A 57,046-nucleotide genomic window follows, 5' to 3' on the forward strand; every position below is an offset into this window, starting at 1 on the left:
CCAGGGCGTCGAGCTTGTCCCGGTGCTCGCGCAGCAGCCGGCAGGCGCTCTCGTAGCACTCGTCGACGATCCGCCGCATCTCGCTGTCGACCACGTCGAGCGTGGCGGGCGCGGCGGAGAGACCGTACGCCCCCTGGGCGTCGGACGGGATGGCGGTCAGGCGGCCGACCCGCTCGCTCATGCCCCAGCGGCCGACCATTCCGCGGGCGATGTTGGTGACCTGTTCGAGGTCGTTCTCGGCTCCGGTGGTGACGACGCCGTAGACGACGTGCTCGGCCGCCATGCCGCCGAGCGCCCCGATGATCCTGCCGCGCAGGTACTCCTCGGTGTACGCATAACGGTCCGCCTCGGGCGTCGAGAGGGTGACGCCGAGTGCGCGGCCGCGCGGCACGATGGTGATCTTGCGTACGGGATCCGCACCGGGCTGGAGCATGCCCAGCAGCGCGTGCCCGCTCTCGTGGTAGGCCGTGCGGCGGCGCTCCTCGGCGGGCATCACCAGCGGCCGGACGGCGCCGAGCTGCACCTTCTCCAGTGCCTCCGAGAGGTCCGCCTGGGTGACGGCGGGCTGCTTGCGCTTGACGGCCAGCAGAGCGGCCTCGTTGGCGAGGTTGGCCAGTTCCGCACCCGTCATCCCGGGCGTCGTGCGCGCCACCTGGGCGAGGTCGACCCCGGAGTCGAGGGGGATCTCGCGGGTGTGGATCTTCAGGATGGACTCGCGGCCACCGCGGTCGGGCGGGGAGACCATGACCGTGCGGTCGAAGCGGCCCGGTCGGGTGAGGGCGGGGTCGAGCACGTCGGCGCGGTTGGTCGCGGCGATCACGACCACGCCCTCGGAGCCGCTGAACCCGTCCATTTCGGTCAGGATCTGGTTGAGGGTCTGCTCGCGCTCGTCGTGGCCGCCCACGCCCGCGCCGCCGCCGCGGGCCCGGCCGATGGTGTCGATCTCGTCGATGAAGATGATCGCGGGGGCCGCCTTGCGGGCCTCGGTGAAGAGCTCGCGGACCCTCCTGGCGCCGACGCCGACGATCATCTCGATGAACTCGGAGGCGGAGGCGGAGAAGAAGGGCACCCCCGCCTCGCCCGCCACCGCCCGGGCCAGCAGGGTCTTGCCGGTGCCGGGTGCGCCGGCGAGCAGCACGCCGCCGGGCATCCGGGCGCCCATCCGCCGGTAGGCGTCGGGGGTCTTGAGGAAGTCCACGACCTCGCTGAGCTCGCCCTCGACCTCGTCGATGCCGGCCACGTCGTCGAAGGTGGTGCGCTTGCCCTCCTCGACCTCGACCGGCTTGGGCGGCGCCTTCCCGCCGAGACCGCCCAGGCCGCCTCCCATGGCGGCGCCCATCCGGCGGGCGACCAGCACCCACAGGCCGATCAGCAGGAGCATCGGGGCGAGTGAGATGAGCAGGTTGGCGAGGAAGCTGCGGTGCTCGACGACGGGCGAGGCGGTGACGGTGACGCCCTTGGAGGTCAGGGCGGACCAGAGGTTGTCGTCGGCGAAGGCGGGGCGCTGGGTGACGAACTTGGTGTAGTCGCCGTCGCCGCCCGGGATGGGCTGCTTGTTCTTCAGCTGGCCCTCGATGGCGTCGCCCTTGGAGTAGATCTTCGAGACGTTGCCGTCGTTCACCTGCTTGCTGAACTCGGTGTACGAGACGGTCGGCTCGTCACCCCCGTCGAAGAACGACAGGACCAGGTTGGTGAGCAGGTAGACCACCAGGGCGGTGAGGATCAGCCCGCGCCAGCCGCCGGGCATCCGCCGCTTCGGCGGCGGGGTCGGCGGCGCGCCCTCGGAGCGCCAGGGGGTGTCGGCCCGGTCACGCGGCGGCACGGGGGTCGGGCTGGGCAATCGGGCCTCCTCCTGTGGCGTGAAGTCCGACATTACGGGAGGTATCAGGACCCCGCCGGGGGCCATTGGCCCGTACGGGGGTACGGGAAAGGCCCCCGCGCGGGGCGCGGGGGCCTTCTCGTACGGCGGGACGTCAGCCCATGAACTTCTTGAACTCGTCGGGGAGTTCGAAGTCCTGGCCGGGCTGGCCGGCGGGCAGCCCGAAGGCGCCGCCGGGCGCGCCCTGGGCGCCCTGCTCGCGGCGGGCCTGGGCCGCGGCCTCGTCCGCCTTGCGCTTCATCGGGTTGCCGCTCTTGCGCTTGCCCTTGGCCTGCTTGACCTGCTTCTTCTGACGGCCGGGGCCGCCGCCCATGCCCGGGATGCCGGGCATGCCGGGCATCCCGCCGCCCTGGGCCATGCGGGACATCATCTTGCGGGCCTCGAAGAACCGCTCGACGAGGTTCTTGACGGCGCTGACCTCGACGCCGGAGCCCTTGGCGATACGGGCGCGGCGGGAGCCGTTGATGATCGTCGGGTCCTGGCGCTCGGCCGGGGTCATCGACTTGATGATCGCGGCGGTGCGGTCCACGTCGCGCTCGTCGATGTTGTTGATCTGGTCCTTGATCTGCCCCATGCCCGGGAGCATGCCGAGCAGCTTCGAGATGGAGCCCATCTTGCGGACCTGCTCCATCTGGGCCAGGAAGTCGTCGAGCGTGAACTCCTTGGGGCCCTTGGCGAGCTTGGCCGCCATCTTCTCGGCCTCGGCCTGCGAGAAGGTCTGCTCGGCCTTCTCGATGAGGCTGAGCACGTCGCCCATGCCGAGGATGCGGGAGGCCATGCGGTCCGGGTGGAACGCGTCGAAGTCGTCCAGCTTCTCGCCGTTGGAGGCGAACATGATCTGGCGGCCGGTGACGTGCGCGATGGAGAGGGCCGCACCGCCGCGGGCGTCGCCGTCGAGCTTGGAGAGGACCACGCCGTCGAAGCCGACGCCGTCGCGGAAGGCCTCGGCGGTGTTGACCGCGTCCTGACCGATCATGGCGTCGACGACGAAGAGGACCTCGTCGGGGCTGACGGCGTCGCGGATGTCCGCGGCCTGCTGCATCAGCTCCTGGTCGATGCCGAGGCGGCCGGCGGTGTCGACGATGACGATGTCGTACTGCTTGGTGCGGGCGTACTCGATCGAGTCCTTGGCGACCTGGACCGGGTCGCCGACGCCGTTGCCGGGCTGGGGGGCGTACACCGCGACGCCGGCGCGCTCGGCGACGACCGAGAGCTGGTTGACGGCGTTGGGGCGCTGGAGGTCACAGGCGACGAGCAGCGGCGCGTGGCCCTGCCCCTTGAGCCAGAGGCCGAGCTTTCCGGCGAGGGTGGTCTTGCCGGCACCCTGGAGACCGGCCAGCATGATGACGGTCGGAGCGGTCTTGGCGAACCGCAGGCGGCGGGTCTCGCCGCCGAGGATGCCGATGAGCTCCTCGTTGACGATCTTGATGACCTGCTGGCTGGGGTTCAGCGCCTTGGAGACCTCGGCCCCGCGGGCCCGCTCCTTGACGTTCGAGATGAACGCCCGGACGACGGGCAGCGCCACATCGGCCTCGAGGAGGGCGATACGGATTTCCCGGGCCGCGCTGTCGATGTCCTGCTCGGAGAGGCGGCCCTTGCCCCGGAGGGACTTGAAGGTCGCGGAGAGGCGGTCGGAAAGCGTATCGAACACGGTGGTCGCGATTCCTCGGGTCGGCGGATGGGTGGTCGCCCCCCAGGGTATCTGCCGCCGCCGCTTCCCCGAGCCCTGCGGTGCCGGTTCCCCACCCCGCCCTTCCGCCGTTCCCTGGGGCTCCGCCCCAGTCCCCGCGCCTCAAACGCCGGCGAGGCTGGATCTTTCAGCCCGTCCGGCGTTTGAGGACCGGGTCCGGGGCGGAGCCCCGGTGAGCGGGAGTGGGGGTCCCCCGGACGAAGTCTGGGGGAGGGCGGGTAGGGGACTCGCCCCGCAGGGTCAGGACAGGGCGGCCTGCACGCGGGCGGCGAGGGCGGTGGCTTCGGGGGGCGGGAGCGGGAGGCCTTCCGCACCCGTGAGGTACAGGGTGTCCACGGCGTTCGCACCCAGCGTCGACACGTGCGCGCTCCGCACCCGCACCCCGGCGGACTCCAGCGCCCGCCCGATCCGGTGCAGCAGCCCCACCGCGTCCGGGGCCCGCACCTCCAGCACGGTGGCCGCGGCCGAGACGCCCGGCACCGCCACCACCCGGGGCGGCGGCGGGGTCACCCCGCGGCGCCGCGGATAGGCGGCCTCCCGCTCGGCCAGCTTCCCGGGCACGTCCAGCGTCCCGTCGAGCGCCCGCACCAGATCGGCCCTGAGCCGGGCGGCCTGCGGCAGCGAGCCGTACTCCGCGGCCACCCGCCACCGCAGGGCGAGCACCTCCCCGCCCAGCTCTCCCGGCAGTTCCACCGAGCGCAGGTCCGCCGCCCGCACCGTCAGCCGGTGCAGGGCCAGCACCCCCGCGACCGCGGGCAGCACTCCCGGCTGGTCCGGCACGGCGATGAGCAGCTCGACGCCCACCTCGTCCGGTGCCTCGGTGCGCGCCCGCAGGGCGAGCACCGGCTCCCCCGTGCGGACGGCCTCGACCGCCAGCCGCTCCTGCTCGGCGCTCGGCGCCCCGGTGTCCGGCACCGCCACGGGCTCGCCCGAGAGCACCGCGCCGACCCGTTTCACCAGGTCGGCAACGAGGGCTCCGCGCCAGGCGCTCCAGGCGGCCGGGCCGGTGGCGAGCGCGTCGGCCTCGGTGAGGGCGTGCAGCAGCTCCAGGGTGCCGGTGGCGCCCACGGCCTCGGCGACGGTCCGCACGGTGACGGGGTCGTCGAGGTCGCGCCGGGTGGCGGTGTCGATGAGGAGCAGGTGGTGCCGGACGAGGGTGGCCAGGACCTGCGCGTCCTCCTTGTCGAAGCCGATGCGTGCGGCGACGTCGCGGGCGATGGTCTCGCCGGCGACGGAGTGGTCGCCGGGCCAGCCCTTGCCGATGTCGTGCAGCAGCGCGGCGACCAGCAGCAGGTCGGGGCGGCCGACGCGGCGGGTGAGGGCGGCGGCGCGCACGGCGGTCTCGACGAGGTGGCGGTCGACGGTCCAGGTGTGGACGGGGTTGCGCTGCGGGCGGCAGCGGACGCGTTCCCAGTCGGGCAGCAGCCGGGTGATCAGGCCCTCGGCCTCCAGGGCCTCCCAGACGGCCACGGTGGGTTCGCCGGCGCCGAGCAGGGTGACCAGCTGTTCGCGCGCCTCGGCGGGCCAGGGCACGGGGAGCGGCTTGGTCTGGGCGGCGAGGCGGCGTACGGCGTGCGGGGAGACGGGCAGCCCGGCCTGGGCGGCGGCGGCCGCGAACCTCAGGGGGAGTCCGGGGTCGCGTTCGGGGCGGGCGGCCAGGGCCAGCACGACCTCGCCGTCCTGTTCGACGACGCCCTCGGCGAGCGGGGCACGCTCGGCGGCGTTCCCCCGGCCGCCGAGCAGTCCGCGCAGCCGGGGCCGGGCCGAGCGGGCCCGCAGGACGCGGCCGACCTCGCGCCAGGTGACGTCGCCGGCGTACGACACGACGCGGGCGGCCTCGTAGACCTGCCGCAGGAGCGCGTCGGCGTCCAGCAGGCCGAGGGAGGCGGCCACCTGGTCCTGTTCCTGGAGGGCGAGCCGGTCGGTGGCGCGTCCGGTGGCCAGGTGCAGGGCGTCCCGGGCGTCGAGGAGGGCGCGCCGGGCGTCGGCGAGGCCCTCGCGGGGGGCGTCGGCGAGCCAGGAGGCGGCGACGGCCCGCAGGGCGGTGAGGTCGCGGAGGCCGCCGCGGGCCTCCTTGAGGTCGGGTTCCAGCAGGAAGCGGAGCTCTCCGGCGCGTTCGGCGCGCTCGCGGCCCAGCTCGGCGAGTTCGGGGAGCCGCCGGGGGGCCTGGTTGCGCCAGTCGGCGAGGACGGCGGTGCGCAGGCCGGCGACCAGGCCGAGGTCGCCGGCGACGGGCCGGGCGTCGAGGAGGCCGAGGTGGACCTTGAGGTCCTCGGCGGCGGTCTTGCGGGCCTGTGCGGGGGTGCGGACGGAGTGGTCGAGGGCCAGTCCGAGGTCCCAGACGGGGTACCAGACGCGGTCGGCCAGGGCGGCGATGGCGCCCGGGTCGGCCTTGCCGTCGTGGAGGAGCAGCAGGTCGAGGTCGCTGCGGGGGGAGAGTTCGGCGCGGCCGTAGCCGCCGACGGCGACCAGGGCGGCGGACCGTACGCCGGTTTCGCGTGCGGCCGCCGTGAAGAGGGCGGCCAGCCAGTCGTCGGTGAGGGACGCCAGGGCGGAACGGCGCGGCGGCCCGGACCGCGACTCCTCCTGGAGGAGTCGCAGCCGGGCCGCCGCGTAACCGCTGGGTCCCGAGTCGGCCTGTTCGGTTTTCTCTTCGACGCTCGTCACCCAAGGGCTCCGTTTCCTAGAGCGCGTCTGCGCCGCGCTCGCCGGTGCGTACGCGGACGACGGAGTCGACCGGGACGCTCCAGACCTTGCCGTCACCGATCTTGCCGGTCCGGGCGGCCTTGACGACGATCTCCATGACGTCGGCCGCGTCGTCGTCGGAGACGACGACCTCGATGCGGATCTTGGGTACGAGGTCGACGGTGTACTCGGCACCGCGGTAGACCTCGGTGTGGCCGCGCTGGCGGCCGTACCCGCTGGCCTCGGTGACCGTGAGTCCCTGGACCCCGAAGGTCTGGAGGGCCTCCTTGATCTCGTCCAGCTTGTGGGGCTTCACGATCGCGGTGATGAGCTTCATGCGTCCACCTTCTTGGCGTCCTGGGCGGGGGCGGCGACGGCGGTGGCGGTGCGGCCGGCCGCACCCCCGCCGGCTCCGCTGAAGTCGTACGCGGTCTCGGCGTGCTCGACCTGGTCGATGCCGGAGACCTCGTCGTCCTCGGAGACGCGCATCCCGATCGTCTTGTCGAGCAGGAAGGCGAGCAGCGCGGACGCGACCAGAGAGTAGGCGAGGACCGCGAAGACGCCGATGGCCTGCTTGCCGAGCTGCTCGAAGCCGCCGCCGTAGAAGAGGCCCTTGGCCTTGGACTGGACGCCGCCGGTGGCGAAGAGGCCGACGAGGAGGGAGCCGACGACGCCGCCGACGAGGTGGACGCCGATGACGTCGAGGGAGTCGTCGTAGCCGAGCTTGTACTTCAGGCCCACGGCCATGGCGCAGAGGAGGCCGGCGATCGCGCCGATGGCGATGGCGCCGAGCGGGGAGCAGGAGCCGCCGGAGGGGGTGATGGCGACGAGGCCGGCGACGGCGCCGGAGGCGGCGCCGAGGGTGGTGAAGGAGCCGTGGCGCAGCTTCTCGTAGCCGAGCCAGGCGAGCATGGCGGCGGCGGTGGCGACCTGCGTGTTGACGAACATCACGGCGCCGACGCCGTCGTCGTTGCCGAGCCAGGAGCCGGCGTTGAAGCCGAACCAGCCGAACCACAGCAGGCCGGCGCCGAGCATGACCAGCGGGAGGCTGTGGGGGCGCATCGGGTCCTTCTTGAAGCCGACGCGCTTGCCGATGACGAGGATCACGCCGAGCGCCGCGGCGCCGGCGTTGATGTGGACCGCGGTGCCGCCGGCGAAGTCGATGACGCCCATTTCGAAGAGCCAGCCGCCGGTGCCCCAGACCCAGTGGGCGACGGGGAAGTAGACGACGGTGACCCAGAGGGCGGTGAAGAGCACCCAGGCGGAGAACTTGACGCGGTCCGCGAGGGCGCCGCTGATCAGTGCGGGGGTGATGATCGCGAACATCAGCTGGAAGACGGCGAAGACGTAGACGGGGACGGTGTAGCCGTCCCACAGCTCCGTCAGGCCGATGTTGCCGAGGCCGACGTAGTCGGAGTTCCAGCCGATGAGCGAGCCGGAGTCGGTCCCGAAGGCGAGGCTGAAGCCGTAGAGCACCCAGAGGATCGTGACGATCCCGAGGCTGATGAAGCTCATCATCAGCATGTTGAGGCTGCTCTTCACGCGGACCATGCCGCCGTAGAAGAAGGCGAGCCCGGGGGTCATGAGCATGACCAGGGCGGAGCAGATGAGCATGAACCCGGTGTTGGCTGCAGACAGCTCGGGGGCGTCTGCGGCAAGGGTCGTGATGGCTGGGGCCATCGGCGTCTCCTCGTCGTCGGTACGTCGCGTGCGGGCGATCGTGGGAACCTGACGGCGCAAGGGGGCTGGCCGTCCCGGCTGGCTGGCCGGTTATGGCCCAGAGATTCGCGCAGGCCGGTTTCCGGCGTTGCCGCTCGATGTTTCGCGGCGGTGACGAAGGAGTCGGACGTGTTACGCCCCCATGAACGGGCTCGGGCCCGGCGGGGCCGGGTCCGGACACGGGCCGGCCGCGGCAGCACCCGGTGACCTGGCAATGGGGGAGCCGAGTCGGGCTAACGGGGTGACTGCCGCGGCCGGGGCTTTGCGGGCCCGGGGCGGGCCGCTAGACGGCCTCCGCCGTCTCGGGCAGCTGGGCGGCCAGGTGCTCGGTGAGGGAGACGATCTCGGCGACGTCCCCGTATGCGCGGACGGCCGTGTCCACGGTCTTCCGGAGCCGGGTGTTCACCCGCTCGGACCGTATCTTTCTGGCCACCACCAGGCCGCGCTCGGCCATGGCGGCGGCCTGCTCGGGCTGCCGCTGGAGGAGGTGGACGGTGGCCATGCCGATGAGGTTGAGGGCGTACGAGCGCTGGTGCTCGTCGTCCTTCTGGAAGAGCTCGACGGCCCGCTCCATCACCGGCTCGGCCATGGACGCGTACATGGGGCTGCGCCCGGCGACGTAGGCGAGGTCGCGGTAGGAGTGGGAGTTCTCGCCGTTGAGCTCGGCCTCGGAGAAGAAGCGGATCCAGTCCGGCTCGGGCTCGCCGCCCATGCCCACGTCGGCGAAGGTGTCCTCGGCCATCCGGACGGCGCGCTTGCAGCGGCTGGGCTGGCCCATGTTCGCGTACGCGCGGGCCTCCATCGCATACAGCATGGCCTGGGTGCGGGGCGTGGCGCAGTCGCGGCTGCCGTACTGGGCGAGGTGGATGAGCTCCAGGGCGTCCTCGGGGCGGCCGAGGTGGATCATCTGCCGGCTCATGTTGGAGAGGATGTACGAGCCCAGGGGCTTGTCACCGGCCTCCTTGGCGGCGTGCAGGCCCAGCACGAAGTACTTCTGGGCGGTCGGCTGGAGGCCGATGTCGTAGCTCATCCACCCGGCGAGTTCGGCCAGTTCCGCGGCGACCTTGAAGAGCCGCTTCATCGTGGCGGCGGGGTGGGGTTCCTGGAGGAGGTCGGTGACCTCGTGGAGCTGCCCGACCACGGCCTTGCGGCGCAGGCCGCCGCCGCACTGGGCGTCCCACTGGCGGAACATCACGGTGGTGGCTTCGAGGAGGTCCAGCTCGGGCTCGGAGAGGCGGGGCGGGCGACGGCCCGCCGGCCCGCTCTCGCGCGGTCCCGGGTCGGCGGCCGGGACGGGCACGAGCCAGCGCTGCATCGGCTCGATGAGGGCGGGGCCGGCGGAGAGTGCGAGCGAGGTGCCGAGGAAGCCCCGGCGGGCGAGCATGAGGTCGCTGCGCGAGAACTCGCTGAGGAGGGCGACGGTCTGGGGGCCCGCCCAGGGGAGGTCGACCCCGGAGACGGACGGCGACTGGTGGGCGGTGCGCAGGCCGAGGTCCTCGATGGCGACCACGGCGCCGAAGCGCTCGGAGAACAGCTCGGAGAGGATCCGCGGGATGGGCTCGCGGGGCTGCTCACCGTCGAGCCAGCGACGCACGCGGGAGGTGTCCGTGCTGATGTGGTGGGCACCCAACTGGCGTGCCCGGCGGTTGACCTGACGGGCCAGCTCGCCCTTGGACCAGCCACTGCGCACGAACCACGAGCTCAGCTGTTCGTTCGGGCGCTTCTCGGCTTGAGTTCCGCTTGCGCCGTTGCCGCTCACTGGAACGCCCCCATCCGCTCAGCCTCTTCGCATCCACCCCGGCCGCGGCCGGCCGGCGGCCGCCTTGCCTCCGGCATACCCATGGATGTGTGCGCCGTCGGGGTGTGTGCACCGAAAGTAATCCTACGATCACCCCTACGGCGAGGTCGATTCCAGAAACGCCACCATTCGCCACCCCTTCGAATGAACTCGCCACCCACGAAGCGCGATTCACTGGACACGGCACGCGTTAAGTGGCAGCGGCCGGGCGGAGGGATGTGCGGCGGGGCGCGCACTGCGAGGAGTGCGCCGGGCAGCGCCGCGGCGTCCCGTCCGCACGGCCTCGTAACCACCGGCGAGTTGGACCCGTTGGAGGGGGCATGGGCTTCACGATCGGCAGCAGCCGGGGCACCAAGGAGTTCCGGTCCGGGTCCCGGCGCCGGGGCCGGATGTCGGAGTGCACAGCGGTGGCGGAGTACACCGGACTGTGGGGCTGGGACGTGGTCCCCGGGACGCGCGCCTCGGCCGCCGGGGAGTGCTCCTGCGGGGACGCGCAGTGCGCCGCGCCCGGGGCGCATCCGCTGACCTTCGGGGCCGAGGTGCCCGCCGGGGCGACCCTGGACGAGGTGACCGAGGCGTGGGGCGCGTTCCCGGGCGCCGCGGTGCTGCTCCCGGTGGGCCGCTCCTTCGACGTCATCGAGGTCGCCGAGGAGGCCGGGCGGCGGGCGCTGGTCCGGCTGGAGCGGATGGGGCTGCCGCTGGGCCCGGTGGCGGTGACCCCGGCCGGCCGGGCGCAGTTCTTCGTGGCGCCGGGCGCGGCGGCGGAGCTGCCGGGGCTGCTGTACCGGATGGGCTGGGACGACGCGGACCTGGACCTGCGCGCGCTGGGCCCGGGTACGTTCGTCACCGCGCCTCCCTCGGACCGCTCCGGGCTCGGCGCGGTGGGCTGGCTGCGGCCGCCGACCCTGGACACGGCGGGCCGGCCGCCGCAGGCGCGGCTGCTGCTGGGCACCCTGGCGTACATCTGCCACCGCCTGCACCGCTTCTGACCGGCCCCCTCCGCGGACGAGGACGCCCCCCCGCACCGGGCGGTGCGGGGGGGCGTCCTCGCGTACGGGGTCGTGCCGGCCGGCACGGAGCGGCGTGCGGGCGGTCAGTCGCCGATCAGGGCGTCGACGAACGCGCCGGGCTCGAAGGGGGCCAGGTCGTCCGCGCCCTCGCCGAGGCCGACGAGCTTGACGGGGACGCCCAGCTCGCGCTGGACGGCGATGACGATGCCGCCCTTGGCGGTGCCGTCGAGCTTGGTGAGCACGATGCCGGTGATGTCCACGACCTCCGCGAACACGCGGGCCTGGACCAGGCCGTTCTGGCCGGTGGTGGCGTCGAGGACGAGCAGGATCTCGTCCAGCGGGCCGTGCTTCTCGACGACGCGCTTGACCTTGCCGAGCTCGTCCATCAGGCCGGTCTTGGTGTGCAGCCGGCCCGCGGTGTCGATGAGCACCACGTCGGCGCCCTCGGCGATGCCCTCCTTGACCGCGTCGAACGCGATGGAGGCCGGGTCGCCGCCCTCGGGGCCGCGGACGGTACGGGCGCCCACGCGCTCGCCCCAGGTCTGGAGCTGGTCCGCCGCGGCGGCACGGAAGGTGTCGGCCGCGCCCAGCACCACGCTGCGGCCGTCGGCGACGAGGACGCGGGCGAGCTTGCCGGTGGTGGTGGTCTTGCCGGTGCCGTTGACGCCGACGACCATCACGACGCCGGGGGTGTCGAGGCCGCTCTCGGTCTTGACCCGGCGGTCCATGTCGGGGCCGATGATGGCCACGAGCTCCTCGCGCAGCAGCGCGCGCAGGTCCTCGGGGGTGCGGGTGCCGAGCACCTTGACCCGCTCGCGGAGCCGGTCGACCAGCTCCTGGGTGGGGGCGACACCGACGTCCGCGACGAGCAGGGTCTCCTCGATCTCCTCCCAGGTGTCCTCGTCGAGGTGCTCGCGGGAGAGCAGCGTGAGCAGGCCCTTCCCGAGCGAGTTCTGCGAGCGCGAGAGGCGGGCGCGCAGCCGGACCAGGCGGCCGGCGGTGGGCTCGGGCACCTCGATCTCGGGGGCGGCCGGAGCCTCCGGCTCCGCGGCCGGCTCCTCGACGGCGACCGGGTTGCGCGCCTCCGCCTCGGGGAGCACGACCTCCTCGATCGTGCGGCGCGGCTCCTCCGCCGTCTGCGCGGCGTCCTCCCCCACCTGCGGTTCCGCGGGCGGGGCAGTGATGGTCGGCGTGCTCGTCGGCGCCGTGGGCGGCAGCTGCTTCTTCTTGCGGCCGCTGACCACGAGCCCGGTGATCGCGCCGACCGCGACCAGGGCGATGACTACAGCGAGAATCAGGATTTCCATAACCCGACCAGTATCGGCCACGGCCGCCGCGGGGCGGGGACCTCGTCGCCTGGCACAAGGGCTTAAGCCTCTGTTTGGGCTTTTCGGTGTGAATCTACGATGATGGACGACTTCCCCCGTCTGTACGGATTCCCCCGTTTCCCTGCCCCACGGAGCGTCGATGCCTGCCGAGTCCGCCGAGCCCGACGGCGCGATAGAGACCCGCGGCCTGGAGCCGGTCCCGGACCACGAGCGCGGCGGCCGCGTCCGTGAACTGGTGCCGACCTGGGTCGCGGCCAACATCAGCGTGCTGCTGCTGACCATGGGCGCCGGCCTGGTGATCTTCAACGGGCTGAACCTGTGGCAGGTGCTGGTCGTCGCCGTCGTCGCGCCGGTCGTCTCGTACGGGTTGGTCGGCCTGATCTCCATCGCGGGCAAGCGGGGCGGCGCGCCGGGCATGGCACTCTCCCGCGCGGTCTTCGGGCAGCGCGGCAACCTCTTCCCCGGCGCGCTGATCTGGATCGCCCGGTGGGGCTGGGAGACCATCAACGCGGTCAGCGGCGCGTACGCCGTCCTGACCGTGCTGGACCTGCTGTTCGGGGTGCAGAGCAACACCGTCCTGATCGTGGTCACGCTGCTGCTGTTCGTCGGCTGCACCTTCCTGGTCTCGGGTCTGGGCATCAACGCCCTGCGGGTGTGCAGCAAGTGGTCGACGTACCTCTTCGGCGGCTTCAGCGTGGCCGTCCTCGGCTACCTGGTCGCCGACACCGACTGGTCCGCGGTCTTCGCCAAGCCGGCCGGGTCGACGGCCATGATGGTCGCGGGCATCGGCACGATCGCCGCGGGCGGCCTCAGCTGGGTGCCGTCCGGCCCGGACTTCACGCGCTACCTGCCGCGCACCGCGTCCTCCCGCGGCATGGTCGGCGCGACGATCGGCGGCGCCGCGCTCGTCGTGGTCCCGATGGTGCTCATGGGTGCGGTGATGGCGGTGGGCACGCCCGACCTGGCCACCGCGCAGGACCCGGTCTCCTTCATCGGCGAGCTGCTGCCCACCTGGATCGCCGTCCCGTACCTGCTGGTCGCCCTGGTCGGGATGCTGCTGATCAACTCGATGTCCATGTACTCGGCCGGCTTCACCGCGCAGACCCTGGGCATCAGGGTGCCGCGCGCCTGGGCGGTGAGCGTGAACGCCGCGATCAGCCTGCTCTTCGGCTTCCTGCTGATGGTCGTCGCCACGAGCTTCTTCGGCTCCTTCATCTCCTTCCTGACCCTGCTCGCCGTCGCCTTCTCCGCCTGGATCGGCGTGTTCGGCGTGGACCTGTGGCGCGGCCGTACGTACGACGCGCACGCCCTGCTCGACACCGGCCGCTCCAGCGCGTACTGGTACCGGGGCGGCTTCGCCTGGCAGGCGATGACGGCCTGGGGCGCGGCCCTGCTGGTGGGGCTGCTGTTCACGAAGGTCGACTGGTTCGCCGGGCCGCTCGCCGGCACCTGGATCGGCGAGAACGGCCTGGGCTGGGTGGCGGGCATCGTCACCTCCGGCCTGCTGTACGCCGTACTGCCGCGCACCGCCGGGCCGGCCCGCACGGAGCGGCCCGCGGGGGCGCGGCCGGAAGCGGAGCGCGAGCCCGCCGGATCCCTGTCCAACTGACGCGACGTCAGCTAACGTCCCCCTTCGCCCGGCCCCTCCCGGCCGGTCCAGCATCCGGCGAAGGGGGACTCTCCATGCCCATCACCGTGGCCCGGTTCAATCTCGTCGAACCGGAGGGGACCCCGGAGTCCCTCTCGGCCCGCTACAAGGCCGCGCTGGAGATGGCGGCGTACGCGGACGACCGCGGCATCGACACCGTCCAGACCGAGGAGCACCACGGCACGGACAACAACTGGCTGCCCTCCCCCTTCGCCTTCGCCGGGGCCGTGTTCGGCGCCACCCGCCGGATCGCGGTCACCGTCTCGGCGATCATCGGTCCGCTGTACGACCCGCTGCGCGTCGCCGAGGACGTGGCGGTGCTCGACCTGCTGAGCGGGGGACGCCTGGTGACCGTGGCCGGCATCGGGTACCGCCCGGAGGAGTACGAGCAGCACGGGGTGGAGTGGGGCAGGCGCGGCAGGCTCCAGGACGACCTGCTGGAGACCCTGCTGAAGGCGTGGACCGGCGAGCCCTTCGAGTACCGCGGCCGGACGGTGCGGGTCACCCCCGTTCCCTTCACGCAGCCGCACCCGCTGCTGCTGGTCGGCGGCAGCTCCCGCGCGGCGGCCCGGCGGGCGGCGCGGCTCGGGCTGCCGTTCTTCCCGAGCGCGCACCTGCCGGAGCTGGAGGCGTACTACCAGGCCCAGCTGGCGGAGCACGGCACCGAGGGCTTCTGCATGATGCCGGCCGCGGAGACCCCGCTGCTGCACGTGGCGGAGGACCCGGACCGGACGTGGGCCGAGTACGGCCGGCACTTCCTGCACGAGGCCGGCATGTACGCGTCCTGGCAGTCCAAGGACATCCGCTCGGCGGTACGGTCCACCGCCAGGACGGTCGAGGAGCTGCGCGCGGAGGGCGTGTACCGGATCCTCACGCCGGACGAGGCGGTCGCGTACGCCCGCGGCGCGGGCGAGGCGGGGAACCTGGTGCTGCACCCGCTGTGCGGGGGAATGCCGGTGGACGAGGGCTGGCGGAGCCTGCAGCTGCTCTGCGAGCAGGTGCTGCCCCGCCTCAAGGGCTGACCCCCGGGGCCCGGCGGAGCGCCGGCGGACGGACACCGCCCCGCCCCGAGGAGGGGCCGGGGCGGTGCCGCCGTTCGAGGAGCGGGCAGGGCGGGGTTGATCAGCCCATCTCCTCCAGCGCCTTGCCCTTGGTCTCCGGCACGAACTTGATGACGAAGGGGATCGAGAGCACGGCGAAGCAGGTGTAGATCACGTACGCGCCCGACAGGTTCCAGTCGGACAGGGTCGGGAAAGTGACCGTGATGGCCCAGTTGGCGACCCACTGGGCGGCGGCGGCCACGCCCAGCGCGGCGGCCCGGATGCGGTTGGGGAACATCTCGCCGAGCAGGACCCACACCACCACGCCCCAGGAGAGGGCGAAGAAGAGGACGAAGAAGTGCGCGGCGACGAGGGCGACGATGCCCTGGTCGTGCGGCATGGAGATCTCCCCGTTGATCTCCTCCTTGTACGAGAAGGCCCATGCGCACGCCGCGAGGGAGAGGGCCATGCCCACCGAGCCGATCAGGGCCAGCGGCTTGCGGCCGATCCGGTCCACGAAGATCATCGCGATCACGGTGCCGATGATGTTGATGATCGACGTGGTGAAGGAGTAGAGGAACGAGCTGGTCGGGTCGATGCCGACGGACTGCCACAGCGAGGAGCTGTAGTAGAAGATCACGTTGATGCCGACGAGCTGCTGGAAGACGGACAGGCCGATGCCGATCCAGACGATCGGCAGCAGGCCGAAGCGGCCTCCGCGCAGGTCCTTGAAGGTGGACTTGACCTCGGAGCTCATCGCCTGGTGGATCTCCCGGACGCGGGCGTCCAGGTCCACGTGGGAGCCCTCCACCTCGGCGAGCACCTTCTTGGCGGCGTCTTCGCGGCCGACGGAGATCAGGAAGCGCGGGGACTCGGGGATCACGAAGGAGAGCAGGCCGTAGATCACGGCCGGGACGACCATCACGCCCAGCATCCACTGCCAGGCCTCCAGGCCGCCGATCTCGCCGCGCTGGTCGCCGTCGGCGAGGTTGAGGATGCCCCAGTTGACCAGCTGGGAGATGGCGATGCCGGTGACGATGGCGGCCTGCTGGAACGAGGCGAGCCGGCCGCGGTAGGCGGGGGGCGAGACCTCGGCGATGTACGCGGGGCCGATCACCGAGGCCATGCCGATGCCGAAGCCGCCGATGACGCGCCACATCGCCAGGTCCCACAGGGCGAAGGGCAGGGCCGAGCCGATGGCGCTGGCGGTGAAGAGCACGGCGGCGATCTGCATGACCCGGATGCGGCCGATCCGGTCGGCGATCCGGCCGGCGGTGGCGGCACCGAAGGCGCAGCCGATCAGCGCCGCGGCGATGACCTGGGCCAGGGCCTCCGAGCCGATGTCGAAGCGCTCCCGGATGGCCTCGACGGCACCGTTGATCACGGAGCTGTCGTAGCCGAAGAGGAAACCGCCCATCGCCGCGGCCGCGGTGATGAAGATGACGTGGCCGAGGTGATCGGGCTGGGAGGCGTTGCCGCCGCCCGGCGAGGGCGCCTTCGCTGTGCTGGTCAAGGTGTGCTCCGTGGGGTTTCGTCCGTCCTCCTAGTTGCGCACAGGTCAAGATCGCGCGCACCTGAAGACGAGAGGCAGCGCACCAGAGCTTATGTGTTCACTTTTTGAAGTCAATAGCGGGTAAGAGGTTCACTTCAACGGGAGACATCCGTTGATGACTTCAAGATGTGAAGCAAGTCGCCCTATCGGAGGCGCTGGCTGATCACCTTGGACACACCGTCGCCCTGCATCGAGACGCCGTAGAGGGCGTCCGCGACCTCCATCGTGCGCTTCTGGTGCGTGATCACGATCAGCTGGGAGCTCTCCTGGAGCTCCTGCATGATCCGGATCAGCCGCTGGAGGTTGGTGTCGTCCAGGGCGGCCTCGACCTCGTCCATCACGTAGAAGGGACTGGGCCGGGCCTTGAAGATCGACACCAGCATGGCCACGGCCGTCAGCGACCGCTCGCCGCCCGAGAGCAGCGACAGCCGCTTCACCTTCTTGCCCGGCGGACGCGCCTCGACGTCGACACCCGTGGTGAGCATGTTGTCCGGGTCGGTCAGCACGAGCCGCCCCTCGCCGCCCGGGAAGAGCCGGGAGAACACCCCTTCGAACTCGCGGGCGGTGTCCCGGTAGGCCTCGGTGAAGACCTGCTCGACGCGCTCGTCGACCTCCTTCACCACCTGGAGCAGGTCGGCACGGGTCTTCCGCAGGTCGTCCAGCTGCTCGCTCAGGAACTTGTGCCGGTCCTCCAGGGCGGCGAACTCCTCCAGGGCCAGCGGGTTGACCTTGCCCAGCTGCTGGTACGCGCGCTCGGCGGCCTTCAGCCGCTTCTCCTGCTGCGCACGGACGAAGGGGCCCGGCCGGTTGCGCGGGTGGTCGGGGTCCTCGGGCAGCTCCTCGCCCTCGGCGGGCAGCGAGGGCGGCACGGGCTGGTCGGGCCCGTACTCGGCGACCAGGCCGGCCGGCTCGACGCCCAGCTCCTCCAGGGCCCTGGCCTCCAGGGCCTCGATGCGCAGCCGCTTCTCGGCGCCCAGCACCTCCCCTCGGTGGACGGAGTCGGTGAGCTTGTCCAGCTCGCCCTTGAGGTCCCGGCCGTGGTTGCGCTCGTGCGCCAGCTGCTGCTCGCGGACGCCCTTGGCCTGCTCGGCGGCCTCGCGCTCGGACCGGGCCCGGCCGAGCGACACCTCGATGTGAGCCAGCAGCTGCCGCGCACCGTCGCCGACCGCGGAGGCCACCGCCGCCTCGTGGCGCAGCCTGGCCCGCCTCCGCTCGGCCCTGGCGCGGGCCTCGCGCTCGGCCCTGGCCCCGCGGTCGAGGGCATCGGCCCGGCCGGCCAGCCCCTTGACGCGCTCCTCGTGGGTGCGCAGCTGGAGGCGGGCCTCCATCTCGGTCTGCCGGGCGTTGGCGCCGTCGGCCGCGAGGCGGTCGCGCACCGCGTTGTCCGGCTCCTCCTCCGCGGGCATCTCCTCGGCCGTCACCAGCCGGGCGGCCAGCTCCTCGGCCTCTTCGAGGGCCCGCTCCAGGGCGTCCTGGGCCTTGGCCGCCGCGGTGGCGGCGCGCTCGGCCTCGCCGGCGGCGCCCCGGGCCTGGCCGGCCAGCCGGCCCAGCTGCTGCGCGACGCCGGACTTCTCCTTCTCCGCGGCGCGCCGGCGCTCGCCCAGCTCCTCCACCCGGGCCGCGCACCCGGCCCGCCGCGCGCCGGCCGCCTTCTGGCCCTCCGTCAGCTCTCCGCAACGGCCGTCGAGCTCGACGAGCCGGGCCGCCGCCTCGTCGACGGAGGCCTGCACCTCCAGCAGGCTGGGCGCGCCGGCGGCGCCGCCGTACGCGAGGTGCGTGCCGAGCACGTCGCCGTCGGCCGTGACGGCGACCAGGTCGCCGCGCCCGCGCACCAGTTCGGCGGCCGCGTCGAGCGTGTCCACCACCACGAAGTCGCGCACCACCCGGCGCACGGCCGCCATCACCCCGGCGGGCCCGCTCACCAGGTCGGCCACGAGTACGGTGCGCACGCCGGCGACCACCTGAGCGGCCCGGCCCGGCGCCTCGGCGGGGACCGCGGGACGGTCCGGCTCCGGGTCCCCGGCCCGCTCCCCGCCGTCCCGCCCCTCGGCGGCACCCGCCGGCGGGGCCGTCGCGTCGGCTCCCGCGGCTCCTGGGCCGCCGTGCCACTCCCCCGCCGGCGCCGGGACGCGGCCCGCGGCGGAACCGGGTGCGGCGGCCGGGTCAGGGCACCCGGCCCCGGTTGCCGCCACGTCACCGGGCGCGGCCGCGGGGTGCGGGATGCCCGCGCCGGTTCCGGCCGTACCGCCCGGGACCCCTGTCACCAGCAGCGTCGCCCGGCCCGCGTCCGCGGTGCGCAGGTGCCGCAGGGCGGCCACGGCGGCCTCGGTGTCGGCCACGGCCAGCGCGTCGGCCGCCGCCCCGAGCGCCGCCGCGACCGGGACCTCGTACCCCGGGGTGACCGACAGCAGCTCCGCCGCCGGGCCCAGCAGTCCGGCGAGCCGGTCCCGCGCCGCCAGCAGGGCGCCCGTACCGTCCTTGCGGCGCAGGCCCAGGGCGAGGGCGTCGTGCCGGGCGCGCACCGCCGCCCGCTCCCGCTCCGCCGCGGTCAGGGCGTCCCGGGTGGCCGCGAGGGCGGCCTCGGCCCCGGCCAGCTCGGCCCGCGCGGCCTCGTGCTCCGCGGCCAGCGCCTCGTCGCCGGTGTCCAGCGCCTCGACCTCGGCCCGCAGTTCCTCGTACTCCTCCTGGGCCCGCACGGCCCGTTCGGCCGCCGCGTCCCGGGCCTCGGCCAGCCGGTCGATCTCGGCCTGCGCGGCGGCGGCCCGCGAACGCGCCGCACCCACCTGGCCGCTCAGCCGGGCGAGCCCCTCGCGGCGGTCCGCGATGGCCCGTGCCACGTCCTTCAGGCGCCGTTCCTCCAGCGCCAGCGAACGCTCCAGCTCGGCCCGGTGCGCGACCGTGTCCTCCAGGGCCCGCTCGGCCGCCTCCAGGGCGGCCGACAGCTCCGCCTCCTGCTCGCGGATCCGGGCCGCCTCGCGCTCCATGTCCTCGGGGTCGCGGCCGCGGCGCTCCTCCTCGGCCGGCGCCGTGGCGCTCTTGACCCGTGCGTCGGCCAGGGAGACGGTGCCTCGCACGCGTTCGGCGAGCTGGGACAGCTCGTACCAGGTCTGCTGGGCGCGCTGGAGACGCGGCGTCAGTTCGCGCACCGCCTCCTCCAGCTCGGACTCACGGCGCAGGGCGGCGGCGAGTTCGGCCTCGGCGGCCTCCTTGCGCTCCTTGAGGGCAGCCTCGTCGGCGAGTTCGGCGGCCAGGGCGGCCCGCAGGGTGACCAGGTCGTCGGCCAGCAGGCGCAGCCGGGCGTCGCGCAGGTCGGCCTGGATCACGGCGGCGCGGCGCGCCACGGCGGCCTGCCGGCCCAGGGGCTTGAGCTGGCGGCGGAGTTCCTCGGTCAGGTCCTGGACGCGGGCGAGGTTGGCCTGCATCGCGTCGAGCTTCCGCAGCGCCTTCTCCTTGCGCTTGCGGTGCTTGAGGACGCCGGCCGCCTCCTCGATGAAGGCGCGGCGGCCCATGGGGTCGGCGTGGAGCACGGAGTCCAGCTGGCCCTGGCCGACGATGACGTGCATCTCCCGGCCGATGCCGGAGTCGGAGAGGAGTTCCTGGATGTCGAGCAGCCGGCAGGTGTCGCCGTTGATCTGGTACTCGCTGCTGCCCCCGCGGAACATGATCCGCGTGATGGTGACTTCGGCGTATTCGATGGGCAGCGCGCCGTCGGAGTTGTCGATGGTGAGGGAGACCTCGGCGCGGCCGAGCGGCGGGCGGCCCGTGGTGCCGGCGAAGATGACGTCCTCCATCTTCCCGCCGCGCAGGGACTTGGCTCCCTGTTCACCCATGACCCAGGAAAGCGCGTCCACCACATTCGACTTGCCGGAGCCGTTGGGTCCCACGACACAGGTGATGCCGGGCTCGAAGCGGAGCGTGGTCGCGGAGGCGAAGGATTTGAATCCGCGGAGAGTCAGGGCCTTGAGGTGCACGCCGCCGGACTCTACCTTTCACTTCCGGTTTCACATATGAAGGTGCAGGGCACATCAGACGTTAAAGAATCTCCCCGTCCTCCTCCGGGCGGTGCGCCGTCCCCGTCCGGGCAAAAGAAAGAAGGGACGCCGAAGCGTCCCTTGCAGATCACGCGGGAGTAGTGACAGCGAACGAGCGGGTCGAAGCGATCAGGTGAGCGCAGGCTCCGCCTTGGGTACGTCGATGTCAATGCTGTCCAGCAGCGAGTCTCCGTGCTGAGCGGCGGCCGTCAGCGCGTCGTTCTCGGACTGGATCCGTACGAGCTCGGACTCCAGGTCCTGGACGCGCTGCTGAAGCCGTCGCATCTCGGCGAGGAGTCGCGGGTCGGAACCGCCGACGTAACCGAGAAGCGCCTTTGCCATGATGGATGGTCCTCCACACTGAGTGACCGACCGAAGCGGTGTGGGTCGTGAGGGAATCGCACCCGCGGAGTCCGGCGGTGCCTGTCCGTCACTGCGGTTCTCGTGACGAACACCGTCAAACAGCTAGGTGCGCGGGGACTTCCAGCGTCTCACCAAAAAGTTTGACGGTCAACACGATCACGCCCCGTATCGGCGGGCAACCCGGCCCGCGTCAGGGCCCGGAGATCGTCTGTGCAGGTCCGCGGGGCGCAGCAGGCCCGAATGGCGGACGGCCGAGATCATCCTCTTCCCGAGCCTTCCATGTCGCGGCGTGATCGGCAAGAGGTCCGCGAACCTCGCCACCCCCCGCGTGACCGGCACGTCACCCCCGGTCAGCGCATCCCGAAGCCGTCATAACCGCCGCGCGGGATGCCCCAGATCTCCGTGACGCCGTCCACCCGCCCCGGCGTGTCGGAAGACCGCAGCCATTCCAGGAGCCGGTGGCAATTCTCACGTTGACCTTCGGCCACCACCTGCACCCGTCCGTCGTCGAGATTGAGGGCGAATCCGGTGAGTCCCCCGATCGTCATCGCGTTCTCCCTGGTGAACCACCGGAAGCCCACTCCCTGCACACGGCCGCGTACCCACGCGGTCATACGGACGTCTTCATTCATGCGTGAACGCTAACCGCCCGATTGGCAGACGAGCACTTCACGGCCTTGCCGCATGGCGTACAGTCGCGCAGCAATACCCTCACCCTTTTGGGTGAGTAAAGGTTGATCTTGCACCCAAGAAAGGCACTGCCGATGGGACGCCACCGGAGCCCCGCGCCCCGCCGGGGAAAGCGGAACGCGCCCGTACGCACCGGCCTGCTGGGGGTGACCGCGGCCGTCGCGCTCGGCGCCGCCGCCGTGACCTCGGGTCTGGTGCCGGTCGGCGAGGACTTCGTCCTGGGCGGCCACGGGGAGTCGGGGGCGAAGACGACGGCCCAGTCGTCGCCGAGCCGGTCCCCGGAGCCCCGGACGCAGACCGCGGCACAGCGGCCGAGCGGGCTGAAGAGCCTCAAGGACAGCGGTACGCAGGCCGGCGGCTCGGGCAAGGCCCCGGCCGCCTCGTCGAAGCCGTCCGCGAAGCCCGCTCCGGCCACGAAGCCCACCCCTGCGGCCAAGCCGGCCCCCAAGGCGAAGCCGGCCCCGCAGGCGAGCACCAAGGCGCCGGTGCGGCCGGAGCCGTCGGCCACCCCGGCGAAGGTCCCGGCCTCCGCCCCGGTCGTGCCGCGGAACGAGGCCACCGCCGCCGAGGCCGCCGTCCTCGCGCTGGTGAACCAGGAGCGTGCCCAGGCCGGCTGCCGCCCGGTCCGCCAGAGCCCGCCCCTGGCGGCGCTGGCCGGCGCCTTCAGCAAGGACATGGCCGTTCGGGGCTTCTTCGACCACACCGACCCCGACGGCGCGAACCCCTGGGACCGCGCCTCCAACGCCGGCATAGGCGGCCTGGGCGGCGAGAACATCGCCCGCGGCCAGGGCGACGCGGACGCCGTGATGGCGGCCTGGATGAACAGTCCCGGCCACCGCGCGAACATCCTCAACTGCGAGTTCCGCACCATGGGCGTCGGCGCGCACTTCGCCTCCGGCGGCCCCTGGTGGACCCAGGACTTCGGCTTCTGACCCGGACGCCGCGCCGGGATCCCGGCGGGAGCGTACGGACGGGAGGGCCCCGGCACCATCGTGATGGTGCCGGGGCCCTCCCGTCTGCGCTCGCCCGCGCGTCGCGGCTCAGGCGGCCACGGCCGCCCGGCCCGCCAGCAGGACGCGGGCCGTCTCGGCGACCCGGCGGCCCAGGTGCTCGGCGGTCGCGACGTCGGCCTTGTGCACGGCGTCGGGACCCTCGTCCGAGTTGGTCTGGGCGCCGGCGCCGGAGAAGAAGCCGAGGCGGTTGAGGTCGTGCTCGGAACCGGTGCTGGAGTTCCAGCCCGGCTTCAGGCCCAGGTTGACCCAGTGCATGCCGTGCTGCGCGGCCAGGGTCTGGAAGTACTGGAGGGTGTGCGACTTGTCGCCGCTCTTCGAGCCGGAGTTGGAGAAGCCGGCCGCGAGCTTGTCCTGCCAGGCGTCGCCGAACCAGCGCTTGGAGGTGGCCTCGGCGAAGACGTGGAAGGCGCCGGACGCGGTGCCCATGTAGGTCGGCGAGCCGAAGACGATCGCGTCCGAGCCGTCGAGCAGCGCCCACTGGGCGTCGTCGATCTCGTCGACCTTGATCAGGTGCACGGTGGCGCCGGTCTCGGCGGCCCCGGCGCGGACGGCCTCCGCGATCACGGCGGTGTGGCCGTAGCCGGAGTGGTAGGCGATCGAGACGACGGGGGTGTGCGTGGTGGTCACGGCGGTTCTCTCCTCAGGGGGTCCGGCACCGGTCCGTCCGGTCGCGGCGCCGAAAGAAAGGTAAGCACTAACTTTTGGAAAGCGCAAGCGATTGGTTAGCGCTTACCTGTGGGCGGCGCCCGGAGTACCCTGTTCCTCATGGAGAGCGTGGAGACCACCACCGCCGCCGCCGGCGAAGACCTGGCGTTCGACGTCTTCGCCCGCGCCTGTCCGTCCCGGGAGACCCTCGGGCACGTCACCGGCCGCTGGGGAAGCCTGACCGTCACGGCGCTGTACGACGGGACGTGCCGGTTCAACGAGCTGCGCCGCCGCGTGGACGGCGTGAGCGAGAAGATGCTGTCGCAGACCCTGCACGCACTGGAGCGGGACGGGATCGTGCACCGCGAGGCGCAGCCGACCAACCCGCCTCGGGTGGACTACGAGCTGACCCCGCTGGGGCGCGGGGTGGCGGAGCGCCTGATGGCGCTGATCGACCTCGTCGAGGCCGACATGCCGCAGGTGATCGCGGCACGCGAGCGCTACGACGCGGAGCGCGGCGCCCTCTGACAGCGCGGGCAGAAGTAGCTCGACCGGTTCATCCACGGCCGGCGCCGCACCGGCGTGCCGCAGCGACGGCAGGGCAGGTCCTCGCGCCCGTACGCGTCCAGGGACCGGTCGAAGTAGCCCGACTCGCCGTTGACGTTCACGTACAGGCTGTCGAAGCTCGTGCCGCCCACCGCGAGGGCCGCGTTCATCACGTCCCGCACGTGCCCCAGCAGCTCGGTGCTGCGCGGGCGGGTGAGGGTGGCGGTGGGGCGCTCGTAGTGGAGCCGGGCGCGCCAGAGCGCCTCGTCGGCGTAGATGTTGCCGACGCCGCTGATCAGGGACTGGTCCAGCAGGGCCCGCTTGACCGTGGTGCGGCGGGCGCGCAGGGCCAGGTGGTAGGCCGTCTCGTCGAACAGCGGGTCGAGGGGGTCGCGGGCGATGTGCGCGATGACGTCCGGGAGGCCGTCCGGGGTGTTCTCGTGCAGCGAGAGGCCGCCGAAGGTGCGCTGGTCGACGAAGCGCAGCTCCGTGCCGAGGGCGTCGTCGAAGCGGAGCCTGATGCGCAGGTGCTTCTCGTCCGGCGCGTCCTCGGGCTGGACGAGCAGCTGGCCGCTCATGCCGAGGTGGCCCAGGACCGACGTCTCCCGGCCCTCCAGCGGCAGCCAGAGGTACTTGCCGCGGCGCCGCGCCTCGCCGATGGTCTCGCCCTTGAGCCGGGCCGCGAAGTCCTCGCCGCCGGCCGGGTGGCGGCGTACCGCGCGGGGGTGCAGCACCTCCGCCTCGGCCACGGTCCGTCCGGCGACCCAGCGTGCGAGGCCCCGGCGTACGACCTCGACCTCGGGCAGCTCGGGCACGGTGTTCCTCCGGAAGGACGCGGGTCCGCGGCCGGGACCCCTGGGATGCCCCGAGCCTACCCGCGGGCGGCGGGGCCGCGGAGCGGACCCCGGAACATCGCCCCCACGCCCCCGCCCGGCACGGGGCCCCGGCACGGACCGGCGGCCGGAAACACCGCCGCCCGCCCCCGGCGGACCGGGAGCGGGCGGTGCGTGAAACGGGAAGGAAGCCTCAGCCGGCCACCGGGCCTGCGGCGGGCGTCGGCGCCCCGCCATCGGCCTGCGGCTCTGCGGACGCGGCGGCCTCGGCCGCCTTCTTGCGCTCGTCCGCGGCGGCGCGGATCTCGCGCCACGCGGACTCCGCCGCCTGCTGTTCCGCTTCCTTCTTGCTGCGGCCGGTGCCGGTGCCGTACGAGACACCACCGACGCGGGCGGCAGCAGTGAAGGTCTTCTCGTGGTCGGGACCCGTCTCGGTGACGAGGTACTCCGGCACGCCCAGACCCTCGGCCGCGGTGAGTTCCTGGAGACTGGTCTTCCAGTCGAGCCCGGCACCGAGGTTCGAGGACTTCTCGATCAGCGGGTCGAAGAGCCGGTGCACCAGCTCCGAGGCCGCGTCGAGACCCTGGTCGAGATAGACCGCGCCGATCACCGCTTCGAGGGTGTCGGCGAGGATGGACGCCTTGTCCCGGCCCCCGGTGCCTTCCTCGCCCCGGCCGAGCCGGATGAAGGAACCGAGTTCGAGGCCGCGACCGACCTCCGCCAGCGCACGCGAGTTGACCACCGCGGCCCGCAGCTTGGCCAGCTGGCCTTCGGGCAGGTCGGGGTGGGTGCGGTACAGCGTGTCGGTGACCACCAGGCCGAGCACGGAGTCCCCGAGGAACTCCAGCCGCTCGTTGGTGGGCAGACCGCCGTTCTCGTACGCGAACGAACGGTGGGTCAGCGCACGCACCAGAAGGGCGGACTCGACGTGGTAGCCGAGCCGCCCTTCCAGAAGCGTGTGGGACGAGGCCGCGTTGTTACTGTCTGCCTGCTTTTTGGCGCTGGACAGTTCAGACATTGCGCCTCTCACCAGCCGCTCAGACCTCGAGGACCTGGCGCTTGTTGTAGGTGCCGCAGCTCGGGCACGCGATGTGCTGCTGCTTCGGCTCCTGGCAACGCTCGCACGAAACCAGGGTGGGGACCGCAGCCTTCCACTGCGACCGGCGGTGGCGCGTGTTGCTGCGCGACATCTTCCGCTTCGGAACAGCCACGGCTACTTCTCCTGCTTCTCGTCGACGCCGGATGCGGCGCCGCTCATGTTGTCCTTCTCGTCGTCCTGATCGGTCACGACGAGTCCCTGCAGTGCCGCCCAACGGATGTCGACGGCTTCATGGTGGTGGTCCGGGTCGTCGTTCAGGCTGAGCCCGCATTCGGGGCACAGACCGAGACAGTTCTCCCGGCACACCGGCTGCGACGGCAGTGTGAGCACCACCGCGTCCCGCAGCACGGGTTCGAGGTCGAACAGGTCGTCCTCGACGAAGTACCTGTCCTCGTCGTCCTCAGCGTCGTCGTCCGGTTCCGCCTTGGGGCGGCCCCGGCCATCGGCGTCAGGGTACGAGAACAGTTCCTGGAAGCGCGCGTTGAGCTCCAGCTCAAGCGGCTCCAGACACCTTACGCACTCCCCCACGGCCTTTGCCACGGTGATGCCTGTGACGAGCACCCCTTCCATGACCGACTCCAGACGGAGACCGATCTGCATCGAGGAGCCCTCGGGCACCTCGATGACGCCGGCGAGTCCGAGGTCCGCCGGGGCGGAGACGGTCCTGGACACCTTCTGCATGGCACCAGGACGCCGACCCAGGTCACGTGTGTCGAACACGAGCGGGTTTCGGTGGTCGAGGCGGGTGCTCAGGGTCGTTCCTGCTTTCGGATTCGCTGGGGGGTGCCGCTCCGGCGCCTCGGGCGAGGCTCTCAGGGCAGCATGGATCGCGGGCATACGCGCGACCGAAGAGCCAGGATACCCGGCGCCTCGCCCCGGACCCAAACCGGCCCGTCCGCGCAGCTCACGGCCGGGGCCGTCAGCGCCCCTGCTCGTACTGACGGAACTGGTCCAGGTCGATCAGGCTCGTGTCGAAGAGGCTGGTCTCGTCGAGCGCGGCCCCCGGCGCCTGCCGGCCGTCCGCCTGCGGGGCGGGCTGCTGCTGGTAGCCGTACGGGTCGGGCTGGTAGCCGTAGGGCTCCGGCTGCTGCTGGTACTGCTGCTGGTACGGGTCCGGCTGCTGGTACGCGTACGGGGCGCCCTGGTCCTCGTACGAGGCCGCGTAGCCCCCCGTCGCGTACGGGTCCTGCCGGCCGTCCCACACGGGCTCGGCGGGCGCCGCCTGGGCCGGGATGGCCGCCACCGGCGCCGCCGGCTCCGCGAGGCCGGCCAGGAAGTCCGCGTCGCTGGTGGCGCCGGGCCGGCCCTCCGCCGCGTCCTGGGCGGCGATGTGCTCGCGCAGGTCGTCCGTGGCCACCCGGCCCACCAGCTTCTGGCGACCCCGCCCGACGGCCTCCAGCGTCTTGGAGAGCACCGCCTCGAAGGCGCCGAGCTTGGCGTCCACGTACTCGTCCGCCTGGCGGCGCAGGGTCTCCGGGTCGCGGGAGCCCTCGGGGGCGTCCGGGTCCCCGAAGCCGTCGAGGGAGTCGCCGTAGGCGGCACCGGGGCCCGAGAGGCCCGGGCCGCGGCCCAGCAGCTTCTCGCGGCCGCGGTCCACCGAGCCGATGGTCTTGGTCAGCACGACCTCGAAGTTGGCCAGCTTGCTGTCGACGTAGTCGTCGGCCTCGGCGCGGATCTCCTCGGCCTCGCGGCGGGCCTCCGCCAGGATCCGGTCGGCCTCGCCCTGGGAGCGGCGGGCGACCTCGGTGTCGGAGATCAGCGAGCCGCGCTGGGCGTGGGCCGACTCGATGATCCGCTCGGCCTCCTGCCGGGCCTGCTCGACCATCTGGTCACGGCCGCCGATCAGCTCCTGCGCCTGCGCGAGGGAGCCGGGCAGGGCCTGGCGCACCTCTTCGAGCAGGGCGAGCAGCTCGGCCCGGTTGACCACGCAGGAGGCCGACATGGGCATGGAGCGGGCGCCTGCCACCGTGTCGACGATCTCGTCGAGCTTCTTCTGCACGTCCACCTGTGCTCGCACTCTCTCGGTGGTTCCGGTACGGACGGGGACGACTGTACGGCCAGCCGGTCCCCGCCCGACACCGACTGACGGACCGTCAGTGCCTCAGCGCTCGGCGAGGCGCTCGACGAGCGCGGCGTGGACCGACGGGGGCAGCAGGTGGGACACGTCGCCGCCCCAGGCCGCGACCTCCTTCACGAGGGAGGAGGACAGGAAGCTGTAGGTGGGGTTGGTCGGGACGAAGAGGGTCTCGACGCCCGTGAGGCCGTTGTTCATCTGGGCCATCTGGAGCTCGTAGTCGAAGTCGCTGACCGCGCGGAGGCCCTTGACGATGGCCGGGATGTCCCGCTGCTTGCAGAAGTCGACGAGCAGGCCGTGGAAGGACTCGACCTCGACGTTGCCGTACTCGGCCGTGGCCTCGCGGATCAGTTCGATCCGCTCCTCGACCGTGAAGAGGCCCTTCTTGGACTGGTTGATCATCACGGCCACGTGTACGACGTCGTACAGCCGCGAGGCACGTCCGATGATGTCGAGATGCCCGTTGGTGATGGGGTCGAAGGACCCCGGACAGACGGCGCGGCGCACGCGAACTCCCTCGCTCTCAGGCCCGGTCATCATGAGTCTCCGCTGGTGGAGGCGGCGCGACCGTACCAAAGGGTGCCCTCGCCGTAGCGCCTGGACCGCAGCGGCTCGAAGCCGTCCGGCCACGGGAACTCCCCGCCTCGTGTACTGCGCTCCACGGTGACGAGCGCGTCCTCCGTGAGCCAGCCCTGGGAGCGGAGTGTGAGGAGGATCTCGCCAAGATCGGCGTTGGTCACGGCGTACGGCGGGTCCAGGAAGACGATGTCGTACGGCTCACCGGGCGCCGGGCCCGTCACGACCTGCTCCGCTCTGCCCGCCCGGAACTCGGCCCCGGGCAGCCCCAGCGTCCGGATGTTGTCCCGGATGGTCTTCCCCGCCCGGGCGTCCGCCTCGACCAGCAGGGCGTGGGCCGCGCCCCGCGAGAGCGCCTCCAGGCCGACGGCTCCGGAGCCGCCGTACAGGTCGAGCACGCGGGTGCCCGCGAGGGGGCCGTGCAGGGACTCCCAGGTGGAGAAGAGCCCCTCGCGCGCCCGGTCGGAGGTGGGGCGGGTGCCGGTGCCGGGCGGCACGGCCAGGCGGCGGCCGCCCGCCACACCGGCGATCACGCGGGTCATCTGAGTCGGGTCCTCACGGCAGGGGGAACACAGGGGCGACTCCACGATAGGCGCTGGGCCGCGGCACGCCGCCCGCGGCGGCGGCCGGGCCTTCTCCGGGTGGCGGTCAGCCCTTCTCCAGGTACTGCTCCCGCTCGTCGTCGAGGAGGGCGTCGAGCGCGGTGCGCAGGGCGGGCAGGCCGTCGAGGCCCGGGTCGGCGGTGACCACGGCGACGGCCTCCTCACGGGCCTGGGCGATGACCTCCTCGTCCTCGATCACGGCCAGCATCTTCAGCGAGGAGCGCACGCCCGACTGGGCCTGGCCGAGCACGTCGCCCTCGCGGCGCTGTTCGAGGTCGATCCGGGAGAGCTCGAAGCCGTCGAGGGTGGCGGCCACCGCGGCGAGCCGGGCCCGTGCCGGGCTGGCCTCCGGCATCTCGCTGACCAGCAGGCACAGTCCTGGTGCGGAGCCACGGCCGACGCGGCCGCGCAGCTGGTGGAGCTGGGAGACGCCGAACCGGTCGGCGTCCATGATCACCATCACGGTGGAGTTGGGGACGTTGACGCCGACCTCGATGACGGTGGTGGCGACGAGCACCTGGACCTCGCCGGCGGCGAACCGGCGCATCACGTCGTCCTTGTCCGCGGGGTCCATCCGGCCGTGCAGCACCTCGACGGAGAGCCCGGCGAGCGGGCCCCCGGACAGCTGCTCGGCGATGTCGAGCACGGCGAGCGGCGGCCGCTTCTCGGTCTCGTCCTCCGCGGACTTCGCCGCCTTCTTCTCGTCCTCCTCGTCCCCGATGCGGGGACAGACCACGTACGCCTGGTGGCCGCCCTCGACCTCCTCGCGGACGCGCTCCCAGGTGCGGGCGAGGAAGTGCGGCTTGTCCTTGGCCGGCACGACGTGGGTGGCGATCGGGGACCGGCCGGCGGGCAGTTGGTCCAGCACGGAGGTCTCCAGGTCGCCGAAGACCGTCATCGCGACCGTGCGCGGGATGGGGGTGGCGGTCATGACCAGCAGGTGCGGCGGCTGCTTGCCCTTGCCGCGCAGCGCGTCGCGCTGCTCGACGCCGAAGCGGTGCTGCTCGTCGACCACGACCAGGCCGAGGTCGTGGAACTGGACCTTGTCCTCGATCAGGGCGTGCGTGCCGATGACGATCCCGGCCTCGCCGGTGACGAGGTCGAGCAGCGCCTGCCGGCGGGCGGCGGCGCCCATGGACCCGGTGAGCAGGACGACCTTGGTGGCGTGGTCGGCGCCGCCGAGCATTCCCCCCTCGGCCAGTTCGCCCATCATCTCGGTGACGGACCGGTGGTGCTGCTGGGCCAGCACCTCGGTGGGCGCCAGCATCGCGGCCTGCCCCCCGCAGTCGACCACGGCCAGCATGGCCCGCAGAGCCACCATCGTCTTGCCCGACCCGACCTCTCCCTGGAGGAGGCGGTGCATGGGGTGTTCGGTGGCGAGGTCGTCGAAGATCTCGCGGGAGACGGTCTGCTGGCCCTCGGTGAGGGTGAACGGGAGCTTGGCGTCGAAGGCGTCGAGGAGGCCGCCGGGGGTGGGCTTGCGCGCGACCGCCGGGAGCTGGGTGTCGGCGTACCGGCGGCGGGCGAGGGCGACCTGGAGGACGAAGGCCTCGTCCCACTTCAGGCGTTCGCGGGCCTGCTCGACGTCCGCCTTGGTCCGGGGACGGTGGATCTTGAGGAGGGCCTCGGGAAGGGTGACCATGCCGCGGCCCTCGCGCAGCGCGGGCGGCAGCGGGTCCTCGGCCTCCTGGGCGCTGGGCAGGACGGCGTCGACCGCCTTGGCGATCTTCCAGCTCTCCAGCTTGGCGCAGGCGGGGTAGATCGGGATGAGCCGGTTGGCGAAGGCGTCGACCGCGGAGTCTCCGGCGTCGGCGCCGAGCAGCTCGTACGCGGGGTGGGAGAGCTGGAGGCGGCGGTTGAACATGCCGACCTTGCCGGCGAACATCGCGCGGCTGCCGGGCAGCAGCTCCTTGTGCGGCTTGTGCACGCCGGAGCCGAAGAAGACCAGCTGGAGCCGGCCGGCCCCGTCGGTGATGGTCACCTCCAGCCGTCTTCCGCGCCCGCCGTTGAAGGTGAGGACGCGGGCTTCGGCGACCTGGGCGACCACGGTGACGTGCTCGTCGAGCTGGTCGCCGAGGTCGGCGAGCGGGGTCAGCTCCCCGCGCTCGGCGTACCGCCGGGGGTAGTGGTGGAGCAGGTCGCCGACCGTGTGCAGGCCGAGCTGCTCGCCCAGCACCTTGGCGGTGGCGGGGCCGAGCGACTTCTTGAGTGGTTCATCCAGCGCGGGCACGTGTTCCATTGCACACCATGCCGCCGACAGGCCGGGTCACTCCACCCCGATGAGGAGCGGGGCGGAGTGCCGTCCGCCCTGGTAGACGACGGTGTCGACGGCCAGGTGGCGCTCGCGTACGTAGGCCTCCAGGCGATCGGCGAGGGCCTCGGGCACCTCCGGCCCGAGGACCAGCGTGACGAGTTCGCCGCCGGAGCCCAGCATCCGGGCGAGGACCGCCTCGGCGGTGGCGGTGAGTTCGTCGCCGATGAGGGCGACGTCGCCGTCGATCAGGCCCAGCACGTCCCCGGCCTGGCAGATGCCGGCCGAGGTGAAGGACTGGCGTTCCGCGACCGCGAGTTCGCCGTAGCGGGTGGCGCCGGCGGCGGAGGTCATGGTGACGACGTCCTCGTCGAAGCTGCCGTCGGGGTCGTGGACGGCGAGGGCGGCCAGGCCCTGGACGGCGGAGCGGGTGGGGATGACGGCGACGCGGACGCCCTCGGCCCGGGCCCGTTCCGCGGCACCGGCCGCGGTGTGCCGGAGTTCGGCGTCGTTGGGCAGCAGGACGACCTCGCGGGCGTGGGCGCGGCGGATGGCGTCGAGGAGTTCGGCGGGGGCCGGCGGCTCTCCCGGGCGGGCGAGGACGCAGGTGGCCCCCGCCTCGGCGCAGAGGCCGGCCAGGCCCTCGCCGGGGACCACCGCGACGACCGCGCGCTGGACCCGCTCGGGGAGCGCGGCCCGGCGCTGGTCGGCGAAGTGGGTGATGCGGATGCGGTACGGGCGGCCCGCCTCGATGCCGGCCTCGACGGCGGCGCCGGGGTCGTCCACGTGCACGTGCACGTTCCACAGTCCTTCCCCGCCGACGACCACGAGGGAGTCCCCGAGGGCGTCGAGCCGCTCGCGCAGCAGCTCCACGGGCTCGTCCTGCGCCTCCAGGAGGAAGAGCACCTCGTAGCCGGGCCCGTCGGCGCCGGCGTCCTGCTCGCAGGGGTCGGGCTGCACGGGGACGGCCGGACCGCGTACGGGCTCGGGGTCCAGGTCCCGCCCGGACAGCGCCTGCCACAGGGCCCCCAGTACGGCGACCACGCCGCAGCCCCCCGCGTCGACCACCCCGGCCCTGCCCAGCACGCCCAGTTGCCCCGGCGTCTTCTCCAGGGCGGTCCGTGCGGCGTCGTACGCGCTCCAGGCGACGGCGACGGCCCCCTCGCCGGCGGTGCCCGCGGCCCGGGCCGCGGCGGTGGCCACGGTGAGCATCGTGCCCTCGACCGGATGGGCGACGGCCTCGTAGGCGGACTCCGCGGCGCGGGCCAGTGCGTCGGCGAGCCGGCGGCCGGCCTCCCCGGTGCCGGCACCGGCACCGCCCCCGGCCTGTCCGGCCGTCTGCGCATCCCCCTGCCCGGCCACCGGTCCGGCGGCCAGCACCTCGGCCATGCCGCGCAGCAGCTGGGCCAGGATGGTGCCCGAGTTCCCCCGCGCGCCTATGAGCGCGCCGTGCGCGTAGGCGCGTACGGCGTCGGCCAGGGAGGGCGGGTCCACGGCGAAGGCGTCCTCGACGGCCTGCGCGGCCGCCTCGGCGGTCAGGTAGAGGTTCGTGCCGGTGTCCCCGTCGGCGACCGGGTAGACGTTGATCGCGTCGATGTCCTCGCGGGCGCGGCCCAGGGCGGTCAGCGCGAGGGAGCTCCAGGTGCGTACCGCGTCGGCGTCGAGGGTGGGCGGCACGTGCGGCACCGGGCGTTCCTCCTTGGACTGCCGTGGACGGCGGGGTCTGCACCCGCAGGGTAACGAAGGGGGCCGGGGTGATCCGGGGCCCGGGGCGGGGTCCGCGGGAGCCATGGTAGTTTTCTTGTACGGGAGCAGCCGTTGTATGCTGCTCCGGTTGCCCGATGAGAATCGGGCCATTCCCCCGGCAAACCACTTCAGATCTCTGATCCGGTGCGCCGGATTTCACTGTAAGTGCATCTGAAGTCTTTGGAGTGACCTGTGGCTGCCAACTGCGACGTTTGCGGCAAGGGGCCGGGCTTCGGCAACAACATCTCGCACTCGCACCGCCGTACGCCCCGTCGCTGGAACCCGAACATCCAGCGTGTGCGTGCCGTGGTCGGTGGGACGCCGAAGCGCCTCAACGCCTGCACCTCGTGCATCAAGGCCGGCAAGGTCTCGCGCTGACGCTCCCGTCGTGGCGCAGCCCTTCCGGTTGCCTGAAGGCCGGTCCACCTCGGTGGACCGGCTTTTCTCTTTGCCCTGAAACAACACCCGAGCCCGGAGGCGCGGCAGTGCCGCTCTCCGGGCTCAGTGGTGTCCGCTCCGGGCTCAGCCGCGCCAGCGCCAGGCGTGGTCGACCGGTCCGATGCCCCCGCCCAGCGCGAAGCCGGCGGCGATGGCGCCCGTGACGTACTCCTTGGCGGCGGTGACCGCCCCGGGGACGTCCAGTCCCCTGGCGAGGCCGGCGGCGACGGCGCTGGCCAGGGTGCAGCCGGTGCCGTGGGTGTGCCGGTTGTCGTGGCGCGGGGCGCGCAGCCACAGCTCCTCGGTGCCGTCGGTGAGCAGGTCGACCGCCTCGTCGCCGCCGGCCAGGTGGCCGCCCTTCACGAGCGCCCAGCGTGGCCCGTACGCCAGGATCGCGTCGGCGGCCCGCCGCAGGTCGTCCTCGGTCTCCACGACGACCCCCGTGAGCTGCGTCACTTCGTCGAGGTTGGGCGTGGCGACGGTGGCCGCGGGCAGCAGCCGGGTGCGTACGGCGTCCAGCGCGGAGGCGGCGAGCAGTGCGTCCCCGTGCTTCGAGACGCCCACGGGGTCCACGACCGCGGGGGCGTCGGTGGCGGCGATGAGCGCGGCCACCGTTTCGACCAGTTCGGCGGAGGCCAGCATGCCGGTCTTGACGGCCTGGACTCCGATGTCGTCCACCACGGCCCGGTACTGGGCCGTCACGGCCTCCGCGGGGAGTTCCCAGGCCCCCCGGACCCCCAGGGAGTTCTGGGCGGTCACGGCGGTGATCACGCTCATCCCGTGCACGCCGAGGGCCTGCATGGTCTTGAGGTCGGCCTGGATGCCGGCGCCGCCGCCGGAGTCGGACCCGGCGACGGTCAGGCAGAGCGGGGGCCTCGTCACGGGGCGGTCTCGATCTCGCCGCCGAAGTGGTCCCAGCCGCCGGTGCTGGTCCAGGGCGCGCCGTCGACGGTGACCTGGGGCTGCGCGGAGGGGTTGAGCACCTCGCCGATGACCTTCCAGCGGGCGGGGAGCTTCACGTCCGGCGGGAAGGTCGCGACGATCGCGTGGTCCTCTCCGCCGGTGAGCACCCACTGGAGCGGGTCGACGCCGACGGCCTGGCCGATGTCGTTCATCTGCGTGGGGATGTCGATGGCGCTGGAGTGCAGGTCGATGCGGACCTTGCTGGCCTCGGCGATGTGCCCGAGGTCGGCGACCAGGCCGTCGCTGACGTCCGTCATGGCGGTGGCGCCGAGTCCGGCCGCTGCGGGGCCCGCGTGGTACGGGGGCTCGGGGCGGCGGTGTGCCTCGACGAAGGCGCGGGGGGAGCGGAAGCCGCGGGAGAGCACGGCGAAGCCTGCGGCGGACCAGCCGAGCCAGCCGGTGACGGCCACGACGTCGCCGGGCTGGGCGCCGGCGCGGGTCACGGGCTCGTGGTTGCGCAGGTCGCCGAGGGCGGTGATGGCCACGGTGATGGTGTCGCCGCGTACGACGTCGCCGCCGACCACGGCCGCGCCGGCGACCTGGCACTCGTCCCGGATGCCGTCCATCAGCTCGGTCGGCCAGGTGACCGGCAGTTCGGCCGGGACGACCAGGCCCAGCAGGAGGGCGGTGGGCACGGCGCCCATGGCGGCGATGTCGGCGAGGTTCTGGGCGGCGGCCTTGCGGCCGACGTCGTAGGCGGTGGACCAGTCACGCCGGAAGTGACGGCCCTCCAGCAGGATGTCCGTGCTGGCGACGACGCGCCGGTCGGGCGCGGTCACGACCGCGGCGTCGTCGCCGGGGCCGAGCCGTACCGCTGGGGTGGAGGTGAGGCGGGAGGTCAGCTCTCTGATGAGCCCGAACTCCCCCAGCTCGCCCACAGTGCCCTTCATCGCTGTGCTCCTTCTGGCCCAGTGGGCTTGCGGTCGCGAGCCGTCACTGCTCTGGGTACTGTCAACAGACACGTCAACTTCTGTTCCTCGTACGCCCCGCTGAGCGCGGCGCCGTGCCCTCGGGTCTCCCCGCGGCAGTCGGCGACGCGGTACCGTGGCGTCCCTTCTTCCCTGGAGCCCCGCCGAGTCAGGGGCGGGTTCCCCACCCGAAGGTTAGGGGAGATCATCCTCGTGGCCGCCCTGGAGGTTCCGTGGTACAGGCGTACATCCTCATCCAGACCGAGGTGGGCAAGGCGTCGCTGGTCGCCGAGTCCATCGCGAAGATCCCGGGGGTGATCCAGGCGGAGGACGTGACAGGTCCGTACGACGTCATCGTGCGGGCCCAGGCCGACACGGTAGACGAACTCGGCCGCATGGTGGTCGCCAAGGTCCAGCAGGTGGACGGGATCACGCGCACCCTGACCTGCCCGGTCGTCCATCTGTAGCCCCCGTCTAGTCTTGGCCGGTGACGTTCTCCCGCCTCCGGCCCCTCTGCCTGCCCGTGCTGGCCGCGTGCCTGGCCCTGGCGGGCTGCACGCCCGGGAGCGCGCGGGCGGAGGTCACTCCCCCGCCCGCCCCGCCCGCCGACGTGGTCGCGATGTGCTCGACGCTGCACGGCGCGCTCCCGGAGACGGTGGCCGGCCTGGACCGGGAGGACCCCGAACCCGCTTCCGATCTGACCGCCGCGTGGGGCGGCGCAGCGATCGTACTGCGCTGTGGCGTTCCCAAACCCCTCGACCTGATTTCCGATGCGCAGAGCACCGGGCAGGTCGAGGTGAACGGCGTGGGCTGGATGATCGGCAAGCGCCGGGACGACGGCTCGTTCCGCTTCGTCACCGGCGGCCGCCTGGCCTACGTCGAGGTGGTCGTCGACCGGGAGCACGCCACGGACGCGGGTCTGCTCGTCGCGTTCGGGCCCGCCGTGGAGAAGAGCGTCCCGGTGGGCATCTCCTCGTACTGAGGCCCCCGCCGCACGGCTCCCCCGCCCCCCGACGTACCGCCGCCCGCCAGGATCACCTGGCGGGCGGCGGTGCGTACGGGGGCCTCAGCGCAGGCCGGTCGGGCGGCGCATGGCCGCCTGGATCAGGCGGTCGACGAGCTCGGGGTACGAGACGCCGGACTCCTGCCACATCCGCGGGTACATGGAGATCGGCGTGAAGCCGGGCATGGTGTTGATCTCGTTGATGACGAACCGGCCGTCCTCGGTGAGGAAGAAGTCGGCGCGCACCAGACCCTCGCAGGAGGCGGCGTCGAAGGCCTGCACCGCCAGGCGCTGGACCTCGGCGGTCCGGTCGGCGTCGAGCGGGGCCGGGACGATTCCGGAGGCGGAGTCGATGTACTTGGCCTCGAAGTCGTAGAAGTCGTGCGAGCTGACCGGCGGGATCTCGGCCGGGACGCTGGCGCGCGGGCCGTCCTCGAACTCCAGGACGCCGCACTCGATCTCGCGGCCGCGCACCAGCGCCTCGATCAGGATCTTCGGGTCGTGGCGGCGGGCCTCCTCGACGGCCTCGTCCAGGCCGGAGAGGTCGTCGACCTTGGTGATGCCCACCGAGGAGCCGCCGCGGGCGGGCTTGATGAACAGCGGCCAGCCGTGCTCCCCGGCGAAGTCCACGATCTTCTTGCGGGCGGCCGCCGGGTCGGCGTCCCACTCGCGGGGGCGGATCACCTCGTACGGGCCGACCTCCAGCCCGAAGGAGACGAAGACCCGCTTCATGTACTCCTTGTCCTGGCCGACGGCCGAGGAGAGCACGCCCGAACCGACGTACGGGACGCCGGACAGCTCCAGCAGGCCCTGGAGGGTGCCGTCCTCGCCGTAGGGGCCGTGGAGCATGGGGAAGACGACGTCGACCTCGCCCAGTGCCTTCGGGACGGCGCCCGGCTCGGTGTAGACGACCTCGCGGTTGGCGGGGTCGACGGAGAGCACCACGCCGCCGTCGGCGGACTCGGTGAGCTCCGCGACGTTCGGCAGCCTGCGGTCGGCGATCGCCATCCGCTCGGGCTCGTCGGCCGTGAGCGCCCAGCGGCCGTCCGTGGTGATGCCGATGGGCAGCACCTCGTACTTGGAACGGTCGATCGAGCGCAGGACCGCGCCCGCGGTGACGACCGAGATGGCGTGTTCTGAGCTGCGGCCGCCGAAGACGACGGCCACACGCGGCTTGCGGCCCTGCTGCTCAGGAGTCTGGGGGAGGTTCTCGCTGCTCATATCGCCACGAGAGTACCCGCTCAAGCGTCCGGAAAGGAGTCAGCTGCGTTCCGGTTTGGCGCTGCGCGCCATGAGGTCCTTGAGCGCGACCAGCGGCGGCTTCCCGTTGTGCACGATGTCGACCACGGTGTCCGTGATGGGCATGTCGACGCCGTGGCGGCGGGCGAGATCGGCCACCGACTCGCAGGACTTGACGCCCTCCGCGGTCTGGCGGGTGACCGCGATGGTCTCCTCCAGGGTCATCCCGCGGCCGAGGTTGGTGCCGAAGGTGTGGTTGCGGGAGAGCGGCGAGGAGCAGGTGGCGACGAGGTCGCCGAGGCCGGCGAGCCCGGAGAAGGTCAGCGGGTCGGCCCCCATGGCCAGGCCGAGCCGGGTGGTTTCGGCCAGGCCCCGGGTGATGAGGGAGCCCTTGGCGTTGTCGCCCAGGCCCATGCCGTCGGCGATGCCGACCGCGAGGCCGATGACGTTCTTGACGGCGCCGCCCAGCTCGCAGCCGACGACGTCGGTGTTGGTGTACGGGCGGAAGTACGGGGTGATGCAGGCGGCCTGGAGGCGCTGGGCCACGGCCTGGTCGACGCAGGCGACGACGGAGGCGGCGGGCTGCCGGGCGGCGATCTCGCGGGCCAGGTTGGGTCCGGTGACGACCGCGACGCGCTCGGCGGGGACCTTGGCGACCTCCTCGATGACCTCGCTCATCCGCTTGGCGGTGCCGAGTTCGATTCCCTTCATCAGGGAGACGAGGACGGTGTCGGGCGCCAGCAGCGGGCCCCACTCGGCGAGGTTGCCGCGGAGGGTCTGCGAGGGGACGGCGAGGACGGTGAAGTCCGCGCCGCGGGCGGCCTCCGCGGGGTCCGTGGTGGCCCGGAGGCGCTCGGGGAGTTCGATGCCCGGCAGGTAGTCGGGGTTGGTGCGTCCGGTGTTGACGGCCTCGGCCAGCTCGGGGCGGCGCCCCCAGAGGGTCACCTCGCAGCCCGCGTCGGCGAGGATCATGCCGAACGCGGTACCCCAGGAGCCGGTTCCGAAGACGGCGGCCTTGACGGGACGGTTCACTTCCTGCCCTCCCCGGCGGCCTTGCGCCGCTGTTCTGCCCGGGCCTTGCGGTGGTCGTACGGCTCGGCGGGGGCGGTCTCGCCGCGCAGCTCCTCCAGGAGTGCGGTGATGGCGGCCATGATGACCTCGGTGGCTTCCTTGAGCACCTCGGGCGTGGGCTCCAGGCCGTGGAAGCGGGAGAGGTCCACGGGCGGTCCGGCCAGCACCCGCAGGGTCTTGCGGGGCAGCAGCCGGACCTTGTTCTCCCTGGCGTAGGGCGGCATCGCGAGGTTCGCGCCCCACTGGGCCACCGGGATGACGGGCGCGCGGGTCATGAGCGCGACGCGGGCGGCGCCGGTCTTGCCGGCCATGGGCCACTGGTCGGGGTCCCGGGTGAGGGTGCCCTCCGGGTAAAAGGCCACGCATTCCCCGCGCTCGATGGCGTCGACGGCGGACCGGAATGCGTCGAGGGCGTTGGTGGTCTCGCGGTAGACGGGGATCTGGCCGGTGCCGCGGAGCATCATGCCGACGAAAGGCGCCTTGAACAGGGCGGCCTTGGCCAGGAAACGCGGGACGCGGCCGGTGTTGTACTGGAAGTGCGCGTAGGAGAGCGGGTCCAGATACGAGTTGTGATTCACCGCGGTGATAAAGCCGCCGTCGGCGGGAATGTGTTCCATTCCCTGCCAGTCCCGCTTGAACAGCACTACCAGCGGCGGTTTTGCGATGACCGCCGCCAGGCGGTACCAGAAGCCGATTCTGCGGCGGGACACTCGGACACCTTCCTTCTAGGACCGGTGCTGGGGGCACCTCCCGGCGGTGGCTGGGGGGTACGGCACCTGGTCGGCCGGACAAGTGTCGCCCCAGGTCCGGTCTCTGTCGAGAACACCGTACGCCCCGCTCGCGGGACGGTACCCCCTGCCCGGTGGGGCCAGGGTGACAATGGGGCCCACTCGCGTGCTTTTCGAGGAGGGGGCCGCCACGAACGCCGTCTGGACGCTGATCGTCCCGCTGAAGCCCCTTTCCGTGGCCAAGAGCCGTCTGGCGGCGGCCGCGGGCGCCGCCCGCTCCGACCTCGCGCTGGCGTTCGCGCTGGACACCGTGGCCGGGGCGCTGGCCTGCGCCGCGGTACGGGATGTGGTGGTCGTCACGGACGATCCGGTGGCCGCCGGGGAGCTGGCCGGGCTGGGCGCCCGCGTCGTGCCCGACTCCCCCGCGGCGGGGCTCAACGCGGCGCTGTCGCACGGGGCGCGCGCGGCACGGGAGGAGCGCCCGGGGGCACCGGTGGCGGCGATGAACGCAGACCTGCCGGCCCTGCGCCCGGGGGAATTGCGACGCGTGCTCGATACCGCCGCCGCATTTCCCAGGGCATTTCTGGCGGATGCGGCAGGAATCGGAACAACTCTGCTTTCCGCCGCCCGCGGCGTGGAATTGGCACCCGCGTTCGGGGGGCCGTCCCGGGCCCGGCATTCCGCCTCGGGGGCGGTGGAAATCGCGCTGGAGGGGGTCGACAGCGTGCGCCGGGACGTGGACACCGGCGAGGACCTGGCGGCGGCCGCGGAGCTGGGCCTGGGCGGCCGCACGGCAGGGCTGTACCGGCCCGTTCGCGTGGTGGGACGGCTCTGAGGCCGGCGACGGGGCGGCGATAGGGTGCGGGTATGCAGGCGACCTCGTACACGTACGACCCCGAGACCCGCAGCGGCAGTGTGCTGCTCGACGACGGCACCCCGGTGGACTTCGACGCCCCGGCCTTCGACGCCGGCGGGCTGCGCCTGCTGCGTCCGGGGCAGCGCGTGCGGATCGAGACCGAGGGCTCAGGCAAGGACCTGCGGATCACCCTGATCACGCTGCAAACCCTCTGACCAGGGCTTTCGAAGGCCCCGGAAGAGCCAGAAGACGCCGCGGGCCGGCGTCCCCTCGCAGGGGGCACCGGCCCGGCGCGTCGAAACCTCGGCTGCTCGGCCTACTTGCGGGCGGCCGTCTTCTTCGCGGTGGTCTTGCGCGCGGTGGTCTTCTTGGCGGGCGCCTTCTTCGCGACGGCCTTCTTGGCCGGAGCGGTCTTCTTGGCGGTGGTCTTCTTGGCGGCGGTCTTCGCCGGGGCCGCCTTCTTCGCCGCGGCGGTCGTGGTCTTCTTCGCCGCGGTGGTCTTCTTGACGGCGGTGGCCTTCTTCGCGGCCGGCGTCGCCTTCTTCGCGGCGGCGGTCGTGGTCTTCTTGGCCGCCGTGGTCTTGGCCGCCGTCGTCTTCTTGACGGCCGCCTTCTTGGCGGTGGTCTTCTTGGCCGCGGCCTTCTTGACCGTGGTCTTGCTGCCCGCCGCGGCCGCCATCAGGCTGCCCTTCGGGGCCTTCTTCACGGCCACCTCGTCGCCCTTGGGGAGCTTCTTGGTGCCGCTGACGAGGTCCTTGAAGCCCTGACCTGCGCGGAAGCGGGGTACGGAGGTCTTCTTGACCCGGACGCGCTCACCCGTCTGCGGGTTGCGGGCGTACCGGGCGGGGCGGTCGACCTTCTCGAACGAGCCGAAGCCCGTGACCGAGACCCGGTCGCCCGCGACGACCGCGCGGACCATCGCGTCGAGCACCGCGTCGACAGCGTCCGCGGCCTGCTGGCGGCCGCCGAGCTTGTCGGCAATCGCTTCTACGAGCTGCGCCTTGTTCACGTCTTCCCCTTCGGAGACATAGCCAGAACGAATGTGTTCAAGCTTTTTCGCACGTTAGGCGGATATATACCGCAAATCAAACACGAAACGGGCTAATCACCCTAGTGCCGCAACGATGTGGACCGTTGCGGAGTTCCTTCGCATCAGTCGCCTTCAGGGAATCGACCCTCGTCGAGGTCCTTCATCAACCTGTCCAGGCGCCTTGCCGCATCGGCGAGATCATGCTTCGCCGCGGCTGTGGCGACCAACAGCTTCCGGGTCAGCGCCATCCTTACGCCCTCCGGGACTTGCAGTGTGCGCACCCTTGTGTGTGCTTCTTTCAACCGGTCCGCGACGAGTTCGTAGAGCTCGAGTTGACTGTCGCGTTCCATGCACAGATTGTGCCATCTGGGGCGAGTTGTCGCCTCACGGGGCCTCAACATACGACTGTGCCCCCCGCCGGAAGGCGGGGGGCACAGTGTTCGCGCAAGCGCGAATAAGCCCTGATCAGGCCTGAATCGTGCGCGGCTTGAAGGTCGGCCGGGCGCTTTCGTAAGTGGCGATGTCGGCTTCGTTCTGAAGGGTGAGCGAGATGTCGTCCAGCCCCTCCAGCAGTCGCCAGCGGGCGTTCTCGTCCAGCTCGAACTCCGCCTCGATTCCCGCCGCGCGTACCTGGCGGGCGACGAGGTCCACGGTGATTTCCGCGGTGGGGTCGGCCTCGGTCAGCTCCCACAGCCGGTCGACGGTCTCCTGCGGCAGGACCACGGTGAGCAGTCCGTTCTTCAGGGAGTTGCCGCGGAAGATATCGGCGAAGCGCGAGGAGATGACGGTCTTGAAGCCGTAGTTCTGCAGCGCCCAGACGGCGTGCTCGCGGGAGGAGCCGGTACCGAAATCGGGGCCCGCGACCAGCACCGTGGCGCCCTGGCGCTCGGGGCGGTTCAGGACGAACTCCGAGTCCTTGCGCCAGGCCTCGAAGAGCCCGTCCTCGAATCCGTCGCGAGTGATCTTCTTCAGCCAGTGGGCCGGGATGATCTGGTCGGTGTCGACGTTGCTGCGGCGCAGCGGGACGGCCCGGCCGGTGTGCGTGGTGAAAGCTTCCATGGGTGATCAGACTCCGGCGGGCGTGGGGGCGTCGGTCAGGTCGGCGGGCGAGGCCAGGTGGCCCAGGACCGCGGTGGCGGCGGCCACCTGCGGGGAGACCAGGTGGGTCCGGCCGCCCTTGCCCTGCCGGCCCTCGAAGTTGCGGTTGGAGGTGGACGCGGAGCGCTCACCGGGGGCCAGTTGGTCGGGGTTCATGCCCAGACACATCGAGCAGCCCGCGTGCCGCCACTCGGCGCCGGCCTCCTTGAAGACCTTGTCCAGGCCCTCTTCCACGGCCTGCAGGGCGACCCGGACGGAGCCGGGGACGACCAGCATCCGTACGCCGTCCGCGACTTTGCGGCCCCCGATGACCTGGGCCACGGCGCGCAGGTCCTCGATGCGGCCGTTGGTGCAGGAGCCTACGAAGACGGTGTCGACCTTGATGTCGCGCAGCGGCTGCCCGGCGGTCAACCCCATGTACTCCAGGGCCTTTTCGGCGGCCAGGCGCTCCGAAGCGTCCTCGTACGAAGCCGGGTCGGGGACGTTCGCGGAGAGCGGCGCACCCTGGCCCGGGTTGGTGCCCCAGGTGACGAACGGCGACAGGGCGGCGCCGTCGATGACGACCTCCGCGTCGAAGACCGCGTCGTCGTCGGTGCGCAGGGTCCGCCAGTACGCGACGGCGGCGTCCCAGTCCTCACCCCGGGGCGCGTGGTCGCGGCCCTGGAGGTAGTCGAAGGTGGTCTGGTCCGGGGCGATCATGCCCGCCCGGGCGCCGGCCTCGATCGACATGTTGCAGATGGTCATGCGCGCCTCCATCGAGAGTTTCTCGATGGCCTCGCCGCGGTACTCCAGGATGTAGCCCTGGCCGCCGCCGGTACCGATCTTGGCGATGATCGCCAGGATCAGGTCCTTGGCCGTGACGCCCTCCGCCAGCTCGCCCGTGACGGTGATGGCCATCGTCTTGGGACGGGCCAGGGGGAGCGTCTGCGTGGCCAGCACGTGCTCGACCTGGCTGGTGCCGATGCCGAAGGCCAGGGCGCCGAAGGCGCCGTGCGTGGAGGTGTGCGAGTCACCGCAGACCACCGTGGTGCCGGGCTGGGTCAGACCCAGCTGCGGTCCCACCACGTGGACAACACCCTGCTCGACGTCGCCCAGCGGGTGCAGCCGGACACCGAACTCGGCGCAGTTCTTGCGGAGCGTCTCCAGCTGGGCCCGAGAGACCGGGTCCGCGATGGGCTTGTCGATGTCGAGGGTGGGGGTGTTGTGGTCCTCGGTGGCGATGGTGAGGTCGAGGCGCCGCACCTTGCGGCCGTTCTGCCGCAGTCCCTCGAAGGCCTGCGGGCTGGTCACCTCGTGCAGCAGGTGCAGATCGATGAAGAGGAGGTCGGGCTCGCCCTCGGCGCGCCGGACGACATGGTCGTCCCAGACCTTCTCCGCGAGTGTCCTACCCATCGCTTTCCCTCCGGTCGGCTGGTGAGCCGACGCTTCTAGAGATCTTTTCGAGGCCGCGTCCGTCCGGACCCCACGTCCCGGGCGGCGGGCTCTGACCCGTGGTTTCCGGGCCCGCACCTCTAGCCTGGCGGGTTCTCGGGAAAATTGAACTTGCGTTTCACAGTGTGAGACGTGAATATCGTTGCATGGACAACTCTAGCGGCGTCGGCGTTCTCGACAAGGCAGCTCTGGTATTGAGCGCACTGGAGTCCGGTCCGGCCACCCTCGCCGGGCTGGTCGCGGCGACAGGGCTCGCACGACCCACGGCACATCGTCTGGCCGTGGCTTTGGAACACCACCGGATGGTGGCGAGGGACATGCAGGGCCGGTTCATCCTCGGACCGCGGCTGGCGGAGCTCGCCGCCGCGGCCGGCGAGGACCGCCTGCTGGCCACGGCGGGACCGGTACTGACCCACCTCCGTGACGTGACGGGCGAGAGCGCGCAGCTCTACCGCCGTCAGGGAGACATGCGGATCTGCGTGGCGGCGGCCGAGCGGCTGTCCGGACTCCGGGACACCGTCCCGGTGGGCTCGACGCTGACCATGAAGGCCGGGTCCTCCGCCCAGATCCTCATGGCCTGGGAAGAGCCCGAGCGGCTGCACCGTGGCCTGCAGGGCGCGCGCTTCACGGCGACCGCGCTCTCGGGCGTACGGCGCCGCGGCTGGGCGCAGTCGATCGGCGAGCGGGAGCCCGGTGTGGCCTCCGTCTCGGCGCCCGTGCGCGGGCCGTCGAACCGCGTGGTGGCCGCCGTGTCGGTCTCCGGCCCGATCGAGCGCCTGACCCGCCACCCCGGCCGGATGCACGCCCAGGCGGTCATCGACGCCGCCGCGCGCCTCACGGAGGCCCTGCGCCGCTCCGGCTGATCCTTCCCGACCCTTTTCACCACCCCGGGGCCCCGGGGGCGCCACGACGCCGCACACGTCCGAACAGGCGCCCTCAGGGCCCCTCTTGCGTCCCCGGGTGCCCGTGCGGCCGGCCGGGGAGTCGGCCGGCGTGCCGGCCGGCGGGGCGCCCGTACCGGAGCTCGTACCGGGGTCGTCCGGACATGCGAGAAGACCCCCCGTGATGATCACGGAGGGTCTTCCCTATGCGTACCCCCGACCGGATTCGAACCGGCGCTACCGCCTTGAGAGGGCGGCGTGCTAGGCCGCTACACAACGGGGGCAAGATCTGCAGTTTTCGCAGATCAGCTGGCCTACCTGGACTCGAACCAAGACTAACTGAACCAGAATCAGTCGTGCTGCCAATTACACCATAGGCCACTGGTGGTCTAAACCAGTTGGTACCCCCGACCGGATTCGAACCGGCGCTACCGCCTTGAGAGGGCGGCGTGCTAGGCCGCTACACAACGGGGGCCCTAGCGATCCTGCATCGAGGCGTCCGGGAGCTACCCAGGAGACCTCGCGGGAAGGATCTGTACCCCCGACCGGATTCGAACCGGCGCTACCGCCTTGAGAGGGCGGCGTGCTAGGCCGCTACACAACGGGGGCAAGCACTGCATGCGCACTGCGCTGGGGTACCAGGACTCGAACCTAGAACAACTGAACCAGAATCAGCCGTGTTGCCAATTACACCATACCCCACCAAAACTCAACCCCCTGCGGGGGTCTCATTCAGTGGCGCCTCCGGCTTTCCGGCCTTTCGGCCCGCTCCGGCGGCGCAGAAAGAACATTACCGGAAGGGTGAGCCAGCTCCAAAACGGGTATCCATGGCCAGCACTCCGGGCAGCTCCGCGAGGCCCCGGATCCGGTGCACGCCCCCTGGTACGACGGCCTCGGCGGGCCCTTCCCGGTCCAGCCAGACGCCCAGCAGACCGGCGTCCCGCGCACCCTCCGCGTCCACGTCCAGCCGGTCCCCCACGTACGCGACCTCGCCGGGCGGCAGGCCGAGCGCCTCGCAGGCAGCGCGGAAGGAACCGGCGTCGGGCTTGGCCAGCCCCAGCTCGGCGGCGCACACGAGCACCTCGAAGCGGTCGCGCAGCCCCAGGGCACGCAGCTTGGGGTCCTGGTTCGCGTACGAGGAGTTGGAGAGCACCCCGTGGCGGTGGCTGGCGGCCAGGGCGTCCAGGGCCGGCAGCGCGTCCGGGAAGAGCGCCCAGGCGGCGCGGTAGTGGGCGACGTAACGGTCGAACCAGGCGTCGGCCGCCGCGTCGCCCAGGACGGGCTCCCGCAGGAACTCGCGCACCCGGTCGCGCCGCTGTCCCTGGAAGTCCACGGCGCCGGCCTCGAAGCGGGCCCACTGCCGCTCGGTGATCTCCCGCCACAGGGCGAGCGCCTGCGCGGCCGAGCCGTACGCGGCGGACAGGCCCTCGGCCTCCAGGTGCCCGGCCAGCCCGGACCGGTCGGACCCCGTGTAGTCGAACAGGGTGTCGTCGATGTCCCAGAGCACCGCGCGGACCGTCATGTGACCGACGCTACAACGCCGCAGGGGGCGGTCGCCCGGAATTCCGGACGACCGCCCCCTGGGGGCTCCCCGGCACCGGGCCGGGGGGGTGACGAACGACTCGTCCGGGGTCAGCCGGCGAGCTTGGCGAGGGCCGCGTCGATGCGGGCGAGGGTCTTCTCCCGGCCCAGGATCTCCAGCGACTCGAAGAGCGGGAGGCCGACGGTGCGCCCGGTGACGGCGACGCGGACCGGCGCCTGGGCCTTGCCGAGCTTGAGGCCGTGGGCCTCGCCGGCGGCCAGGACGGCCTCCTTGAGGGACTCGGCGCTGTTCCAGTCCGCGGCGTCGAGCTTCTCGCGCGCGGTGGCCAGCAGGGCCGCCGGGTCGCCCTTCATGGCCTTCTCCCAGGAGGCCTCGTCGGAGACGGGCTCGGGGAGGAAGAGGAAGTCGACGTTGGCGGTGATGTCCGACAGGACGGTCAGGCGGGTCTGCGCGTGCGGCGCGATCGCCTCCCAGGCGGCCTCGTCGAACTGCTCCGGCGTCCAGGGCGCGTGCGGGGCCTTGAGCCAGGGGCCGCAGGCATCCGCGAAGGCCTTGGGGTCGAGGCGGCGGATGTGCTCCGCGTTGATCGACTCGCACTTCTTGAGGTCGAAGCGGGCCGGGTTGGCGTTCACGTCGGCGACGTCGAACCTCGCCACCATCTCGTCGATGGTGAAGAGGTCCTGGTCGGCGGAGAAGGACCAGCCGAGCAGCGAGAGGTAGTTGAGCAGGCCCTCGGGGAGGAAGCCGCGCTCGCGGTACAGGTTGAGCGAGGACTGCGGGTCGCGCTTGGAGAGCTTCTTGTTGCCCTCGCCCATGACGTACGGCAGGTGGCCGAAGGCCGGGATCTCCTTGGCGACGCCCAGCTCGATCAGCGCCTTGTAGAGCGCGATCTGGCGGGGGGTGGAGGAGAGCAGGTCCTCGCCGCGCAGGACGTGCGTGATCTCCATCAGCGCGTCGTCCACCGGGTTGACCAGGGTGTAGAGGGGGGCGCCGTTGGCCCGCAGGATGCCGTAGTCCGGCACGTTCTCCGGGGTGAAGGTCAGCTCGCCGCGGACCAGGTCGGTGAAGGTGATCGGCTCGTCGGGCATGCGGAAGCGGACGATCGGGGTGCGGCCCTCGGCCTCGTACGCGGCGCGCTGCTCGTCGGTCACCACGCGGCAGGTGCCGTCGTAGCCGGAGGGGCGGCCCTCGCGGCGGGCGAGCTCGCGGCGCTCGTCGAGCTCCTCGGTGGTGCAGTAGCAGTGGTACGCGTAGCCGCCGTCGATGAGCTTCTTCGCGACGTCCGCGTAGATGTCCATCCGCTGGGACTGGCGGTACGGGGCGTGGGGGCCGCCGATCTCCGGGCCCTCGTCCCAGGTGAAGCCGAGCCACTTGAGGGAGTCGAGCAGCTGCTCGTACGACTCCTCGGAGTCGCGGGCCGCGTCGGTGTCCTCGATGCGGAAGACGAACGTGCCGCCGTTGTGCCGGGCGTAGGCCCAGTTGAACAGGGCGGTGCGGACCAGGCCCACGTGGGGGTTGCCGGTCGGCGAGGGACAGAAACGTACGCGGACGGGGTTCGCGTTAGCCACGCTTGATCACCTTGTTGGTGAGAGTGCCGATACCTTCGATGGTGACGGCGACCTCGTCGCCGACGTTGAGGGGGCCGACCCCGGCGGGGGTGCCCGTGAGGACGACGTCGCCCGGGAGCAGCGTCATGGCCTCGCTGACGTGCGCGATCAGTTCCTCGACGGAGCGGACCATGTCGCTGGTCCGGCCGAGCTGGCGCTGGACGCCGTTGACCGTGCACTGGATGGTGAGGTCGCCCGGGTCGAGGTCCGTCTCGATCCAGGGGCCGAGCGGGCAGGCGCTGTCGAAGCCCTTGGCCCGGGCCCACTGCTTCTCGCGCTGCTGGACGTCGCGGGCGGTGACGTCGTTGGCGCAGGTGTAGCCGAGTACGACGTCCTTCACGCGCTCGCGCGGGACCTCGCGGCACATCCGTCCGATGACGACGGCGAGCTCGGCCTCGTGGTGGAGCTCGTTGGAGAAGGAGGGGTACGCGATGGGGTCACCGGGGCCGACCACGGAGGTGGAGGGCTTGAAGAAGGCGACCGGTACCTCGGGGACCTCGTTGCCGAGCTCCGCCGCGTGCTCCGCGTAGTTGCGGCCGATGGCCACGACCTTGCTGGGGAGCACGGGCGGCAGGAGCCGGACCTTGCTCAGCGGAACCTTCGTACCCGACAGCTCGAAGTCCGCGAACGGGATGCCCTTGATGATGTCGAGGACGAGCTCGTCGGGGGCGCTGCCCTCGACCGCGCCGAAGGCGACATTGCCGTCGATGGAGAACCTGGCGATGCGCACGGGAAGGTTTCGCCCCTCACTGGTGTGTCCGGAGTCTGGTCACACCAGGCTATCCCGGGCGGGAGGGGCGGTCCGGCGGCGCGCTTACGGAGCGGTGTGGGCGGCGGGGGCCGTCATGAGGACGGTGCGGCGGGGGTTCGCGGTCTGCGTCGGGAGGTCGACGGAGTGCTCCGGCAGCTCCGGCGCGGCGGTCAGCTCCTCGGCGTCCTTGAGGTGCGCGAGGGTGGTGCGGCGCGGGTTGGCTATGTTGCGGAACATCATCGTCGTCTTCATCGCTGTGTCGGAACCTTGTCGGTGACGGGCACCTGTCGGCGCGGTTGTCGGATTTGCCATCCCTGTAAAGGGCCAGGCTAAACATCGGAGCGCACCGGAACCTCTGGAACTCCCGCCTCCGAGCATGTGAGTTTGCTCACGAGCTGACCGGCAATTCCGACATAATCGACAGTCAAGTCTGGACCAGGAAACGGACATTGCGCCACTGAACGCTCCATTCCGCTCCCGATCATCGCGACTGGGACATGCCAACTCCGTAAGCGATTCATAAAACTAAGTCCGGTTCGTCCCGAATCACCGTCCACGTGCTGTAGCGCGTTCGACACGGGCGGTCACGGATCACGGGGGCCGGTACTCGCACCTTGTTGGAGATCCTGCACTGTGCTGGAATTCCGGGGACCGCCGCGGATTCAGCCGGCGCGCAGAGGGCGCAACTCAGCGCCGGGCGGCGGTATGAAAGGGAAAACGCGCCGGTCACCGACGACCACCATGGGGCTCGTTAGTGCCCCACGACTCGACACCGTCCCGTCCTTCACCGGAGGGACGCCTGGTCCAGAGGTTGCGACGCTAGTGCAGGGACGTTTCAAGAGGGATGGCAGCGCTGCGGCGGAGCAGGAGCCGCGCGGCGGAAACGACCGTGGCTCCTCGCCCCAGCACGCCCAGAACCTGGGGCCGGCGGCGGACGGGGCGGGTTCCGACCCCACGGCCGCGGTGAAGCCCAAGGGCAAGGGCAAGGTCGGCAAGGCCAAGAAGGCCGAGCCCAAGGACAAGGACCAGCCCCAGGGCCAGCGGATACCCGCGGCCCCGAGTGGGCCCGGCTCCCGGCTCGCCCTGCAGAACTGGCGCATCTCGACGCGCCTGGTCTCGCTGCTGGCGCTCCCCGTCGTCGCCGCCACCTCGCTCGGTGGCCTCCGTATCAACGAGTCGATGCAGGACATCGCGCAGCTCGAGCACATGCAGCTGCTGACGACGATGACCAAGCAGGCGACCAACCTGGCTCAGGCGCTCCAGGAGGAGCGCGACAAGTCGGCCGGTCCGCTGAAGAACAACCCCGGCAAGCCGAACAGCCTGGTCCAGGGTGTCCGCGACACCACCGACGCCGCGTCCGCCGCCTTCATCACGGCGACCGAGGACATCGACGACGAGGACAACCGCGACGAGACGCTGGACTCGATCCGCAACAACGTCCTCCAGATCAGCCGCCAGCTGTCGGGTCTCGAAGAGATCCGCAAGTCCGCCTACAAGTCGGGCGCGCAGCAGACGGTCACCGAGTACAGCCAGCTGATCACCTCGCTGCTCAGCCTCTCCCAGGACATGGCGCAGGCCACCTCCAGCCCGGAGATGATCAAGCGTACGCGCGCCCTGGCCGCGTTCTCCTCCGCCAAGGAGTACGCCTCCATCCAGCGCGCGGTCATCGCGTACTCGCTGCCCGACAGCAACACCAAGACCGGCAAGCTGGAGGAGAACGACCGCCTCTACGCGCTGTCCGCCCAGAAGGCCGAGAGCCAGGCCCGCAAGACCTTCGACCTCGTCTACCAGGGCAAGGCCGAGGACCTCACGGAGACCCTCAACGAGGGCCACGCCGAGATCTCCAGCGCCGAGCACTACGCCCGTCGTGTGCTCATCACGCCTGACCAGTTCGCCAAGGAGAAGAACCGCTCCTGGATGGACTGGTACGACCAGGACGACACCAAGATCCAGGCGATGAAGCAGATCGAGCTCTCGCTGCTCGACGACATGGAGCAGAAGGCCCGCGAGCTCAAGAACGAGTCGCAGCGCGACGCCATCATCAACGGTGCGCTGGTCCTCCTCGTCCTCGGCGTCTCGCTCGTCGGCGCCTTCGTGGTGGCCCGCTCCATGATCCGCTCGCTGCGCCGCCTGCAGGACACCGCCACCCGGGTCGCCCAGGAACGTCTGCCCGAGCTCGTCAAGCAGCTCTCCGAGACCGACCCGCAGGACGTGGACACCTCCGTGGAGTCCGTCGGTGTGCACTCCCGCGACGAGATCGGCCAGGTGGCCGCGGCCTTCGACGACGTGCACCGCGAGGCGGTCCGCCTCGCCGCCGAGCAGGCCCTCCTCCGGGGCAACGTCAACGCGATGTTCACCAACCTCTCGCGCCGCTCGCAGGGCCTCATCCAGCGCCAGCTCTCGCTCATCTCCGAGCTGGAGTCGCGCGAGGCCGACCCGGACCAGCTGTCCTCGCTCTTCAAGCTCGACCACCTCGCGACCCGCATGCGCCGTAACGGCGAAAACCTCCTCGTCCTCGCGGGCGAGGAGCCGGGCCGCCGCTGGACCCGCCCGGTCCCGCTGGTCGACGTCCTCCGTGCCGCCGCCTCCGAGGTGGAGCAGTACGAGCGCATCGAGCTGGCCTCGGTCCCGTCGACCGAGGTCGCCGGCCGAGTCGTCAACGACCTCGTGCACCTCCTCGCCGAGCTGCTGGAGAACGCGACGTCGTTCTCCTCCCCGCAGACCAAGGTCAAGGTGACCGGTCACGCCCTGCCGGACGGCCGGGTGCTGGTCGAGATCCACGACACCGGCATCGGCCTCTCCCCCGAGGACCTCGCCGCGATCAACGAGCGGCTCGCGTCGCCGCCCACCGTGGACGTCTCGGTCTCGCGCCGCATGGGTCTGTTCGTGGTCGGCCGCCTGTCCCTGCGACACGGCATCCGCATCCAGCTGCGCCCCTCCGACTCCGGTGGTACGACGGCCCTCGTCATGCTCCCGGTCGACGTCGCCCAGGGCGGCAAGAAGCCCGGTCCGGTCCCCGGCGCCCAGGGTGGCGCGCAGGGCGGTGCCCCCGCGGGCCGTCCCGGCGGTGCCCCGCAGGGCGGTGCGGCCGCGCGCCTCGCCGCCGGTGCCTCCGCCGGTCGCGGCCAGGTCGCCTCCGGCGGCCAGCGTGCCGCGCTGCCGGCCCGCGACGGTGCCGGTCAGCGTCCGCCTCAGGGCGGGCGTCCGCAGGGTCCCGGCCAGGGCCCGGGTCAGGGTACGAACGCCTTCGGCGCCGGTGCGCCGATGAGCGGTCCGCGCCCCGGTGCGGGCGGCCCGCAGGGTGGTGGCCGTCCGGCTCCCGCCCCGGCGCCCCAGGCCGGCTTCCCGCAGTCCAACGGCTTCGAGCGCCCGCAGCCTCCGGCCCAGCCGCAGGCTCCCCAGGCACCGCAGGCTCCCCAGGTCCCGCAGCCGGCCCGCGCCGACGCGGCCGGCCCGCAGGGCCCCCGCCCGCAGCTGCCGCCGCGCGGCAACGGGCCGCGCGCGGAGCTGCCCGGCGGCCCCCAGGGCATGCCGGGGAACGCCCAGACCACCAGCTGGGGCATGGCCGCCGGCCACGGCAACCAGGACGCGCCGCGCGGCCACGACGACCTGCAGGGTCCCGGCGCCACCGCCGAGTTCCCGCGCCCGGACTTCAACGCGCCGGCCCCCCAGGGCAACAGCACGACCGGGCAGTTCGCCCGGCCGGACTACCAGGACCCGTCCACCACGGGGCAGTTCGCCCGTCCCGGGTACCAGGACCCGTCGACCACCGGTCAGTTCGCCCGGCCCGACCAGCAGGACCCGGCCGGCACGGCGCAGTTCGAGCGCCCGGACTTCCAGGCCCCGCGCCCCGGAGGACCCGGCGTCGGCAGCCACGCCCCGCAGCAGGGCCGGCAGGCCCCGCAGGCGGACGGCTACGGCGTTCCCGCCGGCCGTCCGGGTGCCCCGCGCCTGCCCCAGGGCCACCAGCCGGAGGCCCTGCCGCCGGCCCAGAACCCCGGTGACGGCCGTACGCCGCTCTTCGACAACCTGGAGTCGAACTGGTACCCGCAGCAGGGCCAGCAGGCCCCGCAGGGACAGTCCGTACCCCAGCAGCCGCAGCAGTACCAGCCGCAGGCCCCGGCCGCGCCGCAGCGCCCCACCGGCCCGCAGCGCGCGCAGGAGCGCGGCAACGACGCCCTGACGTCGACCGGTGCCGTGCCGACGGTCAGCTGGCGCAGCTCGCCCAACGACGAGCTGATGAAGCAGGCCGAGCGCGTGCGCCAGCCGGCCGCCGGCGGCATCACCACCTCGGGCCTGCCCCGCCGGGTCCCGCGCGCCAACCTGGTCGCGGGCACCGCGCAGCAGTCGTCCGACACCCAGACCGGTCCGTCCGTCTCGCGCGCCCCCGACGACGTGCGCGGCCGTCTGACCAACCTCCGCCGCGGCATCCAGCAGGGACGCCAGGCGGGCGGCAACGGTCCGGCGACCGGCAGCTTCCACGTCGGCCCCACTCACCAGCAGGAGCGTTAGTTGAGTTCGATGAGCCAGGCGGCACAGAACCTGAACTGGTTGATCACCAACTTCGTGGACAACACCCCCGGGGTGTCCCACACCGTGGTGGTCTCCGCCGACGGCCTCCTGCTGGCGATGTCCGAGGGCTTCCCGCGGGACCGTGCCGACCAGCTGGCGGCCGTCGCCTCCGGCCTGACCTCGCTGACCGCGGGCGCGTCCCGGATCTTCGAGGGCGGCGCCGTCAACCAGACCGTGGTGGAGATGGACCGGGGTTTCCTCTTCCTCATGTCCGTCTCCGACGGCTCCTCCCTGGCCGTGCTCGCGCACCCCGAGTGCGACATCGGCCTCGTCGGCTACGAGATGGCCCTCCTGGTCGACCGCGCGGGCACCGTCCTCACCCCGGACCTCCGCGCGGAACTGCAGGGAAGCCTGCTCATCTGACCGCCACTCCCCCGGCCGGGCGGTACTTCCGGCCGGGGATCCGGGGCAGCGCCCCGGAAACATCCCAGTACCACCGTCCGGCCGCACGCCCGTCCCCCCACCGGCCCCGTCAGACGGCACGCTGACCACTGCTGTCCAGCCCGGAGGATCAATGACCCCGCCCCCCGCCTTTCCCGACTCGTACGGTGATCAGTCGTACGCGGAAGGCGACCAGCCGCTGGTGCGTCCGTACGCGATGACCGGCGGCCGGACCCGGCCCCGCTACCAGCTCGCGATCGAAGCCCTGGTCAGCACCACGGCCGACCCGGTCCACCTCGCGGGCCTGCTTCCCGAGCACCAGCGCATCTGCACGCTGTGCCGCGAGGTCAAGTCCGTCGCCGAGGTCTCGGCACTTCTGTCGATGCCCCTCGGTGTGGCCCGGATCCTCGTGGCCGACCTGGCCGAGGCCGGCATGGTGGCCATCCACCAGCCGGGCAATGGAGAGACCGGCGGAACGCCGGACGTAACGCTGCTCGAAAGGGTGCTCAGTGGACTTCGCAAGCTCTAACGGCAGTTCTCACGCCGGGGCTACGCGCTCCACCACCTCCGCGAAGATCGTGGTGGCGGGCGGCTTCGGCGTGGGCAAGACCACGTTCGTCGGCGCGGTCTCCGAGATCAACCCGCTGCGCACCGAAGCCGTCATGACCAGCGCCTCCGCCGGCATCGACGACCTCACCCACACCGGTGACAAGACGACCACCACGGTCGCCATGGACTTCGGCCGCATCACCCTCGACCAGGACCTCATCCTCTACCTCTTCGGCACCCCCGGACAGGACCGCTTCTGGTTCATGTGGGACGACCTCGTCCGCGGCGCCATCGGCGCCGTCGTCCTCGTCGACACCCGCCGACTCGCCGACTGCTTCCCCGCCGTCGACTACTTCGAGAACAGCGGCCTCCCCTTCGTCGTTGCGCTCAACGGCTTCGAGGGGCACCAGCCCTACACCCCCGAAGAGGTCCGCGAGGCCCTCCAGATCGGCCCCGACGCGCCCATCATCACCACCGACGCACGCCACCGCGCCGACGCCAAGTCCGCGCTCATCACGCTCGTCGAACACGCTCTCATGGCGCGTTTGAAGTAGTCGGCGCTGTTCCGAGGAGATCCGGTGAAAAGCCGGAACATCAACTTCGCGGCGGGCTGTGTCCTTTGACACGGCCCGCCGCGGCGTTCATAACGTTTCGACAGAGAATTACCGCAGGACGGACACCGCTCGCATTCGCACGGTGCCGCTGCGCGCACGAATCACCCGCCATTTGAGAAAGCTCGCTCCTTATGTCCGACTTATGTGGGGCTCGGAGCTCTGGAAGCGGCCGGTTTCAACTGTTTGGAACAGGGCCGTTGCCCGTGCTGGAATTCAACGAACTAGCTAGTAGCGCCGCCGAGAGGTTGTTGGTCGAGTGAGGCGAAGCAACGAGAGCCCCGCGGAGGAACCGGCGCGGGGCAACTTCACCCCGCCGCAGCGCGCGGCCGTGTCCGCCGCGGACCTGCCGGCCGACGAACCCGTCCGCCCCGGCAGTCAGAGCCGGTTCTCCCCCCGCAACTGGCGTGTGCCCACGCGTCTGAACGCGATCCTGCTCATCCCGGCCCTCGTCGGCCTGGTGATGGGCGGCTTCCAGGTGAAGGGATCCGTCGACACCTGGAACGAGGCCAAGGACGCGGAGAAGACCGCCCGCGTGGTCCAGGCGGCCGCCGAGTACGGCCAGGCGCTCCTCAACGAGCGTGACCTCACCGCCGAGCCCCTCCTCAAGGGCGACCGCACCTCCGACGCCGTGGCCCAGGCCCGCGCGGCGACGGACACGGCCAAGGAGAAGTTCGACGCCGCCGTCGAGGAGATGCCCGACAAGGCGAACCTCCAGCGGCGTCTGAAGCTCTTCCGCGAGGAGGAGCCGAAGCTGGAGGCCATCCGCAAGTCTGCGTACCTCAAGCAGATCGAGACGGCCAAGAAGAGCGCCAAGGACCTGGGCCCCGTGCCCACCGAAGAGGGTTACGTGCTGGTCCAGCACTACCTCATGTCCTTCGCCAACGAGCTCGGTCTCGGCACCGGCAACGTGACCGCCTACGGCCGCATGGTCTACGCGATCCAGCTCGCCAAGGCCGCGAACTCCCTCCAGCGCTCCATCGGCACCCACCTCCTCGTACGCCCCAACGACGACAAGGACGTCCACGCGGCCCAGCTGGTTGCGTTCTCCTCGTACGCGTACCTGGAGGAGATCGCGATCGGCGAGTACGTCTCCGCCGGCACCGAGCAGGACACGGCCAACCTCAAGGCCGTCATGCAGAAGAAGTCCGACGAGGGCGCCCAGAAGCTCCTCCAGGCCAAGCAGGAGGCCGAGAACGCCGGCGTGCCGTTCAAGGCGCCCCCGGTGGTCAACGGCTCCGCCCTGGAAGGCATGACCGAGGCGATAGCCAGCGGCGAGTCGCCGAAGGCGCTCGCCAAGGAGGGCACCAACTCCGTCTTCTGGCAGGCCGGTGCCACCGCCAAGTTCGACGGCTACAGCGAGGTCGAGAAGGACCTCGTCGCCAAGGCCGTGGACGAGGCCGTCAAGGTCGCCGAGGACGCCCGCAACGACGCCATCATCAACGGTGCGATCGTCGTCGTGGCCCTGCTGACCGCGTTCATCCTGGCCGGCTTCATGGCCCGCCAGATGGGCCGCGCGATGCGCCGCCTGCGCGGTGCCGCCTTCGACATCGCCGAGCAGCGCCTGCCGAGCCTGGTCGACCAGCTCTCCCGTACCGACCCGGGCAAGGTCGACACCCGCGTCCGGCCCATCCCGATCGACTCCCAGGACGAGATCGGCGAGGTCGCCCGCGCGTTCGACCAGGTCCACCGCGAGGCCGTGCGGCTCGCCGCCGAGCAGGCCCTCCTGCGGGGCAACGTCAACGCGATCTTCACGAACCTCTCCATGCGCAACCAGTCGCTGATCGAGGGCCAGCTGACCCTGATCACCGACCTGGAGAACAACGAGGCCGACCCGGACCAGCTGGAGAACCTCTTCCGCCTGGACCACCTGGCCACCCGCATGCGCCGCAACGGCGAGAACCTCCTCATCCTCGCGGGCGAGGAGCCGGGCCGCCGCTGGGACCAGCCGGTCCCGCTGGTCGACGTCCTGCGCGCCGCCTCCTCCGAGGTGGAGCAGTACGAGCGCATCGAGCTGACCGGTGTCCCGGACGCCGAGATCCACGGCCAGGCCGTGACCGACCTCGTGCACCTCCTCGCCGAGCTGCTGGAGAACGCCACCACGTTCTCCTCCCCGCAGACCAAGGTCCGCGTCACCGCGACCCGTCTCCCCGACGGCCGCGTAATGGTCGAGATCCACGACAAGGGCATCGGCCTCACCGCCGAGGACTTCGCGGACATCAACCACAAGCTCGCCAACCCGCCGACCGTCGACGCCGCGATCTCGCAGCGCATGGGTCTGTTCGTGGTCGGCCGACTGTCGGACCGGCACGGAATCCGCGTCCAGCTCCGCCCCTCGGGCGAGCAGGCCGGCACCACCTCGCTCGTCATGCTGCCGGACGCCATCACACACGGTGGCGGTGGCGAGGGCCTGCCCGAGGACGACTTCACGGTCTCCTCGATCATCCCGGAGCAGCAGTCCTACGAGGGCGCCCCGCTGCGCACCGCCGCGGAGCTGGGCTTCGACGACTCGCGGTACGACAACCCGCAGTCGCCCGGCCTCGACCCGGTCGGCCGCTCCCTCGTCCG

General features: G+C 72.0%; 50 protein-coding genes and 5 tRNA genes (2 of these 55 cut by a window edge). 16 read left to right on the plus strand and 39 right to left on the minus strand.

The annotated features are described in order from the left end of the window. The 6 genes from ftsH to ACIF6F_RS28765 form a co-directional block, all read right to left on the minus strand. Positions 1-1,873 carry the 5' portion of an ATP-dependent zinc metalloprotease FtsH gene (gene ftsH / locus ACIF6F_RS28740; RefSeq protein WP_399952899.1) on the minus strand. The gene continues 89 nt to the left of window position 1, outside the view, so 1,873 of the gene's 1,962 nt are visible here — the first part of the coding sequence; its start codon is at positions 1,871-1,873; its stop codon lies beyond the left edge, outside the window. A gap of 100 nt (positions 1,874-1,973) precedes the next feature. Next, a complete protein-coding gene (gene ffh, locus ACIF6F_RS28745; RefSeq protein ID WP_399952903.1) occupies positions 1,974-3,530 on the minus strand; it encodes a signal recognition particle protein in 1,557 nt (518 codons plus the stop codon). Positions 3,531-3,809: 279 nt separating this feature from the next. Beyond that, on the minus strand, positions 3,810-6,236 hold the full coding sequence (locus tag ACIF6F_RS28750) for a [protein-PII] uridylyltransferase (protein ID WP_399952906.1): 2,427 nt from the start codon (positions 6,234-6,236) through the stop codon (positions 3,810-3,812). Positions 6,237-6,252: 16 nt separating this feature from the next. Continuing rightward, the gene (locus ACIF6F_RS28755) at positions 6,253-6,591 is read right to left on the minus strand and encodes a P-II family nitrogen regulator (protein WP_399952909.1); all 339 of its coding nucleotides are present in this window, start codon (positions 6,589-6,591) and stop codon (positions 6,253-6,255) included. Continuing rightward, positions 6,588-7,934, minus strand: coding sequence for an ammonium transporter (locus ACIF6F_RS28760; RefSeq protein ID WP_399952912.1), 1,347 nt, complete (start codon positions 7,932-7,934; stop codon positions 6,588-6,590). Before ACIF6F_RS28760 ends, ACIF6F_RS28755 begins: the two co-directional genes overlap by 4 nt. 322 nt (positions 7,935-8,256) lie before the next feature. Continuing rightward, positions 8,257-9,732, minus strand: a complete 1,476-nt coding sequence (locus tag ACIF6F_RS28765; protein ID WP_399952915.1) for a hypothetical protein — start codon at positions 9,730-9,732, stop codon at positions 8,257-8,259. Positions 9,733-10,091: 359 nt separating this feature from the next. On the opposite strand from ACIF6F_RS28765, the gene ACIF6F_RS28770 reads away from it, so the two are divergent. Next, positions 10,092-10,760 carry a bifunctional DNA primase/polymerase gene (locus tag ACIF6F_RS28770; protein WP_399952918.1) on the plus strand — a complete coding sequence of 223 codons (669 nt, stop codon included), beginning with the start codon at positions 10,092-10,094 and terminating at the stop codon, positions 10,758-10,760. 104 nt (positions 10,761-10,864) lie between these two features. Here the strand turns inward: ACIF6F_RS28770 and ftsY are convergent, their stop codons facing one another. After that, complete coding sequence (ftsY, locus tag ACIF6F_RS28775; protein WP_399952921.1) at positions 10,865-12,088, minus strand: signal recognition particle-docking protein FtsY; 1,224 nt, start codon at positions 12,086-12,088, stop codon at positions 10,865-10,867. A 160-nt stretch (positions 12,089-12,248) separates the two neighbouring features. Between ftsY and ACIF6F_RS28780 the strand changes: the two genes are divergently transcribed. Beyond that, on the plus strand, positions 12,249-13,718 hold the full coding sequence (locus ACIF6F_RS28780) for a cytosine permease (RefSeq protein WP_399952924.1): 1,470 nt from the start codon (positions 12,249-12,251) through the stop codon (positions 13,716-13,718). Positions 13,719-13,792: 74 nt separating this feature from the next. Further along, the gene (locus tag ACIF6F_RS28785) at positions 13,793-14,779 is read left to right on the plus strand and encodes an LLM class flavin-dependent oxidoreductase (protein ID WP_399952927.1); all 987 of its coding nucleotides are present in this window, start codon (positions 13,793-13,795) and stop codon (positions 14,777-14,779) included. A 100-nt stretch (positions 14,780-14,879) separates the two neighbouring features. On the opposite strand, the gene ACIF6F_RS28790 is transcribed toward ACIF6F_RS28785, so the two are convergent. From ACIF6F_RS28790 to ACIF6F_RS28805, 4 genes are all read right to left on the minus strand, one after another. Next, the gene (locus ACIF6F_RS28790; protein WP_399952931.1) at positions 14,880-16,310 is read right to left on the minus strand and encodes a sugar porter family MFS transporter; all 1,431 of its coding nucleotides are present in this window, start codon (positions 16,308-16,310) and stop codon (positions 14,880-14,882) included. 182 nt (positions 16,311-16,492) lie between these two features. Then, positions 16,493-20,320, minus strand: coding sequence for an AAA family ATPase (locus ACIF6F_RS28795; protein WP_399952934.1), 3,828 nt, complete (start codon positions 20,318-20,320; stop codon positions 16,493-16,495). 189 nt (positions 20,321-20,509) lie between these two features. Continuing rightward, positions 20,510-20,722 carry a hypothetical protein gene (locus ACIF6F_RS28800; protein WP_389475524.1) on the minus strand — a complete coding sequence of 71 codons (213 nt, stop codon included), beginning with the start codon at positions 20,720-20,722 and terminating at the stop codon, positions 20,510-20,512. A gap of 371 nt (positions 20,723-21,093) precedes the next feature. Further along, the gene (locus ACIF6F_RS28805; RefSeq protein WP_399952939.1) at positions 21,094-21,375 is read right to left on the minus strand and encodes an acylphosphatase; all 282 of its coding nucleotides are present in this window, start codon (positions 21,373-21,375) and stop codon (positions 21,094-21,096) included. Positions 21,376-21,507: 132 nt separating this feature from the next. Here ACIF6F_RS28805 and ACIF6F_RS28810 point away from each other — a divergent pair, with 132 nt between their 5' ends. Then, positions 21,508-22,365, plus strand: coding sequence for a CAP domain-containing protein (locus ACIF6F_RS28810; protein WP_399952942.1), 858 nt, complete (start codon positions 21,508-21,510; stop codon positions 22,363-22,365). Between the two features lie 108 nt (positions 22,366-22,473). On the opposite strand, the gene ACIF6F_RS28815 is transcribed toward ACIF6F_RS28810, so the two are convergent. After that, positions 22,474-23,073 carry a flavodoxin family protein gene (locus ACIF6F_RS28815; RefSeq protein WP_399952945.1) on the minus strand — a complete coding sequence of 200 codons (600 nt, stop codon included), beginning with the start codon at positions 23,071-23,073 and terminating at the stop codon, positions 22,474-22,476. 138 nt (positions 23,074-23,211) lie between these two features. On the opposite strand from ACIF6F_RS28815, the gene ACIF6F_RS28820 reads away from it, so the two are divergent. Beyond that, entirely contained in the window at positions 23,212-23,619 is a 408-nt protein-coding gene (locus ACIF6F_RS28820; RefSeq protein WP_399952948.1) for a winged helix-turn-helix transcriptional regulator, read from the plus strand. Here ACIF6F_RS28820 and mutM read toward each other — a convergent pair. The 9 genes from mutM to ACIF6F_RS28865 form a co-directional block, all read right to left on the minus strand. Beyond that, positions 23,592-24,452: a bifunctional DNA-formamidopyrimidine glycosylase/DNA-(apurinic or apyrimidinic site) lyase gene (gene mutM, locus ACIF6F_RS28825; RefSeq protein ID WP_399952951.1), complete on the minus strand. Its 861-nt coding sequence runs from the start codon at positions 24,450-24,452 to the stop codon at positions 23,592-23,594. The two genes, ACIF6F_RS28820 and mutM, sit on opposite strands and share 28 nt — an antisense overlap. A 211-nt stretch (positions 24,453-24,663) precedes the next feature. Beyond that, the gene (gene rnc, locus ACIF6F_RS28830) at positions 24,664-25,488 is read right to left on the minus strand and encodes a ribonuclease III (protein ID WP_399952954.1); all 825 of its coding nucleotides are present in this window, start codon (positions 25,486-25,488) and stop codon (positions 24,664-24,666) included. 19 nt (positions 25,489-25,507) lie between these two features. Next, positions 25,508-25,681, minus strand: a complete 174-nt coding sequence (gene rpmF, locus ACIF6F_RS28835; protein WP_026165248.1) for a 50S ribosomal protein L32 — start codon at positions 25,679-25,681, stop codon at positions 25,508-25,510. 2 nt (positions 25,682-25,683) lie between these two features. After that, on the minus strand, positions 25,684-26,322 hold the full coding sequence (locus tag ACIF6F_RS28840; RefSeq protein WP_399953072.1) for a YceD family protein: 639 nt from the start codon (positions 26,320-26,322) through the stop codon (positions 25,684-25,686). A gap of 166 nt (positions 26,323-26,488) precedes the next feature. Beyond that, positions 26,489-27,574, minus strand: coding sequence for a DivIVA domain-containing protein (locus ACIF6F_RS28845; RefSeq protein WP_399953075.1), 1,086 nt, complete (start codon positions 27,572-27,574; stop codon positions 26,489-26,491). Positions 27,575-27,670: 96 nt separating this feature from the next. Beyond that, a complete protein-coding gene (gene coaD / locus ACIF6F_RS28850) occupies positions 27,671-28,150 on the minus strand; it encodes a pantetheine-phosphate adenylyltransferase (RefSeq protein WP_399952958.1) in 480 nt (159 codons plus the stop codon). A gap of 29 nt (positions 28,151-28,179) precedes the next feature. Continuing rightward, positions 28,180-28,761, minus strand: coding sequence for a 16S rRNA (guanine(966)-N(2))-methyltransferase RsmD (gene rsmD, locus ACIF6F_RS28855; protein WP_399952963.1), 582 nt, complete (start codon positions 28,759-28,761; stop codon positions 28,180-28,182). Positions 28,762-28,867: 106 nt separating this feature from the next. Further along, the gene (gene recG / locus ACIF6F_RS28860) at positions 28,868-31,060 is read right to left on the minus strand and encodes an ATP-dependent DNA helicase RecG (RefSeq protein WP_399952966.1); all 2,193 of its coding nucleotides are present in this window, start codon (positions 31,058-31,060) and stop codon (positions 28,868-28,870) included. A 27-nt stretch (positions 31,061-31,087) separates the two neighbouring features. Next, on the minus strand, positions 31,088-32,758 hold the full coding sequence (locus ACIF6F_RS28865) for a DAK2 domain-containing protein (protein WP_399952969.1): 1,671 nt from the start codon (positions 32,756-32,758) through the stop codon (positions 31,088-31,090). A 252-nt stretch (positions 32,759-33,010) separates the two neighbouring features. On the opposite strand from ACIF6F_RS28865, the gene rpmB reads away from it, so the two are divergent. Further along, positions 33,011-33,196, plus strand: coding sequence for a 50S ribosomal protein L28 (gene rpmB / locus ACIF6F_RS28870; RefSeq protein ID WP_030195073.1), 186 nt, complete (start codon positions 33,011-33,013; stop codon positions 33,194-33,196). A gap of 144 nt (positions 33,197-33,340) precedes the next feature. Here the strand turns inward: rpmB and thiD are convergent, their stop codons facing one another. Together thiD and ACIF6F_RS28880 are read right to left on the minus strand one after the other, a co-directional pair. Continuing rightward, entirely contained in the window at positions 33,341-34,138 is a 798-nt protein-coding gene (thiD, locus tag ACIF6F_RS28875; RefSeq protein WP_399952973.1) for a bifunctional hydroxymethylpyrimidine kinase/phosphomethylpyrimidine kinase, read from the minus strand. Next, positions 34,135-35,109 (minus strand): thiamine-phosphate kinase, encoded by a 975-nt coding sequence (locus ACIF6F_RS28880; protein ID WP_399952976.1) that lies wholly within the window; start codon positions 35,107-35,109, stop codon positions 34,135-34,137. The genes thiD and ACIF6F_RS28880 overlap by 4 nt, the downstream gene beginning before the upstream one ends. A gap of 251 nt (positions 35,110-35,360) precedes the next feature. Between ACIF6F_RS28880 and ACIF6F_RS28885 the strand changes: the two genes are divergently transcribed. Together ACIF6F_RS28885 and ACIF6F_RS28890 are read left to right on the plus strand one after the other, a co-directional pair. Next, complete coding sequence (locus ACIF6F_RS28885) at positions 35,361-35,594, plus strand: Lrp/AsnC family transcriptional regulator (RefSeq protein WP_030195064.1); 234 nt, start codon at positions 35,361-35,363, stop codon at positions 35,592-35,594. Positions 35,595-35,614: 20 nt separating this feature from the next. Beyond that, the gene (locus tag ACIF6F_RS28890; RefSeq protein ID WP_399952980.1) at positions 35,615-36,109 is read left to right on the plus strand and encodes a DUF3515 domain-containing protein; all 495 of its coding nucleotides are present in this window, start codon (positions 35,615-35,617) and stop codon (positions 36,107-36,109) included. Between the two features lie 84 nt (positions 36,110-36,193). Here ACIF6F_RS28890 and ACIF6F_RS28895 read toward each other — a convergent pair whose 3' ends face one another. Genes ACIF6F_RS28895 through ACIF6F_RS28905 form a run of 3 tightly spaced genes read right to left on the minus strand, consistent with a single transcriptional unit; the run spans position 36,194 to position 39,150 of the window. Beyond that, on the minus strand, positions 36,194-37,351 hold the full coding sequence (locus tag ACIF6F_RS28895; RefSeq protein ID WP_399952983.1) for a D-alanine--D-alanine ligase family protein: 1,158 nt from the start codon (positions 37,349-37,351) through the stop codon (positions 36,194-36,196). 39 nt (positions 37,352-37,390) lie between these two features. Further along, the gene (locus tag ACIF6F_RS28900; RefSeq protein ID WP_399952986.1) at positions 37,391-38,401 is read right to left on the minus strand and encodes an NAD(P)H-dependent glycerol-3-phosphate dehydrogenase; all 1,011 of its coding nucleotides are present in this window, start codon (positions 38,399-38,401) and stop codon (positions 37,391-37,393) included. Further along, the gene (locus ACIF6F_RS28905) at positions 38,398-39,150 is read right to left on the minus strand and encodes a lysophospholipid acyltransferase family protein (RefSeq protein WP_399952989.1); all 753 of its coding nucleotides are present in this window, start codon (positions 39,148-39,150) and stop codon (positions 38,398-38,400) included. The genes ACIF6F_RS28900 and ACIF6F_RS28905 overlap by 4 nt, the downstream gene beginning before the upstream one ends. A 184-nt stretch (positions 39,151-39,334) precedes the next feature. Between ACIF6F_RS28905 and cofC the strand changes: the two genes are divergently transcribed. Further along, positions 39,335-40,003, plus strand: a complete 669-nt coding sequence (gene cofC / locus ACIF6F_RS28910) for a 2-phospho-L-lactate guanylyltransferase (RefSeq protein WP_399952991.1) — start codon at positions 39,335-39,337, stop codon at positions 40,001-40,003. Positions 40,004-40,035: 32 nt separating this feature from the next. After that, entirely contained in the window at positions 40,036-40,239 is a 204-nt protein-coding gene (locus ACIF6F_RS28915; RefSeq protein WP_399952994.1) for a hypothetical protein, read from the plus strand. A 101-nt stretch (positions 40,240-40,340) separates the two neighbouring features. Here ACIF6F_RS28915 and ACIF6F_RS28920 read toward each other — a convergent pair whose 3' ends face one another. From ACIF6F_RS28920 to leuC, 4 genes are all read right to left on the minus strand, one after another. Further along, the gene (locus ACIF6F_RS28920) at positions 40,341-41,033 is read right to left on the minus strand and encodes an HU family DNA-binding protein (protein WP_399952997.1); all 693 of its coding nucleotides are present in this window, start codon (positions 41,031-41,033) and stop codon (positions 40,341-40,343) included. A gap of 143 nt (positions 41,034-41,176) precedes the next feature. Next, positions 41,177-41,404, minus strand: coding sequence for a hypothetical protein (locus ACIF6F_RS28925; RefSeq protein WP_399953000.1), 228 nt, complete (start codon positions 41,402-41,404; stop codon positions 41,177-41,179). A 115-nt stretch (positions 41,405-41,519) separates the two neighbouring features. Next, positions 41,520-42,113, minus strand: coding sequence for a 3-isopropylmalate dehydratase small subunit (leuD, locus tag ACIF6F_RS28930; RefSeq protein ID WP_399953004.1), 594 nt, complete (start codon positions 42,111-42,113; stop codon positions 41,520-41,522). 6 nt (positions 42,114-42,119) lie between these two features. Beyond that, positions 42,120-43,544, minus strand: coding sequence for a 3-isopropylmalate dehydratase large subunit (leuC, locus tag ACIF6F_RS28935; RefSeq protein WP_399953007.1), 1,425 nt, complete (start codon positions 43,542-43,544; stop codon positions 42,120-42,122). A gap of 185 nt (positions 43,545-43,729) precedes the next feature. Between leuC and ndgR the strand changes: the two genes are divergently transcribed. Then, on the plus strand, positions 43,730-44,446 hold the full coding sequence (gene ndgR / locus ACIF6F_RS28940) for an IclR family transcriptional regulator NdgR (RefSeq protein ID WP_355356330.1): 717 nt from the start codon (positions 43,730-43,732) through the stop codon (positions 44,444-44,446). A 229-nt stretch (positions 44,447-44,675) separates the two neighbouring features. Here the strand turns inward: ndgR and ACIF6F_RS28945 are convergent. The 9 genes from ACIF6F_RS28945 to ACIF6F_RS28985 all read right to left on the minus strand — a co-directional run bounded on the left by ACIF6F_RS28945 (position 44,676) and on the right by ACIF6F_RS28985 (position 48,617). Then, positions 44,676-44,748 (minus strand) — tRNA-Glu (locus tag ACIF6F_RS28945). A gap of 25 nt (positions 44,749-44,773) precedes the next feature. Continuing rightward, positions 44,774-44,845 (minus strand) — tRNA-Gln (locus ACIF6F_RS28950). Between the two features lie 18 nt (positions 44,846-44,863). Beyond that, positions 44,864-44,939, minus strand: a tRNA-Glu gene (locus tag ACIF6F_RS28955). A 61-nt stretch (positions 44,940-45,000) separates the two neighbouring features. Next, a tRNA-Glu gene (locus ACIF6F_RS28960) sits at positions 45,001-45,073 on the minus strand. A gap of 21 nt (positions 45,074-45,094) precedes the next feature. Continuing rightward, positions 45,095-45,166 (minus strand) — tRNA-Gln (locus tag ACIF6F_RS28965). 88 nt (positions 45,167-45,254) lie between these two features. Then, on the minus strand, positions 45,255-45,986 hold the full coding sequence (locus tag ACIF6F_RS28970; protein WP_399953012.1) for an HAD family hydrolase: 732 nt from the start codon (positions 45,984-45,986) through the stop codon (positions 45,255-45,257). Positions 45,987-46,096: 110 nt separating this feature from the next. Continuing rightward, positions 46,097-47,575, minus strand: a complete 1,479-nt coding sequence (gene gltX / locus ACIF6F_RS28975) for a glutamate--tRNA ligase (protein WP_399953015.1) — start codon at positions 47,573-47,575, stop codon at positions 46,097-46,099. Continuing rightward, positions 47,568-48,344: a fumarylacetoacetate hydrolase family protein gene (locus tag ACIF6F_RS28980; RefSeq protein WP_399953018.1), complete on the minus strand. Its 777-nt coding sequence runs from the start codon at positions 48,342-48,344 to the stop codon at positions 47,568-47,570. The genes gltX and ACIF6F_RS28980 overlap by 8 nt, the downstream gene beginning before the upstream one ends. 84 nt (positions 48,345-48,428) lie before the next feature. Further along, complete coding sequence (locus tag ACIF6F_RS28985; RefSeq protein WP_399953021.1) at positions 48,429-48,617, minus strand: hypothetical protein; 189 nt, start codon at positions 48,615-48,617, stop codon at positions 48,429-48,431. A gap of 570 nt (positions 48,618-49,187) precedes the next feature. On the opposite strand from ACIF6F_RS28985, the gene ACIF6F_RS28990 reads away from it, so the two are divergent. The 5 genes from ACIF6F_RS28990 to ACIF6F_RS29010 form a co-directional block, all read left to right on the plus strand. Next, positions 49,188-52,877, plus strand: coding sequence for a nitrate- and nitrite sensing domain-containing protein (locus tag ACIF6F_RS28990; RefSeq protein WP_399953025.1), 3,690 nt, complete (start codon positions 49,188-49,190; stop codon positions 52,875-52,877). Between the two features lie 9 nt (positions 52,878-52,886). Beyond that, positions 52,887-53,300, plus strand: coding sequence for a roadblock/LC7 domain-containing protein (locus ACIF6F_RS28995; RefSeq protein WP_399953078.1), 414 nt, complete (start codon positions 52,887-52,889; stop codon positions 53,298-53,300). A 151-nt stretch (positions 53,301-53,451) separates the two neighbouring features. Continuing rightward, complete coding sequence (locus ACIF6F_RS29000; protein ID WP_399953028.1) at positions 53,452-53,847, plus strand: DUF742 domain-containing protein; 396 nt, start codon at positions 53,452-53,454, stop codon at positions 53,845-53,847. After that, complete coding sequence (locus ACIF6F_RS29005; protein WP_399953030.1) at positions 53,828-54,421, plus strand: GTP-binding protein; 594 nt, start codon at positions 53,828-53,830, stop codon at positions 54,419-54,421. The genes ACIF6F_RS29000 and ACIF6F_RS29005 overlap by 20 nt, the downstream gene beginning before the upstream one ends. Before the next feature lie 316 nt (positions 54,422-54,737). Further along, positions 54,738-57,046, plus strand: the 5' portion of a protein-coding gene (locus ACIF6F_RS29010) for a nitrate- and nitrite sensing domain-containing protein (RefSeq protein WP_399953033.1). 892 nt of this gene lie beyond the right edge of the window; the window shows 2,309 of its 3,201 coding nt (coding positions 1-2,309); the start codon lies at positions 54,738-54,740; its stop codon lies off the right edge, out of view.

The sequence above is a fragment of the Streptomyces sp. NPDC086023 genome (assembly GCF_044540325.1).
In the GTDB taxonomy this organism is placed as follows: Bacteria; Actinomycetota; Actinomycetes; order Streptomycetales; family Streptomycetaceae; genus Streptomyces.

Coding starts and splice junctions, on each gene's coding strand:
- ACIF6F_RS28755 (WP_399952909.1), bottom strand. CDS start 6,591: ATGAAGCTCATCACCGCGATCGTGAAGCCCCACAAGCTGGACGAGATC.
- ACIF6F_RS28760 (WP_399952912.1), bottom strand. CDS start 7,934: ATGGCCCCAGCCATCACGACCCTTGCCGCAGACGCCCCCGAGCTGTCT.
- ACIF6F_RS28770 (WP_399952918.1), top strand. CDS start 10,092: ATGGGCTTCACGATCGGCAGCAGCCGGGGCACCAAGGAGTTCCGGTCC.
- ftsY (WP_399952921.1), bottom strand. CDS start 12,088: ATGGAAATCCTGATTCTCGCTGTAGTCATCGCCCTGGTCGCGGTCGGC.
- ACIF6F_RS28780 (WP_399952924.1), top strand. CDS start 12,249: ATGCCTGCCGAGTCCGCCGAGCCCGACGGCGCGATAGAGACCCGCGGC.
- ACIF6F_RS28785 (WP_399952927.1), top strand. CDS start 13,793: ATGCCCATCACCGTGGCCCGGTTCAATCTCGTCGAACCGGAGGGGACC.
- ACIF6F_RS28800 (WP_389475524.1), bottom strand. CDS start 20,722: ATGGCAAAGGCGCTTCTCGGTTACGTCGGCGGTTCCGACCCGCGACTC.
- ACIF6F_RS28805 (WP_399952939.1), bottom strand. CDS start 21,375: ATGAATGAAGACGTCCGTATGACCGCGTGGGTACGCGGCCGTGTGCAG.
- ACIF6F_RS28810 (WP_399952942.1), top strand. CDS start 21,508: ATGGGACGCCACCGGAGCCCCGCGCCCCGCCGGGGAAAGCGGAACGCG.
- ACIF6F_RS28820 (WP_399952948.1), top strand. CDS start 23,212: ATGGAGAGCGTGGAGACCACCACCGCCGCCGCCGGCGAAGACCTGGCG.
- rnc (WP_399952954.1), bottom strand. CDS start 25,488: ATGTCTGAACTGTCCAGCGCCAAAAAGCAGGCAGACAGTAACAACGCG.
- rsmD (WP_399952963.1), bottom strand. CDS start 28,761: ATGACCCGCGTGATCGCCGGTGTGGCGGGCGGCCGCCGCCTGGCCGTG.
- recG (WP_399952966.1), bottom strand. CDS start 31,060: ATGGAACACGTGCCCGCGCTGGATGAACCACTCAAGAAGTCGCTCGGC.
- ACIF6F_RS28880 (WP_399952976.1), bottom strand. CDS start 35,109: ATGAAGGGCACTGTGGGCGAGCTGGGGGAGTTCGGGCTCATCAGAGAG.
- ACIF6F_RS28895 (WP_399952983.1), bottom strand. CDS start 37,351: ATGAGCAGCGAGAACCTCCCCCAGACTCCTGAGCAGCAGGGCCGCAAG.
- ACIF6F_RS28915 (WP_399952994.1), top strand. CDS start 40,036: ATGCAGGCGACCTCGTACACGTACGACCCCGAGACCCGCAGCGGCAGT.
- ACIF6F_RS28925 (WP_399953000.1), bottom strand. CDS start 41,404: ATGGAACGCGACAGTCAACTCGAGCTCTACGAACTCGTCGCGGACCGG.
- leuD (WP_399953004.1), bottom strand. CDS start 42,113: ATGGAAGCTTTCACCACGCACACCGGCCGGGCCGTCCCGCTGCGCCGC.
- leuC (WP_399953007.1), bottom strand. CDS start 43,544: ATGGGTAGGACACTCGCGGAGAAGGTCTGGGACGACCATGTCGTCCGG.
- ndgR (WP_355356330.1), top strand. CDS start 43,730: ATGGACAACTCTAGCGGCGTCGGCGTTCTCGACAAGGCAGCTCTGGTA.
- ACIF6F_RS28970 (WP_399953012.1), bottom strand. CDS start 45,986: ATGACGGTCCGCGCGGTGCTCTGGGACATCGACGACACCCTGTTCGAC.
- ACIF6F_RS28985 (WP_399953021.1), bottom strand. CDS start 48,617: ATGAAGACGACGATGATGTTCCGCAACATAGCCAACCCGCGCCGCACC.
- ACIF6F_RS28995 (WP_399953078.1), top strand. CDS start 52,887: ATGAGCCAGGCGGCACAGAACCTGAACTGGTTGATCACCAACTTCGTG.
- ACIF6F_RS29000 (WP_399953028.1), top strand. CDS start 53,452: ATGACCCCGCCCCCCGCCTTTCCCGACTCGTACGGTGATCAGTCGTAC.